This window comes from Ruegeria sp. YTSC004 (assembly GCF_059609805.1).
In genome coordinates this window covers 113412-168002 of sequence record NZ_JBXWMJ010000002.1, presented here as the reverse complement: position 1 = coordinate 168002, position 54591 = coordinate 113412, and the positions used below count along the sequence as shown (strand labels likewise).

The 54591-nt window shown below is 56.2% G+C and carries 59 protein-coding genes and 1 tRNA gene (1 of these 60 cut by a window edge); 33 read left to right on the top strand and 27 right to left on the bottom strand.

Annotated elements, in window-relative coordinates; translation table 11 throughout:
* Nucleotides 1-95 precede the first annotated feature (95 nt).
* The 10 genes from AC2FFP_RS04520 to AC2FFP_RS04475 all read left to right on the top strand — a co-directional run bounded on the left by AC2FFP_RS04520 (nt 96) and on the right by AC2FFP_RS04475 (nt 8041).
* Nucleotides 96-938 (top strand): DUF2059 domain-containing protein, encoded by an 843-nt coding sequence (locus AC2FFP_RS04520; RefSeq protein WP_496764909.1) that lies wholly within the window; start codon nt 96-98, stop codon nt 936-938.
* Nucleotides 938-1738, top strand: a complete 801-nt coding sequence (locus tag AC2FFP_RS04515; RefSeq protein WP_496764907.1) for a DUF2059 domain-containing protein — start codon at nt 938-940, stop codon at nt 1736-1738. The genes AC2FFP_RS04520 and AC2FFP_RS04515 overlap by 1 nt, the downstream gene beginning before the upstream one ends.
* A 208-nt stretch (nt 1739-1946) precedes the next feature.
* Nucleotides 1947-2564, top strand: a complete 618-nt coding sequence (locus AC2FFP_RS04510; protein ID WP_496739987.1) for a 50S ribosomal protein L21 — start codon at nt 1947-1949, stop codon at nt 2562-2564.
* 11 nt (nt 2565-2575) lie between these two features.
* Nucleotides 2576-2845: a 50S ribosomal protein L27 gene (gene rpmA / locus AC2FFP_RS04505; protein ID WP_058271644.1), complete on the top strand. Its 270-nt coding sequence runs from the start codon at nt 2576-2578 to the stop codon at nt 2843-2845.
* 84 nt (nt 2846-2929) lie between these two features.
* Entirely contained in the window at nt 2930-3430 is a 501-nt protein-coding gene (locus AC2FFP_RS04500) for a GNAT family N-acetyltransferase (RefSeq protein ID WP_496764904.1), read from the top strand.
* Entirely contained in the window at nt 3427-4035 is a 609-nt protein-coding gene (locus AC2FFP_RS04495; protein WP_496722849.1) for a LysE family translocator, read from the top strand. Before AC2FFP_RS04500 ends, AC2FFP_RS04495 begins: the two co-directional genes overlap by 4 nt.
* Nucleotides 4032-4568: a GNAT family N-acetyltransferase gene (locus AC2FFP_RS04490; protein WP_496880764.1), complete on the top strand. Its 537-nt coding sequence runs from the start codon at nt 4032-4034 to the stop codon at nt 4566-4568. The genes AC2FFP_RS04495 and AC2FFP_RS04490 overlap by 4 nt, the downstream gene beginning before the upstream one ends.
* 37 nt (nt 4569-4605) lie before the next feature.
* Entirely contained in the window at nt 4606-5640 is a 1035-nt protein-coding gene (gene obgE, locus AC2FFP_RS04485) for a GTPase ObgE (protein ID WP_108858609.1), read from the top strand.
* A complete protein-coding gene (gene proB, locus AC2FFP_RS04480) occupies nt 5628-6734 on the top strand; it encodes a glutamate 5-kinase (protein ID WP_496764902.1) in 1107 nt (368 codons plus the stop codon). Before obgE ends, proB begins: the two co-directional genes overlap by 13 nt.
* Before the next feature lie 44 nt (nt 6735-6778).
* Nucleotides 6779-8041, top strand: a complete 1263-nt coding sequence (locus AC2FFP_RS04475) for a glutamate-5-semialdehyde dehydrogenase (protein WP_496880763.1) — start codon at nt 6779-6781, stop codon at nt 8039-8041.
* On the opposite strand, the gene AC2FFP_RS04470 is transcribed toward AC2FFP_RS04475, so the two are convergent.
* Entirely contained in the window at nt 8038-8634 is a 597-nt protein-coding gene (locus AC2FFP_RS04470; protein WP_496695472.1) for a histidine phosphotransferase family protein, read from the bottom strand. The genes AC2FFP_RS04475 and AC2FFP_RS04470 overlap by 4 nt on opposite strands.
* A 44-nt stretch (nt 8635-8678) precedes the next feature.
* Between AC2FFP_RS04470 and AC2FFP_RS04465 the strand changes: the two genes are divergently transcribed.
* From AC2FFP_RS04465 to tsf, 5 genes are all read left to right on the top strand, one after another.
* Nucleotides 8679-8861: a DUF3553 domain-containing protein gene (locus AC2FFP_RS04465; protein ID WP_058271637.1), complete on the top strand. Its 183-nt coding sequence runs from the start codon at nt 8679-8681 to the stop codon at nt 8859-8861.
* A 97-nt stretch (nt 8862-8958) separates the two neighbouring features.
* Nucleotides 8959-9714, top strand: a complete 756-nt coding sequence (gene olsB / locus AC2FFP_RS04460) for an L-ornithine N(alpha)-acyltransferase (protein ID WP_496880762.1) — start codon at nt 8959-8961, stop codon at nt 9712-9714.
* 4 nt (nt 9715-9718) lie between these two features.
* Nucleotides 9719-10555, top strand: coding sequence for a lyso-ornithine lipid O-acyltransferase (gene olsA, locus AC2FFP_RS04455; RefSeq protein ID WP_496880761.1), 837 nt, complete (start codon nt 9719-9721; stop codon nt 10553-10555).
* Nucleotides 10556-10721: 166 nt separating this feature from the next.
* Nucleotides 10722-11525 carry a 30S ribosomal protein S2 gene (gene rpsB, locus AC2FFP_RS04450; protein ID WP_496880760.1) on the top strand — a complete coding sequence of 268 codons (804 nt, stop codon included), beginning with the start codon at nt 10722-10724 and terminating at the stop codon, nt 11523-11525.
* A gap of 76 nt (nt 11526-11601) precedes the next feature.
* Nucleotides 11602-12477: a translation elongation factor Ts gene (gene tsf / locus AC2FFP_RS04445; RefSeq protein ID WP_496880759.1), complete on the top strand. Its 876-nt coding sequence runs from the start codon at nt 11602-11604 to the stop codon at nt 12475-12477.
* Between the two features lie 371 nt (nt 12478-12848).
* Here tsf and AC2FFP_RS04440 read toward each other — a convergent pair whose 3' ends face one another.
* From AC2FFP_RS04440 to AC2FFP_RS04430, 3 genes are all read right to left on the bottom strand, one after another.
* The gene (locus tag AC2FFP_RS04440; RefSeq protein ID WP_058271634.1) at nt 12849-13604 is read right to left on the bottom strand and encodes a helix-turn-helix transcriptional regulator; all 756 of its coding nucleotides are present in this window, start codon (nt 13602-13604) and stop codon (nt 12849-12851) included.
* Nucleotides 13601-14050 carry a type II 3-dehydroquinate dehydratase gene (aroQ, locus tag AC2FFP_RS04435; RefSeq protein ID WP_496880758.1) on the bottom strand — a complete coding sequence of 150 codons (450 nt, stop codon included), beginning with the start codon at nt 14048-14050 and terminating at the stop codon, nt 13601-13603. Before aroQ ends, AC2FFP_RS04440 begins: the two co-directional genes overlap by 4 nt.
* 126 nt (nt 14051-14176) lie before the next feature.
* Nucleotides 14177-15178, bottom strand: coding sequence for an NADPH:quinone oxidoreductase family protein (locus AC2FFP_RS04430; protein WP_496764890.1), 1002 nt, complete (start codon nt 15176-15178; stop codon nt 14177-14179).
* Between the two features lie 134 nt (nt 15179-15312).
* On the opposite strand from AC2FFP_RS04430, the gene AC2FFP_RS04425 reads away from it, so the two are divergent.
* Entirely contained in the window at nt 15313-16131 is an 819-nt protein-coding gene (locus tag AC2FFP_RS04425; protein ID WP_496843840.1) for an SDR family oxidoreductase, read from the top strand.
* A 23-nt stretch (nt 16132-16154) separates the two neighbouring features.
* The gene (locus AC2FFP_RS04420; RefSeq protein WP_496764885.1) at nt 16155-17180 is read left to right on the top strand and encodes a phosphotransferase family protein; all 1026 of its coding nucleotides are present in this window, start codon (nt 16155-16157) and stop codon (nt 17178-17180) included.
* Nucleotides 17181-17188: 8 nt separating this feature from the next.
* On the opposite strand, the gene AC2FFP_RS04415 is transcribed toward AC2FFP_RS04420, so the two are convergent.
* Nucleotides 17189-17797 carry a 2-hydroxychromene-2-carboxylate isomerase gene (locus tag AC2FFP_RS04415; protein ID WP_496764883.1) on the bottom strand — a complete coding sequence of 203 codons (609 nt, stop codon included), beginning with the start codon at nt 17795-17797 and terminating at the stop codon, nt 17189-17191.
* 196 nt (nt 17798-17993) lie between these two features.
* On the opposite strand from AC2FFP_RS04415, the gene AC2FFP_RS04410 reads away from it, so the two are divergent.
* Together AC2FFP_RS04410 and AC2FFP_RS04405 are read left to right on the top strand one after the other, a co-directional pair.
* On the top strand, nt 17994-19223 hold the full coding sequence (locus AC2FFP_RS04410; protein WP_496764880.1) for a serine hydrolase domain-containing protein: 1230 nt from the start codon (nt 17994-17996) through the stop codon (nt 19221-19223).
* Nucleotides 19224-19272: 49 nt separating this feature from the next.
* On the top strand, nt 19273-20142 hold the full coding sequence (locus AC2FFP_RS04405; RefSeq protein ID WP_496733232.1) for an acyl-CoA thioesterase: 870 nt from the start codon (nt 19273-19275) through the stop codon (nt 20140-20142).
* Here AC2FFP_RS04405 and AC2FFP_RS04400 read toward each other — a convergent pair.
* The 12 genes from AC2FFP_RS04400 to AC2FFP_RS04345 form a co-directional block, all read right to left on the bottom strand.
* Nucleotides 20139-20906: an SDR family oxidoreductase gene (locus AC2FFP_RS04400; protein ID WP_496880757.1), complete on the bottom strand. Its 768-nt coding sequence runs from the start codon at nt 20904-20906 to the stop codon at nt 20139-20141. The genes AC2FFP_RS04405 and AC2FFP_RS04400 overlap by 4 nt on opposite strands.
* Before the next feature lie 119 nt (nt 20907-21025).
* The gene (locus AC2FFP_RS04395) at nt 21026-22255 is read right to left on the bottom strand and encodes an acyl-CoA dehydrogenase (RefSeq protein ID WP_496843835.1); all 1230 of its coding nucleotides are present in this window, start codon (nt 22253-22255) and stop codon (nt 21026-21028) included.
* A gap of 125 nt (nt 22256-22380) precedes the next feature.
* Nucleotides 22381-23070: a phosphate regulon transcriptional regulator PhoB gene (gene phoB / locus AC2FFP_RS04390; protein ID WP_058277939.1), complete on the bottom strand. Its 690-nt coding sequence runs from the start codon at nt 23068-23070 to the stop codon at nt 22381-22383.
* 12 nt (nt 23071-23082) lie between these two features.
* The gene (gene phoU, locus AC2FFP_RS04385) at nt 23083-23784 is read right to left on the bottom strand and encodes a phosphate signaling complex protein PhoU (protein ID WP_496764868.1); all 702 of its coding nucleotides are present in this window, start codon (nt 23782-23784) and stop codon (nt 23083-23085) included.
* A 16-nt stretch (nt 23785-23800) separates the two neighbouring features.
* Entirely contained in the window at nt 23801-24598 is a 798-nt protein-coding gene (gene pstB, locus AC2FFP_RS04380; protein WP_058271912.1) for a phosphate ABC transporter ATP-binding protein PstB, read from the bottom strand.
* An 11-nt stretch (nt 24599-24609) separates the two neighbouring features.
* Entirely contained in the window at nt 24610-25971 is a 1362-nt protein-coding gene (gene pstA, locus AC2FFP_RS04375) for a phosphate ABC transporter permease PstA (protein ID WP_496843833.1), read from the bottom strand.
* Nucleotides 25968-27440: a phosphate ABC transporter permease subunit PstC gene (pstC, locus tag AC2FFP_RS04370; RefSeq protein WP_496764863.1), complete on the bottom strand. Its 1473-nt coding sequence runs from the start codon at nt 27438-27440 to the stop codon at nt 25968-25970. The genes pstA and pstC overlap by 4 nt, the downstream gene beginning before the upstream one ends.
* 82 nt (nt 27441-27522) lie before the next feature.
* Complete coding sequence (locus tag AC2FFP_RS04365; protein WP_496722892.1) at nt 27523-28563, bottom strand: substrate-binding domain-containing protein; 1041 nt, start codon at nt 28561-28563, stop codon at nt 27523-27525.
* A gap of 192 nt (nt 28564-28755) precedes the next feature.
* Nucleotides 28756-29802: an ATP-binding protein gene (locus tag AC2FFP_RS04360; RefSeq protein ID WP_496764860.1), complete on the bottom strand. Its 1047-nt coding sequence runs from the start codon at nt 29800-29802 to the stop codon at nt 28756-28758.
* Between the two features lie 31 nt (nt 29803-29833).
* Nucleotides 29834-30358: a gamma carbonic anhydrase family protein gene (locus tag AC2FFP_RS04355; protein WP_496722896.1), complete on the bottom strand. Its 525-nt coding sequence runs from the start codon at nt 30356-30358 to the stop codon at nt 29834-29836.
* Complete coding sequence (gene gmk, locus AC2FFP_RS04350; protein ID WP_058271617.1) at nt 30355-30996, bottom strand: guanylate kinase; 642 nt, start codon at nt 30994-30996, stop codon at nt 30355-30357. Before gmk ends, AC2FFP_RS04355 begins: the two co-directional genes overlap by 4 nt.
* Before the next feature lie 16 nt (nt 30997-31012).
* A complete protein-coding gene (locus AC2FFP_RS04345) occupies nt 31013-31903 on the bottom strand; it encodes a YicC/YloC family endoribonuclease (protein WP_496843830.1) in 891 nt (296 codons plus the stop codon).
* Nucleotides 31904-32202: 299 nt separating this feature from the next.
* Between AC2FFP_RS04345 and AC2FFP_RS04340 the strand changes: the two genes are divergently transcribed.
* A complete protein-coding gene (locus tag AC2FFP_RS04340) occupies nt 32203-32823 on the top strand; it encodes a PAS domain-containing protein (RefSeq protein ID WP_496764856.1) in 621 nt (206 codons plus the stop codon).
* Nucleotides 32824-32883: 60 nt separating this feature from the next.
* Here the strand turns inward: AC2FFP_RS04340 and AC2FFP_RS04335 are convergent, their stop codons facing one another.
* Entirely contained in the window at nt 32884-34254 is a 1371-nt protein-coding gene (locus AC2FFP_RS04335; protein ID WP_496738585.1) for a class II 3-deoxy-7-phosphoheptulonate synthase, read from the bottom strand.
* Nucleotides 34255-34423: 169 nt separating this feature from the next.
* On the opposite strand from AC2FFP_RS04335, the gene AC2FFP_RS04330 reads away from it, so the two are divergent.
* The gene (locus AC2FFP_RS04330; protein ID WP_496738584.1) at nt 34424-35428 is read left to right on the top strand and encodes a GlxA family transcriptional regulator; all 1005 of its coding nucleotides are present in this window, start codon (nt 34424-34426) and stop codon (nt 35426-35428) included.
* Nucleotides 35429-35435: 7 nt separating this feature from the next.
* Here AC2FFP_RS04330 and AC2FFP_RS04325 read toward each other — a convergent pair whose 3' ends face one another.
* Nucleotides 35436-36530: a PQQ-dependent sugar dehydrogenase gene (locus AC2FFP_RS04325; protein WP_496738583.1), complete on the bottom strand. Its 1095-nt coding sequence runs from the start codon at nt 36528-36530 to the stop codon at nt 35436-35438.
* 153 nt (nt 36531-36683) lie between these two features.
* Here AC2FFP_RS04325 and AC2FFP_RS04320 point away from each other — a divergent pair, with 153 nt between their 5' ends.
* The 4 genes from AC2FFP_RS04320 to AC2FFP_RS04305 all read left to right on the top strand — a co-directional run bounded on the left by AC2FFP_RS04320 (nt 36684) and on the right by AC2FFP_RS04305 (nt 40055).
* A complete protein-coding gene (locus AC2FFP_RS04320; RefSeq protein ID WP_108858629.1) occupies nt 36684-37865 on the top strand; it encodes an ABC transporter substrate-binding protein in 1182 nt (393 codons plus the stop codon).
* Between the two features lie 130 nt (nt 37866-37995).
* Complete coding sequence (locus AC2FFP_RS04315; protein ID WP_496764853.1) at nt 37996-38784, top strand: ABC transporter ATP-binding protein; 789 nt, start codon at nt 37996-37998, stop codon at nt 38782-38784.
* A 99-nt stretch (nt 38785-38883) separates the two neighbouring features.
* The gene (locus AC2FFP_RS04310; protein WP_496722912.1) at nt 38884-39597 is read left to right on the top strand and encodes an ABC transporter ATP-binding protein; all 714 of its coding nucleotides are present in this window, start codon (nt 38884-38886) and stop codon (nt 39595-39597) included.
* Nucleotides 39598-39812: 215 nt separating this feature from the next.
* Nucleotides 39813-40055 (top strand): hypothetical protein, encoded by a 243-nt coding sequence (locus AC2FFP_RS04305; protein WP_496764850.1) that lies wholly within the window; start codon nt 39813-39815, stop codon nt 40053-40055.
* A gap of 185 nt (nt 40056-40240) precedes the next feature.
* On the opposite strand, the gene AC2FFP_RS04300 is transcribed toward AC2FFP_RS04305, so the two are convergent.
* Nucleotides 40241-40591 carry a hypothetical protein gene (locus AC2FFP_RS04300; protein ID WP_496776882.1) on the bottom strand — a complete coding sequence of 117 codons (351 nt, stop codon included), beginning with the start codon at nt 40589-40591 and terminating at the stop codon, nt 40241-40243.
* Between the two features lie 537 nt (nt 40592-41128).
* Here AC2FFP_RS04300 and AC2FFP_RS04295 point away from each other — a divergent pair.
* The 4 genes from AC2FFP_RS04295 to AC2FFP_RS04280 all read left to right on the top strand — a co-directional run bounded on the left by AC2FFP_RS04295 (nt 41129) and on the right by AC2FFP_RS04280 (nt 44496).
* A complete protein-coding gene (locus AC2FFP_RS04295) occupies nt 41129-41500 on the top strand; it encodes a hypothetical protein (protein WP_496738579.1) in 372 nt (123 codons plus the stop codon).
* Between the two features lie 236 nt (nt 41501-41736).
* The gene (locus AC2FFP_RS04290) at nt 41737-42747 is read left to right on the top strand and encodes a branched-chain amino acid ABC transporter permease (protein ID WP_496722920.1); all 1011 of its coding nucleotides are present in this window, start codon (nt 41737-41739) and stop codon (nt 42745-42747) included.
* Nucleotides 42744-44057 (top strand): branched-chain amino acid ABC transporter permease, encoded by a 1314-nt coding sequence (locus AC2FFP_RS04285; protein ID WP_496843823.1) that lies wholly within the window; start codon nt 42744-42746, stop codon nt 44055-44057. The genes AC2FFP_RS04290 and AC2FFP_RS04285 overlap by 4 nt, the downstream gene beginning before the upstream one ends.
* Before the next feature lie 187 nt (nt 44058-44244).
* Nucleotides 44245-44496 (top strand): hypothetical protein, encoded by a 252-nt coding sequence (locus AC2FFP_RS04280; protein WP_496722924.1) that lies wholly within the window; start codon nt 44245-44247, stop codon nt 44494-44496.
* A gap of 41 nt (nt 44497-44537) precedes the next feature.
* Here AC2FFP_RS04280 and AC2FFP_RS04275 read toward each other — a convergent pair whose 3' ends face one another.
* Entirely contained in the window at nt 44538-46079 is a 1542-nt protein-coding gene (locus tag AC2FFP_RS04275; RefSeq protein ID WP_496738577.1) for a helicase HerA-like domain-containing protein, read from the bottom strand.
* Between the two features lie 430 nt (nt 46080-46509).
* Here AC2FFP_RS04275 and AC2FFP_RS04270 point away from each other — a divergent pair, with 430 nt between their 5' ends.
* Nucleotides 46510-47118 carry an invasion associated locus B family protein gene (locus AC2FFP_RS04270; protein WP_496776886.1) on the top strand — a complete coding sequence of 203 codons (609 nt, stop codon included), beginning with the start codon at nt 46510-46512 and terminating at the stop codon, nt 47116-47118.
* A gap of 63 nt (nt 47119-47181) precedes the next feature.
* On the opposite strand, the gene AC2FFP_RS04265 is transcribed toward AC2FFP_RS04270, so the two are convergent.
* The 4 genes from AC2FFP_RS04265 to AC2FFP_RS04250 are packed head-to-tail and all read right to left on the bottom strand — an operon-like array spanning nt 47182 to nt 51422.
* Nucleotides 47182-48390, bottom strand: a complete 1209-nt coding sequence (locus AC2FFP_RS04265) for a beta-ketoacyl-[acyl-carrier-protein] synthase family protein (RefSeq protein WP_282168295.1) — start codon at nt 48388-48390, stop codon at nt 47182-47184.
* A gap of 9 nt (nt 48391-48399) precedes the next feature.
* The gene (locus tag AC2FFP_RS04260; RefSeq protein ID WP_058271604.1) at nt 48400-48657 is read right to left on the bottom strand and encodes an acyl carrier protein; all 258 of its coding nucleotides are present in this window, start codon (nt 48655-48657) and stop codon (nt 48400-48402) included.
* A gap of 32 nt (nt 48658-48689) precedes the next feature.
* Nucleotides 48690-49781 (bottom strand): UDP-3-O-(3-hydroxymyristoyl)glucosamine N-acyltransferase, encoded by a 1092-nt coding sequence (gene lpxD / locus AC2FFP_RS04255; RefSeq protein ID WP_496764844.1) that lies wholly within the window; start codon nt 49779-49781, stop codon nt 48690-48692.
* 36 nt (nt 49782-49817) lie between these two features.
* A complete protein-coding gene (locus AC2FFP_RS04250) occupies nt 49818-51422 on the bottom strand; it encodes a L,D-transpeptidase family protein (protein WP_496764842.1) in 1605 nt (534 codons plus the stop codon).
* Nucleotides 51423-51776: 354 nt separating this feature from the next.
* On the opposite strand from AC2FFP_RS04250, the gene mepK reads away from it, so the two are divergent.
* Both mepK and AC2FFP_RS04240 read left to right on the top strand, forming a co-directional pair.
* Nucleotides 51777-52346: a peptidoglycan L,D-endopeptidase MepK gene (gene mepK, locus AC2FFP_RS04245; RefSeq protein WP_058271601.1), complete on the top strand. Its 570-nt coding sequence runs from the start codon at nt 51777-51779 to the stop codon at nt 52344-52346.
* Nucleotides 52347-52661: 315 nt separating this feature from the next.
* Nucleotides 52662-52808 carry a hypothetical protein gene (locus AC2FFP_RS04240; protein ID WP_496764840.1) on the top strand — a complete coding sequence of 49 codons (147 nt, stop codon included), beginning with the start codon at nt 52662-52664 and terminating at the stop codon, nt 52806-52808.
* Between the two features lie 159 nt (nt 52809-52967).
* Here the strand turns inward: AC2FFP_RS04240 and AC2FFP_RS04235 are convergent, their stop codons facing one another.
* Nucleotides 52968-53303: a winged helix-turn-helix transcriptional regulator gene (locus AC2FFP_RS04235; RefSeq protein ID WP_496880756.1), complete on the bottom strand. Its 336-nt coding sequence runs from the start codon at nt 53301-53303 to the stop codon at nt 52968-52970.
* A 74-nt stretch (nt 53304-53377) separates the two neighbouring features.
* Between AC2FFP_RS04235 and AC2FFP_RS04230 the strand changes: the two genes are divergently transcribed.
* Nucleotides 53378-54472: an NAD(P)/FAD-dependent oxidoreductase gene (locus AC2FFP_RS04230; protein WP_496764838.1), complete on the top strand. Its 1095-nt coding sequence runs from the start codon at nt 53378-53380 to the stop codon at nt 54470-54472.
* Between the two features lie 111 nt (nt 54473-54583).
* Here the strand turns inward: AC2FFP_RS04230 and AC2FFP_RS04225 are convergent.
* Nucleotides 54584-54591: transfer RNA gene (locus AC2FFP_RS04225), tRNA-Arg, on the bottom strand; it runs 69 nt beyond the window's last position.

The following is a 54591-nucleotide window of genomic DNA, read 5'->3' as shown; positions in this document are numbered from 1 at the left end:
GAGGAACGCGCGGGGGTGCAAGCAGAAAATTCCTGAAAATGACAAAGGCGGGATTTTCCGTTGCCTGACGCGGTATTTCCCCTAGGCTCATAGGTATGACATATCCTTTACGCCAAACTATCCTACCGCTATTCGCCGCCGTTCTGTTCGTGATTTCCGGGTCGCAGCAAGCATTTGCTGTCGGACGGGATCGGATCGAAGCCTTTTTGACAACAACCGGGTTCGACGTTGCACTTGAAAGCATCGCTCTGGCCTCGGCCTCAGCCCCGCAAATGTTGGGGATCGATCCTGATGGGTTTGGGTCCGACTGGACACGCCTGACCGAAGAGGTCTTTGATACCGAGGACATGCGCGAAACAGCCGTGTCTATTCTGGAACAAACGCTGAGCGATGAGGCGCTAACCCATGCGGTCGAGTTCTATGCATCCGACCTTGGGCAACGGCTGGTCGAGTCCGAGAATGCATCGCACATGGTTGAAGATGACGATGCCAAGCAACTTGAAGGGCAGAAAATCGTCTCGGACCTGATCAAGGATGGATCGAAACGGGTCGAAAATCTGAAACGCATGAACAATGCAATTGATTCCAGCGGGACGGCATTGCGTGCGCTGCAGGAAATTCAGGTGCGCTTTTTGCTTGCTGCCAGCGCCTCGGGGGTGATCGACTTGCAACTGGGCGCGGATGAGCTGCGTCAGATGATGAAGCGCAATGAGACCGGCATGCGTCAGGCTTTGCAGCTGTCCGCACTTGCCGGGGCAGCCTATACCTATCAGGACTTCTCGGATTCTGAGGTTGTCGCCTATGCTGAGGCTTTGGAGCAGCCTTTGATGCAAGAAGTCTATGAGCTGCTGAATGCCATCCAATACGAAATCATGGCCATGAAGTTTGAAGATCTGGCCGCGCGGATGGCGGAACTTCACCCGGCACAGGATATCTGATGCGCCTGATCGCTGCTTGTTTCGCTGTGTTGCTGTCAGCCATGCCGCTGGCGGCGTCCGAGCGGGTTGAACGCCTCATGCAGGCGCTTCAAATGGAACAGGTCGTCGATATCCTGCGTGACGAAGGGTTGGCTCAGGCGAAAGGCCTGAACGACACTTTTCTGGGTGGTGAAGGCGGGCCGCTCTTCGATGATCAGGTGGACCAGATTTATGATCCGGAGTGGATGCAGGAGCAGATCTCTGGTACCTTCGAGACCAGCCTGACAGCCAGCCAGATAGATCGCGCGATCCTGTTCTTTGAAAGTGATGTCGGGCAAACCGTTATCACACTGGAAAACTCGGCCAGAAAGGCTTTCGCAGATGAAACCATCAAGGACATGGCGCGCGAAAACTATCTGAACGGGGCAGGCGGCACTCAGCTCTATGACCTGATCGGCGAGTACATTGAAGTCAACGACCTGATCGAAAAAAACGTACAAAGCTCGCTTAGTTCGGATTACAACTTTTTTCGCGGTCTCAGCGCGGATAACGGAACCAGCTCGGAAGATATTCTGGCGCAGCTCTTGTCGGACAAGGACAGTCTTGCCGAAGAAAACCGCATCTGGTTGTATTCCTTCCTTCTGGTGGCCTATCAACCGCTTGATGAGGCTCAGATGCGCGAGAATATTGCTTTTTCCAGAACTGAGACCGGACGCGCCGTAAACGAAGCCTTTTTCGGCGGTTTCGATAAGATGTATGACCAGATCTATTTTCAACTGGGTCAGGCCGTCTCACGGGCGCTTACCGCATCAGATCTCTGACCGCGCATTTGATGTTGACTTTGCCGACCAATCTATGGATAAGCGCGCATCCCGGCCGGTTTTCCGCGCCGGGTGTCGTTATTATTGACCCCAGGGCTTTGTCCCACGGGTCGTCACACAGCCCGAAAAGGGCGCGCTGTTCGAGGTGGCGAAAGCCAAAAACGCCCGGTCGGGGACCATAGAACGCGATTAGACAAAGGAAAGACGCATGTTTGCGGTCCTCAAGACTGGCGGCAAGCAGTACAAAGTTCAGGCGGGCGATATCCTCCGCGTTGAAAAATTGGCTGCCGACGCAGGTGAAACAGTTCAATTCAACGATGTTCTGATGCTGGGCGGCGACGCTCCGGTTGTTGGTGCACCGTTCGTCGATGGTGCCGGCGTTCAGGCCGAAGTGATCGAACAAATCAAAGGTGACAAGGTCATCAAGTTCGTTAAGCGCCGTCGTAAGCACAGCTCGAAGCGTACCGTTGGCCACCGTCAGAAGCTGACTCTGGTCAAAATCACCGACATCCTGTCGTCGGGCGCTGACAAGTCGGGCATCAAAGTTGCAACCGGTTCGGCTCCGGCAGGCGAAGCTGCTCCGGCGGCGAAAAAGCCTGCCAAGAAAGCTGAAGCCAAAGCAGAGGCACCTGCCGCTGCTGCTGCTGCTGACGATCTGACCAAGCTGAACGGTGTCGGCCCTGCCGCTGCCAAGAAGCTGAATGAGGCCGGTATCGAGAGCTTTGCCGCTCTGGCCGCCTTGTCGGACGAGCAGATTGCTGCTATCGAAACGGTCAAAGTGAAACCCGAATGGGTTGAGCAGGCCAAAGATCTGGCTAAAGGCTAAGGAGAGACAGAATGGCACATAAAAAAGCTGGCGGTTCCTCCCGTAACGGTCGCGACTCAGCTGGTCGCCGCCTTGGCGTAAAACTGTATGGTGGCCAGGCCGCCATTTCAGGCAACATCATCGTGCGTCAGCGCGGCACAAAGTTCTGGCCGGGCGAAGGCGTAGGCATGGGCAAAGATCACACCATCTTTGCAACTGTGGATGGCGCCGTGAAGTTCCACAAGGGACTGAAAAACCGCACCTTTATTTCGGTCCTGCCAGTGGCGGAGGCCGCAGAGTAAGCCGAAACCCAGAAGGTTTAAGAAAATTTCATGGGGGACCGGCAGAAAGTGCCGGTCCCCTTTCTCGTTTTCAGGAGCGGTCCCATGACCGAAGTGATAAAAACAGAGCGTCTTGTATTACGTCGGTTTCGGCGTGAGGATTCGTCGCGTCTTGTCACTCTTCTGAACGATCTGGACGTGGTGCTCTGGTTGACGGTTGTACCGCACCCCTATGAGAACGCGCATTCGACCGAATTTGTGGACGAGATGGCTGCCGAGCATGATGCCTTTGCCATTACTCGGGAAGAGAACCTTATCGGCTGCATCTCGACCGGATCACAACTGGGGTATTGGGTTGCCAAAGCGTTCTGGGGGCAAGGTTATGTGACCGAAGCCTCCCGCGCGATGATTTCGAGGTTCTTTGCGGCTGATCAGCAGAAACTGACCTCGGGTTATCATGTCGGCAACGAACGGTCCAAGGCGGTTCTCTCCAAACTTGGGTTCAAACCAAATGGCCAGCATCGTGCGACGGTGCAGTCGACCAACGAAGATGTGATAATTCAGGACGTTCTGCTGCGTCGTGCGGGCTGGGAGGCGATGCAATGACCGTTGCAACCACCAGTTTCCTAATCTTCGCAGCCTCTCAGGTCGGAACGCCCGGTCCCGCCAATATGGTCCTGCTGGGTACAGGTGCACGCTATGGGTTTCGGGCGGCTCTGCCGTTTGTGGCCGGTGTGATCCTGGGCAAACAGCTGATCATCTGGCCCGTTGGTTTTGGTCTGTTGCAACTCGCAGATCAGGCACCGATTGTCTTTACGGTCCTGAAATACGCCTCGGCGGCGTATATCTGCTGGTTGGCCTGGAAGATCGCCAATCTGCGTCTTTCGCGCAGTGAAACTGTGGGAGACGTGCCCGGTTTTTGGGCGGGGCTGATCGTTCATCCCCTTAACCCGAAGGCTTGGGCCATGATCATAGCCGGATTTACCGGGTTCGTTGCGGTTGGCACGCCCAGCTTTAACGCGACGTTCACGATCGCTCTCTGTTTATTGCTTTGCCAGATGGTTTTACACCCGATCTGGACATTTGCCGGAGATAGAATTGCCCACGTGGTTGAAGGTCGGCCCGTGGAAAAATATCTGATGTGGACGTTAGCGAGTCTCACTGTTGCGTCCGTATTTTTTGTGTTGTTCGGAGGAGGAACGCACTCATGAAACTCGAGACAATAATAAACCAGCCGGTCCTCGAAACCGAGCGGTTCGATCTGCGCCCATTGCGCCGGTCGGATATGGGTCTCATCGAGCATTATGCAGGCGATGAGCGCGTGGCACGTATGACTACGTCGATCCCGCATCCGCTGCCACCGGGGTCGGTCGAGGCGTTTGTGACGCGTTCGATGGCTGAAGACCGGGATGAGGACGTCTGGGCGATGGACGCCACCAAAGATGGTGGGCCGGAACTGATTGGTCTGATTTCGCTTACACGGCTGGATCGCAATCAGTCCGAAGTTGGCTATTGGGTGGCACCTGTTTACTGGAATACAGGCGTAGCCTCACTGGCCGTCGAGATGTTGGTGAAAGCTAACCCGCTTGAAAATTCGAATTTGTTTGCCAGCGTGTTTCAGGACAATCCTGCCTCGGCCCGGGTTCTGATCCATTGTGGGTTCCAGTATCTGGGTGACGCCGAAAGTTACTCGGTGGCGCGCGATGCGAATGTGCCCACCTGGACATATAGTAAAAAACTCTGACTTGTGGCCGATGGGGCCTTTGCAGTAGGGGACACACATGAAATTTCTCGATCTTGCAAAGGTCTACATCCGGTCAGGGGCCGGCGGTGGCGGGTGCGTCAGTTTTCGGCGTGAAAAGTACATTGAATACGGCGGTCCCGATGGCGGTGACGGCGGTAAAGGCGGTTCGGTCTGGGCCGAAGTTGTGGATGGGCTGAACACCCTGATCGACTTCCGCTATCAGCAGCATTTCTTTGCCAAGAACGGTCAACCCGGTCGTGGTCAGCAGCGCACGGGCAAGGATGGTGACGAAATCATCCTGCGCGTGCCGGTTGGAACCGAGATACTTGACGAGGACGAAGAGACCGTCATCTGCGACCTGACAGAGGTTGGGCAGCGTGTTCTGCTGGCCAAGGGCGGCAATGGCGGCTTTGGTAACCTGCATTTCAAATCGGCAACCAATCAGGCTCCGCGCCGGGCTAACCCGGGGCAGGCGGGGATCGACCGCACGATCTGGCTGCGGCTGAAACTTATCGCGGATGTCGGTTTGTTGGGCATGCCCAATGCCGGTAAATCGACCTTTCTGGCGGCCACATCGAACGCGCGGCCCAAGATTGCTGACTATCCGTTCACGACCCTGCATCCCAATCTTGGTGTTGTCGGTGTCGACAATGTGGAATTTGTCGTCGCGGATATTCCCGGCCTGATCGAAGGCGCCCATGAGGGGCGCGGGATCGGTGACCGGTTCCTTGGTCACGTGGAACGTTGTGCCGTTCTGCTGCATCTGGTCGATGGCACCTCGGAAACCGTCGCCGAGGATTACCGCACCATCATTCATGAACTCGAAGCTTACGGCGGTGAACTGGCTGAAAAGCCCAGGATCACAGTTCTGAACAAGGTCGATGCGCTGGACGAAGAGGAACAGGCGCTGCAAAGGGCTGAGCTGGAAGAGGCTGTTGGTGGCCCTGTGATGACCATGTCTGGTGTCGCGCATCTGGGCGTGACCGAAGTGTTGCGCGCCTTGCGTGCCCAGATCGACGAAAACCGCCTGCGGCAAAAACCTGTTGAGGAGACCAAGTCTTGGCAACCCTGACCGCAGCACGCCGATTGGTGGTCAAAATCGGCTCTGCCTTGCTGGTGGACCGTGATACCGGATTGCTGAGGTCGGGTTGGTTGCACTCGCTGGCCCAAGACGTGGCCTGGCTCAAAGGGCAGGGAACTGACGTCATTTTGGTCTCATCCGGATCGATTGCGTTGGGGCGCGGAGTTTTGGGCCTGCCCATGGCGGATTTGCCGTTGGAACAATCCCAAGCCGCCGCTGCTGTTGGCCAAATTCGACTGGCGCGGGCCTATGAAGAGGCTTTGACGCCGCACACAATCACAACTGCGCAGGTTTTGGTGACGCTGGAAGACAGCGAGGACCGGCGGCGGTATCTGAACTCTCGCGCGACGCTGGAAACGCTGCTGAGTTTAGGCGTGGTTCCGATCGTCAACGAAAACGATACGGTGGCTACGGATGAGATCCGCTACGGCGACAATGACCGGTTGGCGGCGCAGATCGCCGTGACGGTTGGGGCCGATCAATTGATCCTGTTGTCGGATGTTGACGGATTCTACACCGGGAACCCGAGTGAAGACGGAAACGCCAAGCGTTTCGATGTGATTGAGGCCATCACGCCCGAGATCGAGGAAATGGCAGGCGATGCTGGTTCCGGCCTGTCCAAAGGCGGAATGAAGACCAAGCTGCTGGCCGGCAAGATGGCAACTGCTGCCGGTTGTGATATGGCGATCACCGAAGGTTCGACTTTGAACCCGCTGAAATCGCTTGAAGATGGCGCCAATTGCACTTGGTTTACAGCGACGCTGGACCCGCATGCCGCGCGCAAGCGCTGGATCTCGGCCATGAAACCGCGTGGTGAAATCGTGGTCGATGCAGGCGCGGCAAGGGCGTTGGGCAATGGTAAAAGCCTGTTGCCCGCTGGAATTGTTGAAGTCACAGGCGACTTTGGGCGCGGTGACCCAGTTGCGATTATGGACCCGCAGGCACGACGGCTGGCACAGGGGCTCAGCCGATACACTGCGCAAGAGGCAGATGCGATCAAGGGACGAAAGTCCTCGGAAATCGAAGAGACGTTGGGCTATCCGGGCCGCGCCGTCCTGATCCACCGAGATGATTTGGCGCTGTAACGGCGCGATGTTAAAACGCAAAGACCGACCGAAAGGCACCTGAGATGAAGGATTTCGACAACATTCCCGCCCTGATGGCCGATCTTGGAAAACGCGCCAAAGCGGCCTCGGCCGATTTGGCCTTTGCTAGCGCCGAGCGTAAACATGCTGCCCTAATTGCTGCAGCTGACGCTGTTTGGGCCAACCGCGCAAATATCATTGAGGCCAACAAGAAAGACCTGGAGTTTGGGCGTGAAAAGGGCCTGAGCCCGGCGATGATGGACCGGCTGATGCTGGATGATGCGCGCATTCAGGGCATGGTTGATGGCCTGCGCACGGTCGCGGATCAGGCAGACCCCGTAGGCGAGGTTCTGACCGAATGGGACATGGCCTCGGGCCTGAACATCCAGCGTGTTCGCACGCCTCTGGGCGTTATCGGAGTGATTTACGAAAGCCGTCCGAATGTGACGGCGGATGCAGGCGCACTGTGCCTGAAGTCCGGCAATGCAGTGATCCTGCGCGGCGGCTCGGAAAGTTTCCATTCCTCAACCGCCATTCACGCCTGTCTGGTCCAAGGGCTAAAGGCTGCAAACCTGCCAGAAGACGCCATTCAACTTGTGCCCACGCGAGACCGCGCCGCAGTGCAAGAGCTGCTGACCATGACCGATTGTGTGGACGTCATCGTTCCGCGCGGCGGAAAAGGTCTGGTTGGGTTAGTTCAGCGCGAAGCACGCGTGCCCGTCTTTGCGCACTTGGAAGGTATCGTGCACATCTATGTCGACAAGGCTGCAGACCCCCAAAAAACGCTGGACGTCGTGCTGAACGCCAAAACCCGGCGCACTGGGATTTGTGGTGCTGCCGAGTGCTTGCTGATCCATCAGGATGTGGCTGAAACACTCGGCCAGGATATCATTTCCGCTTTGCTTGCGGCGGGCGTCGAAATCCATGCCGAAGGCGCGTTGGCCCTGGACGGCACCATTGCGGCCACGGGCGACGACTGGGGCAAGGAATTCCTCGACAGCATCATCGCGGCCAAGCCGGTGGCTGATATCGATGCAGCGATCGCGCATATCCGTCAGTACGGTTCGAACCACACCGATTGCATCATGACCGAGGATGCCGATGCCGCTGCCCGGTTCTTTGAACGGCTCGACAGTGCGATTCTGATGCACAATGCTTCAACCCAGTTTGCCGATGGTGGCGAGTTCGGAATGGGGGCCGAGATCGGAATCGCAACCGGCAAAATGCATGCGCGCGGCCCGGTCGGGGCCGCTCAGCTGACGAGCTTCAAATACCTTGTCCGCGGAAACGGGACCGTCCGGTCTTAAAAACGGATAGCGACGCGGGTTGAGGTGGTTTCCGCCACAACCCGCCGACCCATCGAGGCAGCGGTCTGGGGCAGCAGTGCAAACTGCACCTGTGCTGGCGTCACCTTATTCGCAAATTGGCCTTTGGGTAGGTTCTTCCAAAGATCAGACTCTATATTCAGCTTGTCCGCCACACCGGTCACCGTCCAACTGCCACCGTTATTTTCCACGGTGACGTCGCCCCCCATCGGCATGGCTCTCTCGCAACACATCAGGGCCAAAAAGGCGAGCTTGACCTGATTGCGTGGCATCGCATCGGTCACGTGCCAGTTGACACGCACACGACCAACGCTTTCAACGTCTTTCAACAACTCAGTGACTTCGGCCCGGCCCAACGGTTGATCGCTGGCCGACCCAAAAGCGACGCGAAAAAACCTGATCTTTGCTCCGGCGCTTCCGACGCTGCCCGAGATCAGCTCCATCTCGGGGCCCTGCATGGTTCCGACCATCTCAAGCAGTTCCAGCCCGTTGTTTATTGCGCCAATGGGGCTGATCAGATCGTGACAAATTCGAGACCCGATCAGTTCGGCCAGATTGACGTTGGTGTCGCCCATGCGTACCTCTCCTGTTGTATCTGCCGCCGGACCGGAGCCCGATCATGACAGACCTCAATGCCATACTTGCACCGGGCATGTATGTCCGCCACCCCGATTTCCCCGACTGGGGCGTCGGACAGGTGCAGTCCAACATTGGGGGCAAGATCACCGTGAATTTCCAAGAACAGGGAAAAGTGGTGATTGACGGAACCCGCATCGCCCTGACGCCCGTCTTTGATCCGTGAAACTGGTTTAAGAATGGTTAACGATGGGCCACGCCGTGCTGGTTGCCATTTGACCGAAAACTGCGGTATCAGCGCGCAAACAAAAGCGGAATACCCGATGCCGGATGCAGGCCCTTCTTTCACCGTAAAACTCGCCGAATCCGAGGCCGAATTGCGCGCAGCTCAGAGGCTGCGATATGATGTGTTCGTCCGCGAATTGGGCGGCGGCGGCAAGATGGTGGACCACGAGGCAGGGTTAGAGCAGGATCAGTTCGATCCTTTTTTTGATCACATGCTGGCCTATGATGACGCCACTGGCGAAGTTGTGGGCGTTTACAGGCTGTTACCGGGTGAACGAGCCGTCGAATTGGGGCAATTCTATTCCGAGGATGAATACGACCTGACCGTGTTGAAACAGAGCGGCCGCAAATTGTTGGAGCTTGGACGTTCCTGCCTTCACCCGGACTATCGGGGCGGAACGGCGATGTACCATCTTTGGAATGGCCTAGCGGGCTATGTGGCCGAGCGCGATATTGAGGTCCTGTTCGGGGTCGCCAGCTTCCATGGCATCAATGTACAGGAGCTGGCCCAGTCTTTGTCGATGTTGCACCACAATCATCTGGCCCCGCCGGACCTGCGGGTCAGGGCGCAACCCGATGTGTTTCAAAGCATGGACCTTGTCGCGCCGGATGCGTTGGATCGCCGTGGGGCGATGGTACAGGTTCCCGCGCTGATCAAGGCGTACCTGCGGTTGGGTGGCTTTGTGGGCGAGGGGGCGTTTATCGACCACGCGTTCAACACAACAGATGTTTGCCTGATCCTCGACACGGCGCGCATGAACGAGCGTCAGCGGCGTATTTACAGCGGAGCCTAATCCAGTGAACGATCCGCTTTGGGACAGTGACGACGCGCCAGACCCGATTGAATTGGGCGTATTTGGCTGGGCATTGGTAATCTTGCGCGGCCTTCCCTTGGCATTGCTGGTTTTTGGCGGGCTGCTCGTTTTGTTGACCGTTCGCCTGTTCGAGCGCCCGCTGTTCGGTTTACGGCGTCCGATCACACCGTTCATTGCGCAGTTTGTCTGCCGCAATGCGCTCCGGCTTCTTGGCATCGGCTTTCGCAGTTCCGGTGAATTGATGCGCGAACGCGGCGCTGTGGTCGCGAACCACACTTCTTGGCTCGACATCTTTGCGCTGAACGCCCGTAAGCGGGTGTACTTCGTGTCCAAGGCCGAGGTGGCCAAATGGCCGGGTATCGGCTGGCTAGCCCGCGCCACGGGCACGGTGTTTATCGAACGAGATCGCAAGAAAGCCCGCGAACAGACCCTGATCTTTGAAGAGCGCTTGAAAGTCGGGCATAAGTTGTTGTTTTTTCCCGAGGGCACCTCGACCGACGGCCTTCGTGTTTTGCCCTTTAAAACAACGCTTTTCGCCGCGTTCTTCTCGGATGAATTGCGGGACTTTATGTATGTTCAGCCTGTTTCCGTAGTCTTTCACGCGCCAAAAGGGCAGCCTGACAGGTTCTATGGCTGGTGGGGCGATATGGATTTTGCCCCGCATCTTCTCAAGACCTTGGGCGCGCGTCGGCAGGGGACGGTGGAATTGATTTACCACGTTCCAGCCAAAGTCAGCGATTTTGCCGACCGCAAGGCGTTGGCGGCACATTGCGAAGAGGCAGTGCGTCACGCGCATGCAATTGCGCGGCTTGAAAAATAAGGCCATTTGGCACTTGCACAGGACGAAATCCTACCGTATACGCGCGCCATTAAAACCCGCAGGCGGGGTTTGGGCTATTTGAGGGAGACATCCTTATCTGGCCCGCCGGTTGGAGCATCCGCTTCTTTCACCCCCGCCCAGGCGTAAACCGGAAAAGGAAAATAGCATGGCTCTTCCCGAGTTCACCATGCGTCAGCTGCTGGAAGCTGGCGTTCACTTTGGTCACCAGACACAGCGTTGGAATCCCCGCATGGGCCCGTTTATCTACGGCTCGCGCAATGGCATCCACATCATGGACCTGACCCAGACCGTTCCAATGTTGGACCAGGCTCTGCAGGCCGTTCGTGACACCGTTGCAAAAGGTGGCCGCGTTCTGTTCGTTGGTACCAAGCGTCAGGCAGCTCAGCCGATCGCAGAAGCCGCTGAAAAGTCGGCTCAGTACTACATGAACCACCGCTGGCTAGGCGGCACGCTGACCAACTGGAAAACCGTTTCTCAGTCGATCAATCGTCTGAACCAGATCGACGAAGCGATGGAATCGGGCGCCGAAGGCCTGACCAAGAAAGAGCGTCTGGGCATGGAACGTGACCAGGGCAAACTGCAGGCCTCGCTGGGCGGCATCCGCGAAATGGGCGGCGTTCCTGACCTGCTGTTCGTCATCGACGTCAAGAAAGAAGCGCTGGCCATCGCCGAAGCCAACAAGCTGGGTATCCCGGTTGTGGCTGTTGTCGACACCAACTGCTCGCCCGACGGCGTGGACTACATCATCCCCGGCAACGACGACGCGGCGCGCGCAATCTCGCTGTATTGCGATCTGGTCGCTCGTGCCGCTCTGGACGGCATGACCGCTCAGATGGGTGCTGCGGGTGTTGACCTGGGCGCATTCGAAGAAGCTCCGGTTGAAGAAGTCGTTGCGGAAGAAGCTCCCGCTGCTGAAGAAGCCGCGCCGGAAGCCAAAGCCGAAGCGTAAGCTGCCCGTCACGTAATTGACATATGGGGCAGGGTAGACCTGCCCCAATTCCGTTTGAATTGAGGAGAGCCAAAAGATGGCAATCACAGCAGCAATGGTTAAAGAACTGCGCGATCAGACCGGCGCAGGCATGATGGACGCAAAAAAAGCGCTGACCGAAACCGGCGGCAACATGGACGAAGCCGTTGACTGGCTGCGGACCAAAGGCCTGGCCAAAGCGGCCAAGAAATCGGGCCGTACCGCAGCAGAAGGTCTGGTTGCAGTGCACGTCAACGGTGGCAACGGTGTTGCCGTCGAAGTGAACTCGGAAACCGACTTCGTCGCGAAGAACGCCGAGTTCCAGGAAATGGTCGGCAAGATTGCTTACGCCGCCGAGGGCGTCGACAATGTCGATGCACTGCTGGCAGCTGATTTGGGCGGCAAGTCCGTTGCAGACACCCTGACCGACAAGATCGCCACTATCGGCGAGAACATGTCGGTGCGTCGCATGGCCAAACTGTCGGGCGACACTGTTGTGTCCTACGTCCACAATGCGGCAACCAACGGCATGGGCAAAATCGGTGTACTGGTTGCATTGTCCGGTGGTGACGAAGCGATTGGCAAGCAGGTTGCGATGCATATCGCAGCTGTGAACCCAGCGGCTTTGTCTGAGGCCGACATGGATCCGGCTGTTGTCGAGAAAGAAAAGCAGGTTCAGATGGACATCGCCCGCGAATCCGGCAAGCCGGAACAGGTGATCGAAAAGATGATCGAAGGCCGTATGAAGAAATTCGTGGCTGAAGCGACCCTGTTGAACCAGTCTTTTGTTGTGAACCCTGACCTGACCGTTGAAGCAGCGGCCAAAGAAGCGGGCGCAACCATCACCGGCTTCATTCGTCTTGAAGTTGGCGAAGGCATCGTGGTCGAAAAAGAAGACTTCGCAGCCGAAGTTGCCAAAGCCGCACAAGGCTAAGTCTGGCAGAGGTCCTTAGATGGGCCTCACCCTGAACAAGATAGAAACCGGCTACCATTTTGGTAGTCGGTTTTTTTGCGCCAATCAGCGCATGAACTGAATCTCATACAAAAAAAGGAAGGATTGAGGGGCCCCGCAGATGGGGATGGTCGAGGCCCCCCAAAATTCCGACTAAGAGACGCGTACAAATAGACGCCTTTACGTCAGAGCGACCGGAGAGCTTTGGTATTGCAAAGATCCGATCAAAACGTTCCCAGGCTAAAGCCACCACTCACGGAACAATATCACTGTGCAACTGGGGCTCAGATTCGGGAAGTCATGATTTCCTTACCCTACGTAAATTGACGCAAATTAGCGTCAAATTGATCACATCATGCTTCCATGATGAACATCTGATTTTGCAGGGATGCTTTGAGCACGGCTTGCGCCGTTGTTTCGACTGACAACGACTCACGGGCAAGCCTCAAATGCTTCTCAACGGTCGCCGACGTCAGCCCCATCAAAAGCGCAATGTCCTGTGTCGTCTTCCCATCGCCAACCCATTCCAGCGCCTCGCGCTGACGCTTCGTCAGAGCGCGATTGGGGGTGTTGTAGGGCAGGGTAAGTATCTTCAGATGCGCGACATTGTTCATCAACAAAATGTCATCGCCATGTTCCGCCCAGATTGCATCGACCTCATCCTGACTAGTGGCCCCACCAGCCGAAAGAGAGATCGCACCCTTCGACCGCATCGAAACCGAGGTGAAACTGATAGTGTATCCCGCCACAACGCCTTTTGACCGATTGAACTCGTATACTTGGCGTTCCTGGGCGGTCATCGTGCCGTCGGAATTCATATCCTGAATCATTCTCCAACTGGCCGCGCCTTCATTGTGCAGCGCCCATTTCAGCATGGGTGCATGAAAGTACAGCCCATCGCGAACGAAACCATCAATGTACTCTTTGCCGTGGTTTGTAAGGATGGTGAAGTCTTCGGGGTCTCCCAAAGACGTTTCGGTCCTGTAGCGCGTATAGCCGTATAGCAGACGGTCGAAACCGAAAATTGCCATCTGGCGGCAATGAGCGTCCCAAAGCTCTTCCAGCGTTTTGACGTAGCTGAGGAAATTCAGATACTCGCCCAGCTTCATACGGACCCCTCGATTTGCAAATGCGCCGACAGCGCATCCAACGCCATCACATAGCTCTGCAGCCCAAAGCCGCAGATCTGTCCCAGCGCAACCGGCGCCACATAGGATTTGTGCCGGAAGGGTTCACGTGCGTGTATGTTCGACAGGTGAACCTCAACAACCGGCAGGTCTACCGAAGCGATCGCATCCATCAAAGCGACCGAGGTGTGTGTATACGCGCCGGCGTTCAGAACGATCCCGTCCTGATTGCCTTTGGCCGCGTGGATCGCGTCGATCAGCACACCTTCGTGATTGGATTGCAGGTGTGATACGTCCAACCCGATAGACGCGCCGTGGCTTACACAGGTTTCTTCGACCATTTTCAGCGTTGTACGGCCATAAACCTCGGGTTGTCGTGTGCCCAGCAAGTTCAGGTTCGGACCGTTCAAAATCAGAACTTTATGCATTCATTCTCCGTCCCATTACTGGTTGATAAACGTGATTAGGTATGGATGTCCACCAGCCTGCGCACTCATCAGGCGAGTGTCGCGCATCTAACACCATCTGATCTTGAACCAAGCGTCGAAAACCAGTCAGGATTCTGGCATCGTTACCACAACTTTTCCAAGAACGGTGCGGTCGTTCAATAATTTCAGTGCCTCGCTTGCATCCGCTAAAGGAAACCGCCGACTGATTTGCGGCTTTATCTGTGAATTGGCGTATAAGTCGAACAACTCGCTGACATTTTCGGCATGGCTCTTGGGATCACGATAGACCGAAGCCCCCCAGAACACGCCAACGACCTGGCAGCCCTTCAACAATGGTAGATTGAGTGGGACTTTGGGAATACCGGCCGGAAACCCGACAACAAGGAACCGGCCATTCCACGCCATGCTGCGCAGCGCTGGTTCGGCATAATCCCCACCAACGGCATCATAGACGACATCCACGCCATTTGCGCCCGCTATAGCCTTGATTTCACCGGAGAATGCCTTTTGCGCATTACGATCCATCTGGCGGGAATATACGATTGTGTCGTCCGCGCCGATTTGACGGCAAAAATCCGCCTTTTCCTGAGAAGATACGGCCGCTATGACACGCGCGCCCATCGCCTTGCCCAGTTCAACGGCCGCGCTACCGACACCACCTGCGGCACCCAGCACCAAAAGGGTTTCACCAGGCTGCAATGCGGCACGGTCTTTCAGCGCGTGGTAGGACGTGCCGTAGGTGAAAATGAAACAAGCCGCGTCATCGAATGGCATCGATGTGGGGAATTTCACGGCTGTAGCCGCCTTGACCGTCAATTGCGTTGCAAAACCGCCATATCCGGTCAGCGCCAGAACCCTGTCCCCAACTTCGAACCCGTTCACGCCTTCTCCAACGCCCAATACCTCACCTGCGATTTCCCCCCCGGGGGCAAATGGTCTTGGTGGCTTAATCTGATACAGGTCTTGGATCATCAACGTATCGGGGAAATTGACGCCAGCAGCCTTGACCCCGACCAGCAAATCTCCCTTTCCTGGCACCGGGTCGGGCAGGGTCGTAAGTTCCAAAGTATCCGGTCCGCCCGGCGCGACGCTGAGTAACGCTTGCATAATGACTATCTTGTCCTTGTTATTCGGTTGAGAGGACCTTTGGCGCAGCGGTGAATGTTGTCAAGAATTCCGCAGGGTGCAAATCTCGCCGAAAATCGCCACCTGTGCCCCAATTCAAAACCGAGGAGCAGACCATGACCCCTGAAACCCTATTTTCGCTGCAGGGAAAAACCGCACTGGTGACAGGTGGTGCCACCGGCATTGGCCGGATGGCTGCGGAATCGCTTGTAAGGGCAGGGGCACGCGTACTGATCGCGTCGCGCAAAGGGGAAGCATGTGAAACCGTCGCGGCCGAGCTGAATGCTCTGGACGCGCCCGGAAGCGCCGAAGGTTTCAGCGGAGAAGTTGGAACGGAAGACGGCGTTGTGGCCATGGTCGATGAGGTCAAGAATCGCACGGATACCCTTGATATCCTGATGAATAATGCGGGCATCTCTTGGGGTTCACCGCTGGGACAGTTTCCCCATCACGCGTGGGAAAAGGTCAATTCCGTCAACGTCGCTGGTCTGTTCGAACTGACGCAGCGCCTGTTGCCGATGCTGATGAAGTCCGGAACACCCGACGATCCGGCGCGCGTCGTCAACGTTGGATCAGTAATGGGTGAGGTACCGATGGGCGACGGTGCTTACAGCTATTCTGCATCCAAAGCCGCGGTGCTGCACCTGACCAAGATTTTAGCCAAGGAATTGTCGCCCTATCACGTCACTGTTAACGCGCTTGCACCGGGACCATTTGTATCACGGATGACAGCCTTTGCGACGGCAGACGAGGGTACGCGCGAAAAGGTTGGCAAGACAGTACCGCTGGGCCGTGTGGGTCGCGACGAAGATATCGCCGGGTGTATGTTGTTCCTATGCGGGCGCGGCGGCAGCTATGTGACCGGAGCCGTCATCCCAGTTTCTGGGGGCCTAAACGTGGTGACCGCCGGTAATCTCTTCGCCGAAGCACTATAGGGCCGGGGGAATAGTTATTGGAAATGCGGGATAAATCACAACTCGACCTGACGGCGCTAGACACCTATCTCAGCGCAAATTTGGACGGTTACATGGGGCCGCTGAAAGCGACGAAGTTCGCCATTGGACAATCCAACCCAACTTTCGAATTGCGCACACCGTCCAAGACTTACGTGCTGCGCCGTAAACCGCCAGGCGTCTTGCTGAAATCAGCCCATGCTGTGGAACGCGAGTTTCGCGTTCAAAGCGCACTGGCCGACAGCGCGGTTCCGGTCCCTCAGATGATGCTGCTTTGCGAGGATGACGACGTCATCGGTTCGGCGTTTTATGTAATGGAACGCTTGCAGGGACGTGTATTCCTTGAGCCGACGGTGGATGAGGACGACAACGCAACTCGCAGTGGTGTATTCGACGAAATGAACCGCGTGCTGGCCGATCTGCATGACGTCGATGTGGACGCGGTAGGCCTGTCCGATTATGGCCCGCCGGGCAACTACTTTGAGCGCCAAATTGCCCGTTGGACCAAGCAGTATCGCGCATCCGAGACAACGACCATCCCCGAAATGGACGCGCTTATCTCCGCGCTTGAGGGGGCCATTCCGGAGGATGACGGGCAGCGAACGTTGGTGCATGGTGATTACCGCATCGACAATCTGATGTTCGAACAAAACGGTTGCCGCTGCATTGGCGTTCTGGATTGGGAGCTGTCGACGATCGGGCACCCTTACGCAGATCTGGCAGCGGTTATCATGCAGTGGCAACTGCCCCCCGGAAACGAGGGTCGCGGGTTGGCAGGCGTCGACCGTCAAGCCCTGGGAATACTGTCAGATCAAGAGTTTATCGGGCGATATTGCCAACGTCGCGGCTTACCTGGGATTGAAAATTTCGGGTTCTACCTAGCGTTCAATTTCTTCCGAATGGCCGGAATTCTGCAGGGTGTGTACAAGCGCGCATTGGACGGCAACGCGTCTGATCCCAAACGCGCGCAGGTATTTGGGGCTTATGTTCCGGTGTTTGCAAAACACGGGCTTGAAGCCCTGAATTCGTAGTTCGGCCGTCAGTCCGGCGACTTGGAAAGCTCTAGCCTCAGATTGCCAAGGCTGTTCTTGCCAAAAAACATCTCGGTACCCACAAACATTGTGGGCACTCCAAATACGCCTCGTTTTACGGCGGCCTTGGATTGTTCTTTGAGCCGCTGTTTTATTTCGGCACCCGTCATGGCCTCGCGGATTTTGCGCGCGGGAAGTTTGTTTTCGTGCATGATATCCATCAGCACACCCAGTTCATCGACTTTCTGGCCATGTACCCAGATCGCATCATATATCGCGTCTATATATTTGGATTCCCAAGATTTACCGGAGGCAAATACAGCACCACGCATGGCAAACTTGGTGTTCACCGGGAAATGCGGGCTCATATGAAAACTTAATCCGCGTCTGCGGGCAAAGCGATGAAGATCATGGGTCAGATAGGCTGTTTTCTGGCGGTTTTCCGAAAATGCCTCGAACGGGTTCTGATTATGTGTCGCCTTGAATATCGTCGGCAGTAACACGGGCACATAGCTTACCTGCATGCCATTTCGTTTCGCCAGTTCGGGCAAAACCTTATGGGCCAGAAATGCGTTTGGGCTGCAAAAATCGAAAATGAAATCTATGGTCTGCGTCATTGTCTAAACTCCGATACGACGATCTGTGAAATGAACTCTGAACCACCAGACGAATCTATAACGCGTCTAGTGTACAGGCGGGAAGGCTGGCGCGCACTGGCCGTTGGTCACGATGTGGGAAATCAGGAATTCCTCTATTAATTCAGTGCGTCACCGGTCAAGATCAATCAAACCGCCGAGGAGGTTCGAGAAACCCATGCGCAGCCAGACCACCCTTGATCCCGCCCGCCTGAACCGCATACGGGACTGGATGCAGCGATATGTCGATGAGCGCAAATACGCGGGCAGTTCATTACTATTGACCCACCACGGGTCCGAGGGGTTTTTTCACGCCTGTGGCCTTAGAAATGTTGAAAAGGACCTACCGTTTCAGCGCGATACGCTTGTGCGGATCTATTCTATGACGAAACCCATCACCTCGGTCGCGGTGATGATGCTGGCCGAGCGTGGGTTGTTCCACCTCGACGCGCAACTTTCTGAATTTCTGCCTGAATTTGCTTCCGTTCAGGCTCTTGTTCCTGGGGCGGAGAGGCTGGATCAAACCGAAGATGCACCATCCCCGACACTGCATCAGCTACTGACCCACACAAGCGGATTCAGTTATCCGTTCAATCCCGGTGTTCTCCCGGCAGCGATGGATGCACAGAAGCTGATTTTTAGCCCCAATCAAGGGCTTTTGAAGGACAGGATCGGCGCACTGGCACAGCTGCCATTGGCGTTCCAGCCCGGAACCCGTTGGGAATATTCAGTTTCCACTGATGTGTTGGGCCGCTTGGTCGAGGTTGTGTCCGGCAAAACCTTGGATCAGTTCTTCGCGCAAGAGATCTTTGAGCCCCTTGAGATGGCCGAGACCGGATTTTCTGTGCCCAAAGGGGCAGGGGATCGGTTCGCGTCTCTCTATACGCCGCTGGCCGGGGACGCGATGGCGCTGAATTCAGCTGAGACCGGCGACGACACCCTGCGATTGACAGACGAGGCAGGCGCATCCCCATTTGAAAAGGCGACGACCTTTTCGGGCGGTGGCGGTCTGGTCAGCACGATCGACGACTACGTCAAATTCACCGAGATGATGCGAAACCGGGGGCAGGGCAACGGCCACCGCTTGCTGGGTCCAAAGACAGTCGACTTCATGCTGCAAAACCACTTGCCAGGCGATATCGCCTCGATGGGCCCGCAAAGCTTTGCCGAGCAACCGATGGAAGGCATGGGATTTGGTCTGGCCGGGTCTGTCATCATCAACCCTGGCAGAACCCGAACACCTGGGTCATTAGGTGATTTTAGTTGGGGCGGTATGGCTTCGACATTCTTCTGGATTGACCGCAGCAACGATCTGTCGGCCGTATTCTTCACCCAATTGTCGCCGTCCAGTTCTTACCCGTCCCGATCCGAGCTAAAGGCGCTGGTAATGGGCGCGTTGGTTGATTGACCCGGATGGCGCTGATACGCCTTTTTCATAGCCAACCGGAGAGTCGCCAATGACCGAAGCAGAACGTGTCCTTCTTGACCTTTTGAACCTCGAGAGGCTCGAAGTTGACCTGTTCCGAGGCACCGGGTCAGGCGGCGAGACTCCGACGCGTATCTTTGGCGGGCAGGTGGTGTCGCAGGCTCTGGCGGCGGCGTATCGTACTGTGGATGATCGGCTGTGCCATTCGCTGCATGCGTATTTTATTCGCCCGGGCGATCCATCTATTCCTGTTATTTATCAAGTTGATAGAGCCCGGGATGGAGGTTCATTTACCACACGGCGCGTGGTCGCGATCCAGCATGGCAAACAGATTTTGAACGTATCGGCCTCGTTCCACATTGAGGATGAAGGCTGGGATCATCACCATGAGATGCCCCAGATGGAGGACCCGGAAAGTTATCCGTCGCGCACTGAACTGCGCAAGAAATACGTGGATTTGGTACCCAAACACATGCGTGGTGAGCTGACACGCGAACGGCCAATCGAGGTCCGTGAGGCCAGCCATCTTGATCCGTTCCACCCTGAAATATCGGACGATCGAAATCAGGTCTGGTTCCGCATGCCCGGTGCAGTGGGGGCGGATTCTGCCACTCAGCAATTGCTGCTGACTTACGCGTCTGACATGTATCTGATGGGATCAGGTATGCGACCGCATGGCCTCAGCTGGTTTACGGGGCAGGTCAATGGGGCCAGCCTGGATCACGCCATGTGGTTCCACGCGCCGATCCATTTTGAAAACTGGCATCTGTATTCGATGGATTCGCCATGGAGTGGGCGAGGGCGCAACTTCAACCGAGGGTCGATTTATGCACAAGACGGCACTTTGGTTGCGTCGGTCACGCAGGAAGGCCTGATGCGAAAAGCCCAGAAGAAACTTTAATCATCGTCCGTAAACTGTTGATTTAACTTGTTCATGCCCCTAAGCCAGCTGTCGTAATCACTGGATTTGTGCCGAATGTAGTCCAACACTTTCGAATGCGGTAGCACCAGAAACTGTTCCGACTCAATGGCTTCGACACAGGCCTGGGCCACGTCTTCAGGCTCTAGCATACCGTCGATAGACGCTACCGAATCCTCAAAGCCGCGTGTCATTTCGGACTGAACTGCTTGCGGACATAGAACCGAAACGCGCAGGCCTTTATGGCTGTATGTCAGCGACAGCCATTCGGCAAAGCCCACGGCGGCGTGTTTAGAAACGCCGTACGGTGCAGCGCCAGGCTGGTTCAAAAGTCCTGCAGCCGAGGCCGTTGTCATGATGTAGCCACCGCCGCGCGCGATCATATGCGGAACGAGGTGACGCGCGGTCCAGACATGAGACATGACGTTGATTTTCCAGATCCGCTCCCAGTCTTCATCCGGAACGTCCAGACCACCAAGGGTCAGGATACCAGCATTTGCACAGAACAGATCAATCGGGCCAATCTCATCTTCGACGTGATCAATCAGCGCTTTGATACTGGCTTCGTCTGAAACATCGCATGTTACCGCGTGTCCATTGATTTCCGTGGCCACAGAACGCGCAGCTTCGGTGTCTATGTCTGCGCATACGACCGTTGCACCTTCGCGCGCGAACCGGGTTGCCAGACCTTTACCGATACCGTTGGCTGCACCGGTGACCACCACAGTCTTGCCATTCAAGTTCATCAGGGGCTCCGAATTGGACGTTTTGAAAGGCATCGTAAGGCATTGGCAATTTTGGGAAAACCGGAAATTGCCAATGCTATTTTTTACCATAATACCGATTATGCGGTATTTAGAATATCCTAGTAGAAGGCCTGAAGTCCGGTCTGTGCCCGCCCCAAAATCAACGCATGAACGTCGTGCGTGCCCTCATAGGTGTTCACAGTTTCCAGATTGACCATGTGGCGGATAACCTGGAATTCCAGTGAGATGCCATTGCCACCGTGCATGTCGCGGGCATTCCGCGCGATCTCCAACGCCTTGCCGCAGTTGTTGCGCTTAACGATCGAAATCATCTCGGGCGCTGCTTCGGCCTGATCCATCAAGCGGCCAACGCGCAGGCTGGCTTGCAGGCCCAAAGCGATCTCGGTTTGCATGTCCGCCAGTTTGCGTTGGAACAGCTGCGTCTGCGCAAGCGGCTTGTTGAACTGTTTGCGGTCCAGACCATACTGACGCGCACCGTGCCAACAGCTTTCAGCGGCGCCCATGACGCCCCAGCTGATCCCGTAGCGCGCACGGTTCAGACAGCCAAACGGACCCTTCAGGCCCTGAACATACGGCAGCAAGGCGCCCTCGTCCACTTCGACGCCGTCTAGAACGATCTCACCCGTAATCGATGCCCGCAGGCTCATCTTGTTCTGAATTTTGGGCGCGCTCAAACCTTTGAGACCCTTGTCCAAAACAAAGCCACGGATCTTGCCGTCATGAGCATCGGACTTAGCCCACACCACAAAGACGTCTGCGATGGGTGAATTCGAGATCCACATTTTGCTGCCGGTCAGCCGATAACCACCGTCGATCTTTTCCGCGCGGGTTTTCATGCCCGCCGGGTCCGAGCCGGCATCAGGTTCTGTCAGACCAAAGCAACCGATCCATTCGCCGCTGGCCAGTTTCGGAAGGTACTTCCGGCGCTGTTCTTCGCTGCCATAGGCATAGATCGGGTACATCACCAATGAGCTTTGTACCGACATCATCGAGCGATAGCCAGAATCCACACGCTCAACCTCGCGCGCGACCAGACCGTAAGACACATAGCCGCTACCAAGACCGCCGTATTCTTCGGGGATCGTGGTGCCCAAAAGGCCCATTTCACCCATTTCGCGGAAGATTTCCGGGTCCGTTTCCTCGTTCTGGAAGGCTTCCAGAACCCGTGGTTGCAGCTTTTCCTGACAATATGCCTGCGCACTCGCGGCGATCATGCGCTCATCTTCTGTTAGCTGATCCGCCAGACGAAATGGATCGTCCCACGAGAACGCCCCCATGTCAGGTGCATCTTTGGCGCGCAAAGTCGGTTTGGTGTTCGGGGCGTTCATTTTGGTTCTCCGCTAGTCGGCTTTGTCGCAAAATACCCTGCCGTAACCGCAAATAACAGCTACAGATTCGCAACGAACCATGAGTAAACCGCATAGAACAGGGCAGTGCGCCCTGCCCCGTGTTTTTACCCCAGCGCATACCCTGCGCCGCGGACCGTACGCACAGGATCTTCACCGCCATGCTGCGTCAGCGCCTTGCGCAAGCGGCCGATGTGAACATCGACCGTTCTGGTATCGACGTAGATATCGCGCCCCCAGACCCGGTCCAGCAACTGTTCGCGGCTCCAGACACGACCCGGTTTTTCCATGAACGTGCTCAGCAGACGAAACTCGGTCGGGCCCAGTTTCAGCGGCTTGCTGTTTCGGCTGACCTTGTGTGTCTCGGAATCCAGAATGATATCCGCAAATTCAAGCTTGATACCGACCGTCGCCGGGCGAACACGGCGCAACTGTGTGCGCACGCGCGCCATAAGCTCGACAACCGAATACGGCTTGACCACATAGTCATCCGCCCCGGTTTCCAGACCACGCACCTTGTCGACCTCTTCCGACCGGGCGGAAAGCATGATGATGGGGATCGATCGTGTATCCGGGCGCGTTTTAAGGCGGCGGCACACTTCGATCCCGCTGAGGTTGGGCATCATCCAGTCCAAAACGATGATGTCCGGATTGTCTTCATCAACCAGTAGCAACGCCTCGTCACCATTGGCCGCCTTGGATACACGAAACCCTTCTGCTTCGAGGTTGTAAGCCAGCACTTCACGCTGGGCCAGTTCATCCTCAACAACCAGTACCGTAGGCTGATCAGCGGACATAATCGTTGCCTCCTAGGCGGTTTGCGAGGTGGTATCAGCTTTGGGACGTGCTTCCGATGGCCGTTCCCCAGTCACCAGATAGACCACCTGTTCTGCGATGGCTGTTACGTGATCACCCATCCGTTCGATGTTCTTGGCAATGAAATGCAGGTGCATGCACGATGAGATATTGCGTGCATCTTCGGCCATGAAGGTCAGGAACTCGCGGAACAGGCCATTGTACATCTGGTCTACTTCTTCATCCCGCTGGATCACGTCAGCGGCCAATTCGGCGTCACGTTGAATATAGGCGTCCAACGCGTCGCGCAGCATCCGCTCAACCTCGCGCGCCATACGGCGCAGGGCGGCGGCACTGCCGTTGATCTCACCGGCGTCGACCAGAACCGTGGTGCGTTTGGCGATGTTTTTGGAATAGTCGCCAATGCGTTCCAGGTTGGCCGAGACCTTCAGAACAGACAGAACCAGACGCAGGTCGCTCGCTGTGGGTGCCCGCAGCGCGATCACCCGCGCGGTTTCTTCGTTGATCAGATCCTCAAGCGCATCAATGGCTTTGTCGCCCTGACGCACCTGTTGGGCCAATTCGACATCCCGGGTTTCAAGCGAGCGCGCGGCGTTCATGATCGCGGCCTCGACCAGACCGCCCATCTTCATGATATGGGCCTGAACCGCTTCAAGGTCGCGGTCGAATGCGGATGCAATATGTTGTTCGGTCATGTTCAAATACCTGTCCTCAGCCGATACGGCCGGTGATGTAGCTTTCCGTGCGGGGGTCTTCGGGGTTGGTAAAGATCTGGCCGGTTTCGCCGAATTCCACGAGGTTGCCCAAATGGAAGAACGCCGTTTTCTGGCTCACCCGCGCAGCCTGTTGCATTGAGTGGGTCACGATCACCACCGAATAGCGCGACCGCAGTTCGTCAATCAGTTCCTCGACTTGCGCAGTGGCAATCGGGTCCAACGCCGAGCATGGCTCGTCCATCAGCAAAACCTCAGGTTCCGTTGCCACGGCACGGGCAATGCACAGGCGCTGTTGCTGACCACCGGACAGGCCTGTACCGGGGGCGTCCAAGCGGTCCTTGACCTCATCCCATATCGCAGCACGACGCAGAGATTTCTCAACGATATCATCCAGTTCCGATTTGTTCTTTGCAAGACCATGGATGCGCGGGCCATAGGCCACGTTGTCATAGATCGACTTGGGGAACGGGTTGGGTTTCTGAAACACCATTCCGACCTTGGCACGCAACTGCACCGGGTCGACACGCTTGTCATAGATATCTTCGCCGTCCAGCAGGATATCGCCCTCGACCCGGCAAATGTCGATGGTGTCGTTCATCCGGTTGAGGCAGCGCAGAAAAGTGGACTTGCCGCAGCCCGATGGGCCGATAAAGGCCGTTACGGTCTTGTCCTCGATCTGGACGTCCACGTCTTTGATGGCGTGCGTGTCGCCGTAGTAGACCTGAACGTTGTTGGCGGCGATCTTGATGGCTTTGGAGTCCACGGTTCTCTCCACTCGTGTCATATCATTCATAATAGCCCCATTTACCAGCGGCGTTCAAAGCGGCGGCGCAGAAGTACCGCAATGGTGTTCATTGTAACGAGGAAGATCAACAGGATGATGATGCCCCCCCATGCACGTTCATAAAAGGCCGGGTCGGCGCGCTTGGACCATTCATAGATCTGCGCCGGCATGGCCGAGTTTGGTGACAGGAAGCCCGCGACAATGCCATCGGGCGGATTTGAGGCGATAAAGCCTACCATCCCGATCAGCAACAACGGTGCGGTTTCCCCCAGTGCCTGCGCCAGACCAATGATGGTACCGGTCAGAATGCCGGGTGCAGCCAGCGGCAGGACATGGTGGAACACCGCCTGCATTTTCGAGGCCCCTACCCCAAGCGCCGCATCACGGATCGACGGCGGTACAGCTTTCAGCGACGCGCGGGTCGAGATGATGATCGTCGGCAGCGTCATCAGTGTCAGCACCAGACCACCCACCAACGGGGCTGACGTCGGCAGGTGCATGTAGTTGATGAACACAGCCAGACCCAGAATACCGAACACGATCGACGGAACAGCGGCCAGGTTCGAGATGTTGACCTCGATGATATCGGTCAACCGGTTCTGTGGCGCAAATTCCTCAAGATAAATCGAAGCCGCTACACCGATGGGCAAGGCCAGCGCCAGGACGACCAACATCATGAACAATGAACCCAGCATAGAGACACCGATCCCGGCCGCTTCGGGCCGCTGGTCTGACGCATCTGCACCCAAAATGAAATCCGGGTTGAAGGCTTTGTACAGCACACCTGCATCGCGCAGTTGATCCACGAAATCCAACTGTTCGACCGAGATACTCTTGTCGTTGGCAATCGAATCGCGGGTCACGCGACCTTTCATGTAGCCATCGACACGGCTGTTGACCAAAAAGCGGAAGCTGACCGTTTTGCCGATCTCATCGGGGTTGGCGATCACATAGTTCCGCAACTCGGCTTGCGCGGCCTTGGACAGGATCTTGCCCATCTCCTTGGGTTTCAGGTCTGTCTGGATGCTCAGCTTTTCGACTTCGCTTTCCAGCGCAGACGCGATCAGAGGGGCATAGCCAAAGGTCGAAACCTTCTTGATATCCTCGATGTTCCGGTTACCCTTCTTGTCCAGCTTGTCGGCCTTCAATTCGACATTCAGTTCAAGAAAGCTTTGCCGAAAGGCACCGGTGCCAGCGGTGACAATATTGGTCACCAGCACAATCAGCATCAGCAATCCGATCCCAATGGCGGCGATGCCATACATTTTGAACCGGCTTTCGGCTGCGTTGCGCCGCTTGGTGCGCGCGTCCTTTTCGAACAGCGAGCCGCCCTTGGGCTTCGTGGTCGGAGCAGCGTCAGGCATTTGGGAAATATCGGTCATTCGTACTGCTCCCGGTATTTGCGTACGATGTAGAGGGCAAAGATGTTCAGCCCCAGTGTGATGATGAACAGGGTCAGACCCAGCGCAAAGGCCACCAGCGTTTCGGGGCTGGCAAAATCGGTATCGCCTGTCAGCTGGCTGACAATCCGCGTGGTGATGGTTGTCATCGCTTCGAACGGGTTGCCCGAGAATTTGGCGATCGCTCCGGCGGCCATCACAACAATCATCGTTTCGCCAATGGCGCGGCTTGCGGCCAGAAGGATCGCGCCGACAATGCCCGGCAGCGCTGCCGGTAGAATCACATTGCGCACGGTTTCCGAATGCGTCGCTCCCAAACCCAGCGAGCCGTCACGCATGGATTGCGGCACCGCGTTGATGATGTCATCCGACAGAGATGAGACAAACGGGATCAGCATGATCCCCATAACCAGCCCAGCGGTCAGAACCGCGTTCGAACTGGCCATCCAGCCCACTCCCAACGCGCCACCGTCACCAAACATCGACACCAGCGCAGGACCCACAGTTAGCAAGGCAAACAGGCCGTAAACAATGGTCGGAATACCTGCGAGGATTTCCAGCAGCGGTTTCGCGATGGACCGCGTCACGCCCGAAGCATATTCAGACAGATAGATCGCGGCAAACAGGCCAATCGGAACCGCCACAAGCAGCGCGATCACAGAGATGTACAGCGTGCCCCACAACAGCGGTAGGATCGACAGCTCACTGCCTCCGCGGAAGTTCGGTGCCCACGTGCTGCCGAAGAAGAAGTCCTTCCACGAATGCAGCTGGAAGAAGTTCATCGTCTCAAACAGCATCGACAGAACAATGCCGATGGTTGTCAGGATCGCGATTGACGCGGCCAGCAATAGAAGGGCCAGAACCCCCTGCTCTACCACGTTGCGCGCCCGAAACTCCTTGTGCGTACGCACATAGGCAAAGGCGGCCCCAAGTAGTGCCATCGCCAGCACTACGACTTGCATGGCAACTGTCCCTGTGGACGTCATGCTGCGGAACTTTTGTGCTGCAACCAAAATCGGCTGTGTGATGTCCTGAGTAAGAACCTGGCCTGCGTCTTTCAGCGTTTTCGTCAGCGCTTCGATATCCGCATTGCCGTTCCGGGCTTGAGTTTCGGTCATCGCACCGCTGGCAACAGCGCCGTCCAAGCCGTAGGCGACACGGCGCACTTCGCTCATGATCAGGCCGCGATCCGACCCTTCGGGCACTGCATGATCGGGAATAAGCTCGGATACCGTGCTGTTCACGATCATCGGTTGGGCAAGGAGCCAGACGATCAGCACCCCAACTGCAGGAACCAGAGCCGTCAGCGCAACGTTGTAACCGTAGTAAGACGGTAAAGAATGCAAATCGCGGACGTTACCACCCGCACTTGCCAGAGCGCGGGACCGACCCGCAAAAAATCCGATCACTGCCAGCGCAAGCAGGATAAGCAACAGCCAGGATAACGCCATGAGAACTCCGTGGGGATGGCAGAGATGGAGTCAAAAAGAACCGGGGCGAGAAAAACCGCCCCGGTTCCGTTCGTAAGAGTGATTAGGAACCGCCGCCCAGGACGGTTTCGTTGGCAACAGCTTCCTGTACCTTGACCAGCTCAGGGTCGGATACCAGGCCGTATTCTGCCAGCGGACCGTCGGGACCTGCGATCTCGTCAGCGACAAAGAACTCAGCATATTCTTTCAGGCCGGGGATCACGCCGATATGCGCTTTCTTCACGTAGAAGAACAGCGGGCGCGAAACCGGGTATTCGCCGGTTGCGATCGACTCGGTCGAAGGAACAACGTCAGACATGGTTGCGACTTGCAGCTTGTCGGTGTTGTTCTCGTAGAACGCCAGACCAAAGACGCCGATGCCGTCTTTGTTGCTGTCGATACGGGCCAGAGTTTCGGTGTAGTCACCGTCGATGTCGACCGAAACGCCATCGGTACGCAGAGCGATACAGGCTTTCTCGGCGGCTTTCTTGTCGTCGCCATTGGCCGCTTTGTAGACGTCAAAGTCGCCCAGATGCTCACAACCAGCCAGGATCACTTTGTCTTCGAACACTTCACGAGTGCCGTGCTTGGTGCCCGGGATGAAGGCTGCGATCGGCTGTGCCGGGAATGCAGGGTTTACGTCGGCCCAGGTTTTGTTGGGGTTGTCGACCAGTTCACCGTCAACGACGATCTGAGCGGACAAAGCTTTGTACCAGTCTTCCGGCGTGAACTCGAAAGAGTTGCCGTTGATGTCGGATGCGAAAACGATGCCGTCATAACCGATCTGAACTTCGATGATGTCAGTAACGCCGTTTTCAGCACAGGCTTTGATTTCTTTTTCACGGATCTGGCGCGATGCGTTCGCAACGTCGATGGTGTTTTCGCCAACACCTTCACAGAAACGCTTCAGACCTGCCGAGGAACCACCCGATTCAACAACCGGTGTCGGGAAGTCAAAATTCTCACCGAAGGCTTCTGCTACGATCGAGGCGTATGGCAGCACGGTTGAAGAACCCGCAACCTGAACCTGATCACGAGCGGCGGCCGCGGTGGCCGATACAGCAGCAATGGTAAGCGCCGAAGCCGACAGTTTTACAAAGGACATTTCAGTCTCCCTGAAAAGATAAATTGTGATCACCCCATGATGATCTGCGCGAACTCCTAAAAGCCGTGCGTAAGCCTTTTGTGACAAGTACGTAACGGTTTTATGACACGTAACGATTTTCTTAAGTTTTCTTAACAGGACAGTACGGAACACAGCGCGCGTCTGAAATGAACCTGCGTCATTGGCCGAAAATCAGCGCGGCAAAATCACTGTAAATACAGAGCCTTTTCCCAGATCGCTTTCGACCCGTAGCCGCCCCCTGTGGCGGTTTACAATATGTTTTACAATCGCAAGGCCCAGCCCCGTACCGCCCAGCTCGCGGGATCTGTGACTGTCGGCGCGATAGAATCGCTCGGTCAGGCGCGGCAGATGCACGGCATCAATCCCTGGGCCTTTGTCTGCGATCTGTACCCGAACCGCAGGGCCGCGCATGGCGGTGTCGCGCTCAGATGACTGAATGCGCACATCAACACTACCGCCGCTACCGCCATATTTGATGGCATTCTCGATCAGGTTCGTGAACACCTGACGCAATTGGTCGCTGTCTCCGGTCACCGAGATTGGCCCTGATGACGCATCCAGTGTCAGGTCCACTTTTGCGGCCTCAGCAAGGGGACGCAGCGTTGTAAGCGTTGATTGCAACAGACCTGTCAGATCAAGCTGCTCCCTGGGGCGAACCCGCTCTTCGCTCTCGACCCGGTTCAGGGATAGCAGATCGCCGACCAGCCGGTTCATTCGATTGGCTTCGTCGGTCATGATCTGCAGAAACCGCTCACGGGCGGCTGCATCATCTCGCGCTGGACCACGCAATGTTTCTATGAAGCCCATCAGAGCAGTCAGAGGCGTGCGCAGTTCGTGGCTGACATTCGCCACAAAATCGCGCCTCATTTGTCCGGCCTGTTCCAGATGCGTGACGTCCTGGAAAACGACCATCACGGCACCACCCTCCACCGCGCCCACACCCTTCATGTAACGGCATTGCACTTCGAAAGTGGTGTCCTGGGCACCATCATTGGACAAATGGCGCGTTTTGGCTGGGCCTTTACTGCGCAGGCTCTGCTCCATCGCGTCGATGACTTGTGGCTGCCGAAGGATCGTTGCGAAATGGCGGCCTTCGATGTTCTGACCCAGCATAGTTCTGGCTTCGGTGTTTGCCGCTATGATGCGCTCGGTCTGATCAACCATAAGCGTGGGCATCGGAATGGCCGACACAATTTCAGCAAGCAGGTCGTTTGGCATTTCCGTCACTCTTGATGCGTTTGGAATCAACCTAAGACACAGGTTTCAAAGTTTTGCGAAACGCGCGCATATTCTGCTGATAGTGAAGCGCGCTGAAGGTGATTTTTTGCGCTGCCGCCGCATCCAGTTCCCGCACAACTTTGCCCGGTGACCCCATAACCAGAGAGTTATCGGGTATTTCCTTGCCTTCGGTAATCAGTGCGCCGGCACCGATAAGACAGTTTTTCCCGATCTTTGCGCCGTTCAAGACAATCGCGCCCATTCCGATCAGTGTGTTTTCCCCGATCGTGCAGCCATGCAGCATGACCTTGTGTCCGATGGTGCAGTTCTTACCAATGGTCAGCGGATACCCGGCGTCGATATGCATGACGCAGTTTTCCTGGACGTTGCTGCCCTCGCCCACGCGGATCTCTTCGTGGTCGGCGCGGATGGTGCAGCCGAACCAGACCGAGGCACCCTGCTCCAGAACGACTTTCCCAATCAGGTTGGCGTCCGGCGCAACCCAGGTGTCTTCGTGGATTTGCGGCGCGTGGTCACCCAAAGCGTAAATGGTCATGCCAAGCCCTCAAATTCGTTTTGCAACGTGCGGACATGGTTCTGCAGGCTGGGCTGCTGGATGCGGCGCATGCGTTCGGCGCTGACGATGGTTTTCAGCTTCTCTTCGGTGGCATCCAGATCGTCATTGATCAGAACATAGTCATAATAGCCCCAGTGGCTAATCTCATCCCAGCTTTTCAACATCCGCTTGGCGATCACGTCTTCACTGTCCTGACCGCGGCTTTCCAGCCTGCGGCGCAGCTCGGGGATAGACGGCGGCAGGATAAAGATCGACAAAGCGTGCTTGCCCAGATCCGAATTGCGGATTTGCACCTCGCCTTGCCAGTCCACGTCAAACAGAACGTCTTTGCCACTGTTAATGGACTCGCGTACCGGACCCGCCGGTGAGCCGTAGAAATTACCGAACACGTGCGCGTGTTCCAGCATTTGTCCCTCGGACACCTGCTGCCGGAACGCATCTTCACTCAGGAAGTAATACTCGCGCCCGTCTTCCTCACCCGGGCGTGGTGCGCGGGTGGTGGCCGAGACCGAGAACTCAAGCTCGGAATCCCACTGCATCAGCCGTTTCGCCAGGGTCGATTTACCGGCCCCCGAAGGCGAGGACAGAATGATTAATAGGCCGCGTCGATCCGCCATTTGGGCGCTCCTGTGGTTATTCTACGTTCTGCACTTGCTCACGCATCTGATCTATTACGGCCTTCAACTCAAGGCCGACCGCTGTCAATTCCGCGCTTTGCGCCTTTGAGCACAGAGTATTTGCCTCACGGTTGAATTCCTGCATTAGGAAATCCAGCTTGCGCCCGACCGCCGCGTCCTGCGCCAGCAGATCCCGCGCCGCCACGACATGCGCCTTCAGGCGATCAATCTCTTCGGTGATGTCCGCCTTGACGGCGATCAACGCCAATTCCTGAGCGACGCGGTCCGGATCAGCCCCCTGCGCGTTGTCCATTACCCGCGCCAGATTATCCCGCAGCGCCTCGGCCATCTTGTCCTTGCGTTGCTCTGCCAGCTCAGCCGCTTGGACCGTCAATGAAGCCACCTGCCCAAGTTGATCTTCCAGAACTGTTGCCAGCGCCCGACCCTCGGACTGGCGCATTTCTATGAATTCGCCCAATAGGCCACTGAATTCTGCCGTCAGTTGGCCAACCAATGGGCCCGGGTCATCCCCATCACTGCCCGCATCCAACATACCCTTGAGCGAGATCAGATCAGCGGCCGTCGAGGGCCTAAGGGTCACGTCCCGCGCAATGGCCATTTCCTGCGTTCGCGCCACAGCCTCAAGAACGGCACTCATGGCAGTCTCGTTCAGGACCAGGTCCGCCTGCGTCTCATCTCGGCTGAGGCGCAAAGACAATGTCACATTGCCCCGGCTTAGTTTTTTCGACATCGCGGCGCGCAACGCAGCCTCAAGCCCGGTCAACCAGTCCGGCACGCGCAGACGCATGTCCAGCCCCTTGCCGTTCACGCTGCGTAACTCCCACGTCCAGCTATGCGGGCCAAACGCCCCTTTGCCCGAGGCGAAACCCGTCATGGATTCAATCATGCCTGCCCTTTCCATAGCTGCCTGTTTTCAGTTTGCTGGGCGCACCTAATGCGAACTGCGCGCACAGGGCAAGAGTTTGCTGACTCTGCCTTTGCCCGTCAGTCGTTAACCATTCGTTAAAGATTTGCTCCAAAATTGAATCAACCTGCGTCAGTCTTACAGCTGCGGACACTGGCCTCGGATAGAGGTCCCCGGTACTTCGCATTTTAGGAAAATGACGGTCGATAGGCGCCAGGGTGATAATGATGAAAACCTTTTTCGGGAACGGTTTCGGGTCAAGTTTTGGAAAGATCGTCTCTATGGATCGTTTTGACAGCGGGCGCAGCCTTTCGCCTATCCGCCAGGCCGAGGCGTATTGGACGGCGCTTCTGACAGGTGATGGGGTTCCCATGCGGTCGCAAATCGACCCGCGCGGGCTTGAGAACATTTTGGAATACACTTTCGTTCTGGAACGCATCGCCCCCGGACTTACCCGATTCCGTCTGGCCGGGAGGCATTTGAACCAGCTGGCCGGGATGGAAGTGCGTGGTATGCCGCTGACTTCCTTCTTTGAGCCCGGCGCGCGGGACCAGATCAAGACCGTGTCGGAACAGGTATTCGCACAACCAGCTATCGCCAATCTGACCCTGGAATCATCAGGTCGGTTGGGGCGTGTGCAGTTACAGGCCCGCATGCTTCTGTTACCGCTGAAAAGCGATTTAGGTGATGTCAGCCGCATTCTGGGCGTAATGGTCAGCGACGGCGCTATAGGTGCAACACCCCGACGATTCACAATCTCAGAAACCAATTTGCGCCCGGTGTCGGATGTGCAGGTTCCCAAACAACCGTCGCAAACGGTCCAGACCGGATTCGCAGAAGATCAGCAAAAATTTGACCGTCCCGGTTCACATCTGAGGCTGGTTGTGTCGCGCGATGACTAAGTCACAAACAAAAAAAGGCGGGCCCATCCAGCCCGCCTTTTCCGATTATTGTCTATAACCTTAACTGGCTGCGCGGTTCTTGCGGTCGCGGCGCAGGTTGGTCAGCTCTTCTGCGACCAGGAATGCCAGTTCCAAGGACTGCGATGCGTTCAGGCGTGGGTCGCACGCTGTGTGGTAACGATCTGACAGGTCCTCTTCGGTCACCGCGCGCACGCCGCCGGTGCATTCTGTGACGTCCAGACCGGTCATCTCAAAATGCACACCACCAGGAACCGTGCCTTCGGCCTGATGGACGCCAAAGAAGTCGCGTACCTCACGCAGGACCGAGTCGAACGGACGGGTTTTGTACCCGGTTGCCGACTTGATCGTGTTGCCATGCATCGGGTCGCAAACCCAGGTGACCTTGGCGCCCTCTTCCTTAACCGCCTTGACCAGGCGCGGCAGGTGCTCGCCTGCCTTGCCTGCGCCAAACCGTGCGATCAGGGTCAGGCGACCCTCTTCGTTTTCCGGGTTCAGCTTGGCCATAAGAACCTTGAGGTCCTCGGCTGTCGTGGTCGGGCCGCATTTTAGACCAATCGGGTTCAGTACCCCGCTGCAGAATTCCACATGCGCACCGTCTGGCTGACGCGTACGGTCGCCGATCCAGATCATGTGACCGGACCCTGCCAACCAGTTGCCGGAAGTAGAATCGAGACGGGTCAGAGCCTCTTCGTATTCCAGCAGCAAGCTTTCGTGGCTGGTGTAAAACTCCACGGTTGAGAACTCATGCGTAGTGTCCGCTGTGATCCCGGCGGCATCCATGAAGTCGATCGTGTCTTGGATACGGTCAGCAATTTCCGAGTATTTCTGTACATCCTGTTCATCCGTGAAGCCCAATGTCCACGAATGCACCATGCTCATATCGGCGAATCCGCCGGTCGAGAATGCACGCAACAGGTTCAAGGTAGCGGCAGCCTGCGTGTAGGCCTGCAGCATCTTGCTGGGATTCGGGATGCGGGCTTCGGGCGTGAAAGCCAGCTCGTTGATGATGTCACCGCGGTAGCTGGGCAACTCAACACCGTCCAGAACCTCGGTCGGCGCACTGCGCGGCTTGGCAAACTGGCCCGCCATACGGCCCACTTTGACCACGGGCACCTTGGCACCATAGGTCAGTACCATCGCCATCTGCAGCATCACCTTAAAGGTGTCACGAATTGCATCCGCGCTGAATTGTTCAAAGCTTTCAGCACAATCCCCGCCCTGTAACAGGAAAGCCTCGCCGCGACCGGCGGCACCCAGATGTTGTTTGAGACGCCGTGCTTCGCCAGCAAAGACCAGCGGGGGATACTGAGAAAGCTGAGCCTCGACTTTGGCCAGCGCGGCCGCATCGATATAGTCTGGCATCTGAACCCGGGGCTTGTTGCGCCAGTTCGTTTTTTGCCATTCGGTCATAGCTTTGATCTCCGCTGAAGTAGTCAGGTCGTCTCTATACAAAATGCATTGAAGACTGACCATATCCCTTTTGCGCCTCTTGACGTCGGAAACAAGCTTTGATCATGGTGGCTGGCAACAACGACGCCGGACGCGACGTAACAACGCGCCGAATCAAGGACACCAAGCCATGCAAGAGCAACGCCAAGTTGTCACAGTGGAAGGCGCTGAGGCCAATCCTCGGCATTTCGTGTTTGTCCTTTTGGACAAGTTTTCCCTGCTGTCTTTTGCCTCGGCGTTGGACAGCCTGCGGATTGCCAACCGTATGGCAGACAAAGAACTCTACACGTGGGCCCTGGCCGGTGAAGGTGGTGATACGGTCAGCTGTTCTGCCGGGACTACCTTTAACGTTGAAACCGACTTGGTCGAACTGCAACGCGATGACGTGGTCTTGATCTGCGGCGGCGTCGACGTGCAACTGGCGACAACAAAGAAAGTGCTGAACTGGGTCCGCCGCGAAGCGCGGCGCGGTTTGCGCATCGGCGGTCTGTGCACAGCAGCCTTTACGTTGGCCAAGGCCGGATTGCTGGACGGTAAACGCGCAACGATCCACTGGGAAAACTCGGACAGCTTTATCGAAGAGTTCGACGAAGTTGAACTGACCAAATCAGTGTTTCAGATCGACGGAAACCGGATGACGACTGCGGGCGGCACGTCCTCAATCGACCTGATGCTCAAGATCATTGCCGATGATTATGGTGAGGATCTGGCGAACGCCGTGGCGGACCAGATGATCTATTCCTCGATCCGTACCGATCAGGATACACAGCGCCTGTCGACCCCGACCCGGATTGGTGTACGACACCCCAAGCTAAGCCAGGTTATCCTGATGATGGAAAAGAATATCGAAGAGCCGATCTCGCCATCGATTCTGGCAAAAGACGTGGGCATGTCCACCCGACAACTGGAACGCCTTTTCCGCCGCTATCTCAGCCGCTCACCCAAACGCTACTACATGGAATTGCGCCTGCACAAAGCACGCAACCTGCTGATGCAGACGGACATGAGTGTGATCAACGTGGCTTTGGCTTGCGGCTTTGCCTCGCCCAGCCATTTCTCAAAATGCTACCGGGCCCATTACAACACCACGCCTTATCGTGAACGTGGTGCGCAAAGCGGGCGGTTGTCCGTCTGATCTACGCCTATCCGGGGGTCATGCGATAGATGGCTCCCTGTCCCACCGAAATAAACCAGATTGCCCCATCCGGGGCTTCGACGATATCGCGAACGCGCTCGGTTTCCGGCCCTTTGATCTGTTCGACCTCGCGCAGCGGTGTTCCTTCAAGGCGCGAGATGTAGTCAAACTTGAGCGACCCGACAAAGATATCGCCCCGCCACTCTGGCCAAAGCTTGCCGGAATAGACCAGCAAACCGGACGGTGCGATGGACGGATCCCAATAGTGTTCCGGCTGTTCCATCCCGGGTTTCGAGGTCCCCTCTCCGATTTTTTGGCCCGAATAGTGAACGCCGTAGGAGATCACCGGCCAGCCGAAATTCCGCCCCGGTTGGATCAGGTTCACTTCATCCCCGCCCTTCGCACCATGCTCTGAAATCCACAAGCGACCTTGCCTGTCCAACCCAGCGCCCTGCGGGTTGCGATGACCAAATGACCAAATCTCAGGGCGAATTCCAGCCTGTCCGACAAAAGGGTTGTCGGCAGGTACCGTGCCATCGCGATTGATGCGAATAACGGTGCCCATGTGGTTTGACCTGTCTTGCGCTGACGGACGGTCGCCGCGATCCCCAATCGTAACAAACAGCGTTCCGTCCTGCGCCTCGACCACGCGCGAACCGAAATGTCGGCCAGTCGAACCGCCCGGAACTGCTTCGAAAATGATCCGTACGTTGTTCAAGCGGCTCCCGTTTTCCGACAGGCGCGCCACGGCCACCGCGGTTCCCGCCCCGCCACTTTGGGGTTTGGAGAAGGTGAGAAACACCTCGCGGGTCTGCGGAAAATCCCGTGCCACGGTGATATCGAGCAGCCCGCCCTGCCCGTTCGCAGCCACCTTGGGCACCCCGGCAATGCGTTTGACCTCGCCTTCCGAGACAAACAAAAGATCGCCGTCCCGTTCGGTCACCAATGTTCCGCCTCCGGGCAATAAGCCGATCGCCCAAGGTGCATCCAGCCCGGTGACCATCGCCGTGACCTGAACCGTCCCGGCTGAGGTTTGAAGGGTATCGGCGCTGATGGGGCCGGCAAAAACCGACAGGACCAGAATCGCGGCAGCCCTAAGCATGAGAATCTCCAACTTTGGTAAAACGTGACAAACTCATCAAAACAAATAGGTTTATTCTTGGCAAAAACACATTTGCGTTAGGACTTTTCTTTTCCAGACAGCTTGCCTAGGGTCTTGCCCAGAACGAATACGTTCCAATAAGGGAGTAACCATATGAAAAAGCTGCTTACTGCAACCGCAGCATCCGCTCTGCTGGCTGGTCCGGCACTGGCCGAAGACGTCACTTTGGGCGTCCTCTTCGGCTTTACCGGCCCGATTGAATCGCTTGCACCTGCAATGGGTTCCGGCGCTGAAATGGCGATGGCCGAAGTCACCGAATCCGGCAAACTGCTGGACGGCTCAAAGGTCACCGCGTCGCGCGCTGACACCGGTTGTATCGACAACGGTCTGGCGACCTCGAACGGCGAACGTATGATCGCGGACGGCGTTGCTGGTATTGTCGGCGGCGACTGCTCGGGGGTGACCGGTGCGATCCTGCAAAACGTTGCGATCCCGAACGGCATGGTCATGATCTCGCCGTCGGCGACATCACCGGGTCTGTCGACCATGGAAGACAATGGTCTGTTCTTCCGCACCGCCCCGTCGGATGCACGTGAAGGCGAAGTGATGGCTGACATCCTGAAGGATCGCGGCATCAACTCGATCGCCCTGACCTATACCAACAACGACTACGGCAAGGGTCTGGCAGACGCGATCCAATCCTCGTTCGAAGCAGCCGGCGGTGAAGTGACCATCGTTGCCGCGCACGAAGACGGCAAGGCTGACTACTCGGCTGAAGTTGGTGCGCTGGCGTCGGCTGGTGGCGACATTCTGGTTGTCGCAGGCTATCTGGACCAGGGCGGTCTGGGCATCATCCAGTCCTCGCTGGACAGCGGTGCCTTTGACACATTCGGTCTGCCGGGCGGCATGATCGGTGACTCGCTGCCTTCCAACGTCGGTCCCGACCTGAACGGCTCGTTCGGTCAGATCGCCGGTTCGGGCGGTGAAGGTGCTGAAAAGTACTTTGCCATGGCCGAAGCCGCAGGCTTTGACGGTTCGTCGCCCTATTCGCCTGAATCCTATGACGCTGCCGCGCTGTTCATGCTGGCCATGCAGGCGGCAGGTTCCACTAACCCGGCTGAATACGGTGCCAAGATCTTGGATGTCGCCAACGCCCCGGGTGAGAAGATCTATCCGGGTGAACTGGCCAAAGGTCTGGAGCTTCTCGCCGCTGGTCAGGACATCGACTATGTCGGCGCGTCGGGTGTTGAGCTGATCGGCCCCGGTGAAAGCGCGGGTTCTTATCGCGAGATCGAAGTAACCGACGGCGAAAACAAGACCGTCAACTTCCGTTGAACCGGTCTTAAACGTCATAAAATCAAGCAGCCCGGGCCTTGTGTCCGGGCTGTTTCAATGAAAAAAGGCCGAACCTCACCTTTTGAGGTCGAGGAAGCAGAAACACCGACAAGGGTGGCTAGGGGAATAGATGATCGTCGTCGAGGACGTGCACAAGCATTTCGGCGGGTTTCACGCGGTGGATGGGGCGTCGCTGGAAATCCAAAAAGGTTCGATCACAGGCCTGATCGGGCCAAACGGGGCGGGAAAGACCACCCTTTTCAACGTGATCGCGGGCGTTCTGCCACCGACCAGCGGCAGGGTGTACATGGACGGCGAAGAAATTACCGGCCTTCCCCCGCATGACCTGTTTCACAAGGGTTTGCTGCGCACCTTTCAGATCGCGCATGAATTCTCTTCGATGTCCTGCCGCGAGAATCTGATGATGGTGCCCGGCGCCCAATCGGGTGAATCGCTGTGGAACACCTGGTTCAGTCGCAAGCGCATCGCCGACGAAGAACGTGCCCTAATGGCTAAAGCGGATGAGGTTCTGGAGTTTCTGACCATTGAGCACCTGGCCGACCACAAGGCAGGTCAGGTCTCTGGCGGGCAAAAGAAGCTGCTGGAACTCGGCCGCACCATGATGGTCGACGCCAAGATCGTGTTTCTGGACGAGGTCGGCGCGGGCGTGAACCGCACCCTGCTGATGACCATCGCCGACACCATCCTGCGTTTGAACAAAGAACGCGGTTATACTTTTGTCGTTATCGAACACGACATGGATTTTATCGGCAAGATTTGCGACCCGGTCATCTGTATGGCCGAGGGGAAAGTCCTGGCCGAGGGTACACTGGACGAGATCAAAGCCAATGAGCACGTGATCGAGGCCTATCTGGGCACTGGCCTGAAGAACAAAGACAAACTAGAGGCCGGGGCATGAGCGATGTGATGAGAGTGAGTGCACACAGTTTGCGCAAATGGGGTCGCTGCCCCGAAACCCCCGGGATATTTGAAGGCCAGATGAAGAAGGATCCTGTGAATGTCTGAGCCGTTTCTGATCGGTGACACCATGACCGGTGGTTATGGCAAGGGGCCGGACATCTTGCATGAGTGCACCATCGCTGTGGACAAAGGTCAGATCGCGGTGATCGTTGGCCCCAATGGCGCAGGTAAGTCTACTGCGATGAAGGCCGTTTTTGGAATGCTGGATGTCCGGTCGGGATCTGTCCGGCTGGACGGTGAAGACATCACCAACCTCACTCCGCAGGACCGCGTTATCCGCGGGATGGGGTTTGTGCCGCAAACCTCAAACATCTTCACCTCGATGACGGTTGAAGAAAACCTTGAGATGGGCGCTTTCATCCGTCGCGACGACATCAGCCAAACCATGGAACAGGTCTACGACCTCTTCCCCATCCTGCGCGACAAGCGAAATCAAGCGGCCGGAGAGCTGTCGGGCGGTCAACGTCAGCAGGTCGCTGTAGGCCGAGCGCTTATGACTCAGCCCAAAGTTCTGATGTTGGACGAGCCGACCGCTGGTGTTTCGCCGATCGTGATGGATGAGCTGTTCGACCGGATCATCGAAGTTTCGCGGACCGGTCTGCCGATCCTGATGGTGGAGCAGAATGCTCGTCAGGCTCTGGAGATCGCGGACAAGGGGTATGTGCTTGTTCAGGGGCGGAATGCCTATACTGGAACGGGCAAGGAACTGTTGGCTGATCCGGAGGTGCGGAAGAGTTTCTTGGGGGGGTAACGACGGTGTTTATTGAACAAAGACTGTGTTACTTGCTTGCCTCGGTCATTGTTGGGTTCGCTTTACCGCAAGCGACTTACGCCGAAAGTGTTCCTCTGTCGCATTGTAGAATGAAGATGTGTGAAGTTCGGGCACACTGTATTTCCAACGATTGTGAGGCCGTCGAATGTCTTGGAGACGGATTTAACTTGGAAATCTCGTCCATCGGGAGCCTGGTGAATACCTTTGCCGTTTCTCCAGAAAAAGACAGCAAGTTCCCTATGGGAGAATTTAGTATCGATCCAGAGCTTTCCACAGAAAACACTGTTTTCGCAAGCAGTGTTGAGGATAGCGAAATCGCGCACATGCAAGTCAAATTGCACAAAGGCCAACCCACCGACATTACAATCACCACGCAAACCAGAGGTTGGATGGTCGACGTTTTGGTAACCCATGGCCATTGCGGAGAAGAATACTAGTGGCCTACCTCAACGCCCATGTGGCGCTCTTCAGCTTCGTCTTTGTTCCCGCAACCGCCTAGGCCGACTATCCAAGTTTCGACGTGTTGGATTAGCATCGCCAACTTTCATTGAAATTGCTGTGCCGGGAAAACAGGGTTTTCTATTCCCGACCCCGTTTTCACTGGCCAGATATCAAACCTCATTTACCCTATCGGATCACCACAGGACCCAAAGTCCTGCGCGGCATGCGGGCCCCTGATCGACATGTCGTAGTCAAGATTCTCGAAGTCGACGACAAAGGTAATCACATCTTTATCCTTAATGTGCAAAAACGTCAGCGAGTTCAGCCCGCCGATGATGACGGCTTCACCTTTGACGTCATCGGTTACAATGAACCCTTTGTCCGTGGCCCCTGACCGCGCCAGCGTCACCGCGTTGCCCGTGCTGTCCGAGACGCAGTTCACCACAAAATCCTCACCGTTCAGAGGATCGTTCTGAGCCGCCGCAACACCGGGCGCTACCAAACTTAAAAACAAAATCGCCGCGTTTTTCATGTCTTGCCTTTCTGTTCCCGGAGCCGCTGGGTCTGCGCCATGACGTGATCCGTATTCCGTAAGTTGGGCTTCGCATTTCCCGGCGAGCCGTTCTGGAAAGCTAGGGATATCCCACCGAGATCAAAGCGTTGTCCCAAGCGGATCACTTCATCTTGAGGTTGCGTGATACTGTTCGTAACGTCGGACGCCATAATTTGCTGGTTACTGAGAGCATCCCCGAATCTGGTTGTTTCAATGTCGGTACGCAAGGATTTGCACAACGTTACAGCGACGGTCGGTAAATCTGTCCAAAATAAGGCGGATTTTACGCTGGAACGGTCAGGAAACCAATCTTCATCGAATTATATCCTGAGTTTTCAATGTATAATTTCTGTGGCCTCAGACTTCTGGAAATTTCAGCATTCAGAAATCTGTCCCCAGAAGGATTAATTCTCGCCATTTTTCCCACCTAGTGAGGCCCAGAAATCGCGCCCTTCGATGGCCGGTTTACCAACACATGGACCGATTTGTCGGCCAACACCTTTTAGGAGAGCTTATATGAAATATCTGGCCGCTCTTGCTGCCTTGTTGCTGCCCGCTGTCGCGCAGGCCACAACGCAGAATACACCGGGAGCTGAGTTTGTTTACGAGTGTCAGATTGAAGAGATTTGCAAGTCCGGCAAATGTTCCCCTGCCACAGCGCCCAAGAAAATCATGCTGAAACGTGTTGAGGGCGCATCCAAAGGAACCTTGAGCGTCGATGGCGATATTGCCGAGCTGCATGTTTTCAAAGGGCTTGGTTCTTATGAATTTCTGCAAATCACCAATGGCGGCAGCGTCGGTTACACTATCGACGAAAGCGGTACGCTCGCGATCCGGGCAACGGGAGCCAACAGCCGAAACGAGCGTGGAACCTGCACGGTCAGCTGACGACACCAGGTCCAATACGCCCCGTTGGGGTCCCAAACCACAACCGTTCTGGCGGGTCAGCCCCGCCTGAACACGCACAAAGAGAACGCCGCTGTCATCAGCAATCGGAGCAATGCCGATTTTGTCGCTTTCGGGTTGAAAATTTCCCAAATTAACGCCGGAAAAGACGTGGGAATGATTGTGCAAATGGCAAAACGCATGCCATAAAGCCGCACCCGAAAGAACGAGACGATCAAATGGACTTATTGAATGCGTTAGTCGCGCTGGCAAACTTTGTCATCGTGCCTGCGGTTGCTTACGGCAGCCAATTGGCGCTTGGCGCGCTAGGGGTCACGCTTATCTACGGCATCCTGCGGTTTTCGAATTTTGCCCATGGCGACACGATGGCCTTTGGTGCGATGATTGCCGTGCTGGTTACCTGGGGCCTGCAAGCCGCCGGCGTGAGTTTTGGCCCGCTACCCACCGCGCTGCTGGCCCTGCCCTTTGCGATCCTGGGCTGTATCGTACTTGTTTTGATAACCGATCGGTTGGTCTATCGGTTCTACCGGGAACAAAAGGCCAAGCCGGTGATCCTTGTGATCGTCTCGATGGGTGTCATGTTCATCATGAACGGGCTTGTTCGCTTTATCATCGGTCCGGATGACCAAAGGTTTTCGGACGGCGCGCGGTTCATCATATCCGCCCGTGATTTCAAGGCGATGACCGGACTGCGTGAGGGGCTTGCGATCAAGACCTCTCAGGGCATCACTCTGGTAGTTGCCGTTATCGCGGTGGCGCTGCTGTTCTGGTTCCTCAACAAGACCCGCACGGGAAAATCGATGCGGGCCTATTCCGATAACGAGGATCTGGCGCTGCTTTCAGGTATTAACCCCGAGCGTGTTGTGATGATCACCTGGATCATCGTGGCAGCATTGGCGACCACCGCTGGTGTTCTTTATGGTTTGGACAAGAGCTTTAAGCCTTTTGTCTATTTCCAACTTCTGCTGCCGATCTTCGCTTCGGCCATTGTCGGCGGCCTTGGCAACCCGCTGGGCGCCATCGCGGGCGGGTTCATCATCGCGTTCTCAGAGGTCACTGTTACCTATGCATGGAAAAAGGTACTGACTTACGTTGCGCCAGAAAGTCTGGCGCCTTCGGGATTGGTGCAATTCCTGTCCACTGATTACAAATTCGCCGTCAGCTTTGCCATCTTGCTGATCGTGCTTCTGTTCAAGCCTACCGGCCTGTTTAAGGGGAAAGCGGTATGACCGAGTCCGTCAAAAACACGCTGCTTTTCATTGTCGTTGGCGGTCTGATCCTGCTGACCGGTTTCACACAAAGCTGGAACGCCGCAATCCTGATCCTGAACATGGGGTTGATCTCGGCCATCATGGCGATTGGGGTAAACCTGCAATGGGGGTTTGCCGGCCTCTTTAACGTCGGCGTCATGGGTTTTGTCGCACTGGGTGGACTGGCTGTTGTTTTGATATCGACCCCGCCGACCCCCGGCGCATGGTCCTCGGGTGGTTATGGCATTCTTCTGGCGTTGCTTTTAGGCGCAGCAACCGTTGTGGCGGCTGTGCTGGTGGCGACCCGGATGCCCAAGGGGCGTGCCCAAACCTTGACGATTATTGCCATTCTCCTTGTTGGGTTCTTTGTCTACCGCGCAATATTTGATCCAAGCGTTGTGGGGGTCGAGGCAATCGAACCCGCAGTTGCCGGCAACCTTGGCGGTTTGAACCTGCCGGTCCTTGTGGCCTGGCCTGCGGGCGGTTTGCTGGCCGCTGGTGCGGCGTGGCTGATCGGAAAGACGGCGCTGGGCCTTCGCTCTGACTATCTGGCGATCGCGACACTGGGCATTGCCGAGATCATCATTGCCATCATGAAGAACGAGGATTGGCTGGCCCGAGGTGTAAAGAACGTCTACGGCATCCCGCGCCCTGCCCCTGTGGTTGGTTACGAGGTCGAATTGCAGAACGATCCCAGCTTTGTCGCCCGCGCTGACTGGCTCGGGTTGGATCCGGTCATCGCGTCGACCCTGTCGGTCAAACTGGGCTATTCGCTGCTGTTCATGATCGTTCTGCTTGTCCTGCTGTGGATGGCGCAAATGGCGTTGAAAAGCCCGTGGGGCCGCATGATGCGCGCCATCCGCGACAATGAGGTCGCGGCAGAGGCAATGGGCAAGGATGTTACCCGCCGCCACCTACAGATCTTCGTGCTCGGCTCGGCCATCTGTGGCATCGCCGGTGCGATGATGACAACTCTGGACGGGCAACTTACGCCGGGCACATACAATCCGCTACGGTTTACGTTCCTTGTCTGGGTGATGGTCATTGTGGGCGGTTCGGGCAACAATTTCGGTGCTGTATTAGGCGCATTCCTGATCTGGTTCCTTTGGGTTCAGGTCGAGCCGATGGGATTGTGGTTCATGAACCTGATCACTTCGAGCATGCCGGATGGCAGCGCGCTTAAGTCTCATTTGATCGACAGTGCCGCGCATATGCGTCTGTTCACCATGGGCCTTGTCCTGCTGATTGTTCTCAGGTTCAGTCCAAGGGGATTGATTCCGGAAAAGTAAGATCACATTCCATCAATTCTTGAGACCGCGCCAACTGACTGGTGCGGTTTCTTGATTTTATACGGTATACGGATTAGACGAATCCCAGTACCGCCTTGATCCAGCCCTCTTTTTGGCCAGTATTTACGCTAAATTGATGCTTGGCCCGCGATCATTCGGGAAACCTACGAGTTTAAAAAGAGTGCACATGAATACTTCCTTCACTAAAATAGCCCTTACCGTCCCGCTGCTCGCCATGCTGGCTGGATGTATCCCGTCGCCGGAAGAGTTGGAAACGGCCCCGGTAAAAGTGCAGACGCCTAAGGGTGAAGTTACGTGCCAACTATATCGTCCAGACCGTGTGATCTGGGATCGAGCGACCAACTTCCCGGCCACCAAAATGTCGGTCTCCGAAGCGGACGCCTATTGCAAGCAAGAAGGCCAGCGCCGTCTGAAGTAAAATACGTGCGCCGGGTAGAAGGTTCCTGCCCGGCACTACCCTTATCTGGCCTTGAACAAACCGCCAAGAATGCCGCGTACAATGCGACGTCCGGTTGTTCCTTTCAGTTCCTTGATCACAGCCTCACTCATAGCGGTTGCGAATGTGTCTTTCTTACGCATCACGCGAGAGGATGACCGCCCAACCCGGCTGCCGGAATAGCGTCTTGCTGTCGCAAATTCACGCTCGGCCGTGGATTGCGTTTCCAACTGTTCCTCGGCCTCGGCCGCTGCTTGCGCTGCTGCATCTGCGCGGGACTGAAGGATTTCAAAGGCAGATTTCCGGTCCTTCAACTGCCCGTATTTCACTTTCATCGCTGACGCATCCATCAGCGCCTTCCGCTCGGCCTTGGTGATTGGCCCCAGTTGCGTTCCCGGCGGGCGGATCAGAGTGCGTTCTACGATCCCTGGCACGCCTTTTTTCTGCAACATCGAGGTCACGGCCTCACCGACACCAACCTCACGGATCGCCTCTTCGGTGTCGAAGGCTGGGTTTTCACGATAGGTTTCTGCTGCAAGTCGCAGGTTCTTGCGATCCCGCGCCGTGAATGCGCGCAAGGCATGCTGCACCCGGTTGCCCAGCTGGCCAAGAATGTCTTCTGGAACGTCCGCCGGATTCTGCGAGATGAAATAGACACCCACCCCCTTGGAGCGAATGAGGCGGGCGACCTGTTCGACCTTGTCCACCAGAACCTTGGGCGCATCATCGAACAGCAGATGCGCTTCGTCGAAGAAGAACACCAGTTTGGGTTTGTCCGGGTCGCCAACTTCCGGCAGTTCTTCGAACAGCTCGCTTAGCAACCACAGCAGGAATGTTGCGTACAGACGCGGTGACCCCATCAGCTTGTCGGCAGCAAGGATGTTCACGACGCCCTGCCCGTTCTCATCCACGCGCATCAGATCGGCCAGTTCCAATGCGGGTTCACCAAACAGTTTGGTGCCGCCTTGGTTTTCCAGCACCAGCAGGCGGCGTTGAATAGCCCCGATCGAAGCGGTTGAGACATTGCCATAGCGCAAAGACAACTGAGCCCTATTTTCCCCAATCCAGACCAGCAAGGACTGAAGGTCTTTGAGGTCTAATAGCGGTAAGCCCTCTTCGTCTGCCACCCGGAACGCGATGTTCAGAATGCCCTCTTGTGCTTCGCTCAGATCCATCAGGCGCGACAGCAGAAGAGGTCCCATCTCGGTTACTGTTGTACGAACGGGATGTCCCTGTTGCCCGAACAGATCCCAGAACGTGACCGGACACGCGCCATACGCGTAATCGGTAAAGCCTATCCGCTGGGCGCGATCCTGAAACGCTTTGTGAAGCTTGTGACCTTCGCTGCCCGCCTTGGCCAGACCGGACAGGTCCCCTTTGACGTCAGACAGGAAAACCGGAACACCGGCCTGGGAAAACCCCTCGGCCAGAATTTGCAGTGTCACCGTTTTACCTGTTCCCGTCGCCCCCGCGATCATGCCGTGGCGGTTGGCATATTTCAGCGTCAGCGACTGCGGTTGGCCGTAGTCGTTGCCACCGCCGCCCAAGAATATGTTTTGGTCCATGAATGTAAGGCCTTATTTCCACCGATCTACGGCCAGCATACAAAGTTAACCTTTAACTGCGAAAGTCTAATTGCTGCCTTGTGGCTAAGGTTACGGGGCGGCATATTTCCTCCCTGTCGACTGACCGCGCCTTCGGGCGCGGTTTTTTTCACAAATCATGGCCGTTACATTAAAATTTCAGGTTTTCAGTTGACCGATGCCCCCACCTTTCGTAACGTCTGCGCATAAATAAGTCGGCCAGTCCGACGGGGAGAAAATTATATAAAGGGAGCCGCTCCACCGGCTCCCTTTGTTCTTTTTGTCGTCGCGCTGGATTTCCGATAACCCGGCGAAAAACCGTTCACATGTTGATTTGACCCACCTTAGCCCCTGACAGGGTCTGGCAAGGGTGATAGACGAATAAAAAATCCAACATAAGACCGAGGCAATCATGATTAAGAACACCCTATCCATCAGCCTGGTGACCACTGCTTTGTGGTGCGGAGCCGCGTACGCACAGGAAACGACGCAGGAAACCGAACAACAGCCCCAGACCTCGCAAACAGAGGTCGGCAGTGATCTGGACCTGGGTGAAACCGGCCCGCGCGTCGGCGAACAATACGTTAAGGAAGAAAAGGGCGACTGGGCGATCCTGTGCATCAAGACCGATGCCGACGAAGACCCCTGCGCGATGCGTCAGATCCTGACCGGCGAGCAAGGTCAGCCGATCGCGGAAATTACTCTGGAAAAATTGCCCGAGGGCGTGGCCGCGGTTGCCGGAGCAACTGTGGTTGTCCCGCTGGAAACAATGCTACAGGCGCAGCTGGCGCTTTCGATCGATGGTGCTCCGGGCAAGCGCTATGACTACCACCACTGTAACCCCGTTGGCTGTGTTGCGCAGATGGGCTTTACCGAGGGCGACGTGGAAGCAATGAAGGTCGGAACCAAAGCGACCCTGTCGCTCGTGTCGGTTCTCGCACCAAACCAACTACTGCAACTGGAAGTTTCGCTGTCGGGCTTCACAGCAGGTTTTGAAGGCTTGAAAGTTCTGCAGAACTGAGGTTTCGCTAAACTAAAGAAGCCGTCGGGATTTACCGGCGGCTTCTTTGTTTGAAATCAGATTTTAAATGCGTTTTAAGGCAATTACCGCATTCAGCCCGCCAAATGCAAAGGCGTTACTCAGTGCTACGTCCACTTTCGCCTCGCGGGCTTCGTTTGGCACGACATCCAGCGCGCATTCGGGGTCCGGCTCTTCATAGCCGATGGTCGGAGCGATCACCCCATCCCGCAGTGCCATGATACAGGCCAGCAGTTCGACCGCGCCGGTGCCACCGATAAGGTGGCCGTGCATCGACTTGGTCGAAGATATCATCAGTTCATCCGCATGAGGACCAAAGACACCGGCCACGGCAGCGCATTCCGTCTTATCATTGGCCGCGGTGCCGGTTCCATGCGCGTTGATATATCCAACACTGTCCGCGCTTAACCCTGCATCCGCAAGCGCGCCCGACATGGCACGCGCAGCGCCCTGTTTGCTGGGCATGACAATGTCCGACGCATCTGACGACATCGCAAAACCCACGACCTCACACAGGATATCAGCCCCACGGGCGCGGGCGTGCTCGAATTCTTCGAACACGAAGACACCTGCGCCTTCGCCTTGCACCATGCCATTGCGATTCGCGCTGAACGGGCGGCAGGCGTCCTTGGACATGACACGCAGCCCTTCCCAGGCTTTGACACCACCAAAACACAACATCGACTCTGACCCACCGGTCAGCATCGCCGGAGCAGCACCGCTGCGTACCATCTGGAACGCCAGCGCCATTGCGTGGTTGGACGAGGCACAGGCCGTCGACACCGTAAAGCTGGGGCCCTTAAGGTTATGCTCCATCGAGACGTGACTGGCCGCCGCATTGTTCATCAGCTTGGGAACGACAAACGGGTGCACCCGGTTTTTGCCATCCTCGTAAACGGAACGGTAGTTGTCATCCCAGGTCGAAACGCCTCCACCAGCGGTTCCCAACACAACGCCCGAGCGGGCCGCGAGGTCACCGTGGAATTCGATCCCGGATTGATCAATTGCTTCTTTGGCCGCTGTCAGAGTGAATTGTGTGAACCGGTCATACAGGGTCATTTGCTGGCGGTTAAACCGCCCCTCGGCCTCGAACCCGCGGACCTGACCACCAATCTGAATGGCCAGTCTTTCAACATCGCGAAATTCAAGCGCAGAGATACCGCAGCGCCCTTCGCGCATAGCCTCTAACGTATCAGGCACCGAATGGCCCAGTGAATTGATTGTACCGGCCCCGGTGATAACGACGCGTTTCATAGGATTATGTCAGACCTTTTCCGACACCAGCTTTTGGATGCCGGTGATAATGGCCGCGACGTTCGAAATGTCAAAGTCGCTGGCGCTCGGCTCGTTTGCGTTGAACGGAATCGAGATATCGAACTCTTCCTCGATGGCAAAAATGCTCTCGACCAGTCCAAGGCTGTCGATACCCAGATCTTCGAGCGTGCTTTCGGGTGTCACATCCGACGGCTCCAGCACGGCCTGCTCTGCAATGATTGCGATGACGCGGTCGCTGATGCTCATGTCGATCCTCTAATTATCATGTTGTGGTTGATTTAATCGCTCGGAGGCTGTTTGGAAACAGCCTTTTTCAGCGCCTCAACGTCACGTGCCAATCTCGGCAGCCGGCGCTGCGCTTTGTAAATGTCTGTATGCGTTTCCATTTTGATGGCGGGATAGCCCATAACCACGCGCCCTTTGGGAACGTTGGATAGGATTTTTGTGCCCCCGCCCGCAATCACACCATCGCCGATAAAGATATTGTCCGACACTCCGGTCTGTCCGCCCAAAACAACGTTGTTTCCAATTTCAACTGATCCGGACACACCGGATTGCCCGCATAACAGGCAATCCTGCCCGACACGGGTGTTGTGCCCGATATGAACCTGGTTATCGAGCTTTGAACCATCGCCAATGCATGTGTTCCTGATGGTCCCATTGTCCACGGTGCAATTCGCACCGACTTCGACATCATCGCCAATCTCAACGGCACCCAAAGAATGAATGCGGAGCCAGCTTTGCGCCCGGGCTTCACCCTGATCGCCCATAGATTTGCGGGCATTTTCCACGCCTGATACCTCGGGCGTCACAAAGCTGAAACCGTCGCTGCCGATCCGCGCACCGGGTTGGGCAATGAAACGGTCACCGATCTGAGCACGTGCTCCGATACTCACCATCTCGCGCAGAAAGGCGTGGTCACCCAGAACGGCATCCAGACCGATCACGCAATGTGGCCCGATGACCGCATTCTTACCGATACGCGCACCGGCACCAACAACTACCAATGGACCGATCGAGGCACCCTCGCCTATCTCCGCCGTTGGGTCGATTACGGCAGAGGGGTGAATGCCCGGCTGAACTCCCTGCCCGCGATCCAGCATTGCCGTGATACCTGCCATCGCCATGCGTGGACGCGGCACAAAAACCGCGGCCTCCAACCCCAGAGCCTGCCAATCCGCACCTTCCCACAAAACGGCGGCGCGGGCGGCACCCGTGCTAAGCGCGTCCGCGTATTTCGGCGACATCGCCATTGCCAGGTCAGACGGCCCGGCATCGACCGGTTCTGCGGCGCGCTCTATAACAAGGCCAACTTCACCCTGACAGTCCGCGCCCAAGGCTTCGGCGATTTGCTGAATAGTGTACTGCATGACGGGCTTCCCGAATTAAGGACCTGCCCCCGGTGATTACCCCTGAACGTCCGGCAGGGCTACCCCTGCTTTCTGCAGAGCGTCCCAGATTTTTCGGTCCCGGTCATAGACATCGCGGCGGTACTGAACCTCACCTTTCGGACCGACATAGGCGGTGCGATAGATCAGGTGAACCGGAACATGCTGTTCCAGCGGGACAGTCGTTTCCTTGCCGGACGCCAATATACGGTGGAAAAACGACTTTGGGTCCTCTTCCTGCTTGGCCAAAAGCGCATAGGCAAACTCAAAAGGTTGCGCCAAACGGATACACCCGTGCGAGAACGCCCGCGTCTCACGTGCAAACAGAGATTTCTGAGGCGTATCATGCAGATAGATGTTGTACTTATTGGGGAACATGAACTTCACCAACCCAAGCGCGTTGCTTTTGCTCGGGGGTTGACGCATAGCAAACGGGAAGTTTCTGGTGTTGAACTGGGAGAAATCAACCGCGCCCCGATTAACCAGACGACCGCTGCGATCTGTGATCTGGATGTGACCTACGGCGTTTGGATTTGACTGCAATTTTGGCAGATATTCCTTGGTGATGATCGAGCGCGGTACATACCAACTGGGGTTGATGACCATATGCTCCATCTCGTCCGAAAACTCCGGGCTACGACGGTCATGCACGTTCTTGCCGATCACGGCGCGGGTTTCAAAGGTAACCCGGCCATCGTCCACGATCTTGGCCGAAAAGTCGGCTTGGTTGACCAGAATGTGCCGCTCACCCCGTTCCCGCGGCAACCAGCGTTCTCGTTCCAGTGCAACATACACGGCCTTCAAACGCTCGGACGCCGTGCGGTTAAGTTCGGTGATCGTGCCCTCTCCGGCGACACCATCGGTGGCCAGACCGTGCGCCTGCTGGAAGTCTTTGACAGCACCCAGCATTGCCTCATCGAATTCGGGGCTTGCGGTCGGACTTAGATACCCCATTGTGATCAGACGGTTACGCAGCTTAACTACATTAGGTCCGGTATCGCCATACTCCAACTTACCCACGGGCACACCGGCACCCCAACCGCCTTGGTTGACCAAAGCTTCCAGCGCGATTTTCTGTTTCATCAATGCGCGGTACTGGGTGGACTGCGGCGCGAGTTGATCGAAATACCCGTCACCTTCCGCAGTCAGCAGGCCCTGCAAATGGTCATTGACTGACCGACGCGACACCTTGCGGACCAGCCCATCGTCGATCTGCGCAGGACGCAATGTGCCCGAAAACAGATCACTTGCGTAGCTGACAAACGCCTTGCTCAGTTCAATTTCAACCGCACCCAAGTCCCGCAGCGATCTGGCGTCCTGCATCTTTGAAACAATCGACTGAACGTCATAAGCCCCTTCTGGCAAACCATGCAAGTTCGTAGTCGACAAAGCCTTGATCAACCGCGCCCTACGCGCCTCGTGCTCGGGCGTGTCTCCGACCCAGATTGGCGCAAACGCGTTGGTACGATAGAACTCTGCCAGGCCCGAACCTGCAGGCGCAAACTCGGCAACAGCCATTTGAAATGCCGTTCCGGGTGCCGACTGGGCACTTGCCACAGAGGCTGACGCCGTAATGCAAGCGGCGAAGATAAGATTTTTAGGCAACTGAAAAAGTGCTCGCATGGGATGACCTTGATTATTCAATACTTTGCGCGTTCTGAGGCGCGTTCCGAACGAATATGGTTTTCAGCTGGACGTTTTGTCCATTCACAAATACATCAATCCAAAGCATCCATCCGAGCCTGATGCGCGTTTGCATCGGCTATGTTGCGCGAACGCCTAATTGCCTCAATAGTATACCGATTTGCATCACCTGCGCAAAAATTCGCCGAAAATTCCCCCTTGAAAAGATGAATGTGAAAGATTTCTTGGCTGGCTTTTCGGACTGTGTCATAAATCCCGCATCTGGGATGGGAAAAAATTAAGATCGCGCGCGTAACATCGTGTGCAGGCAGGAACAGTACGGGACGAAACGAAATGACCACGAGCAGTACATCGGGTTTGACCCGGCGTGCCCTATTGGGCGCATTCGCTGCAACAGCAGTTGTAGCAGCACCGACTTATTCCAATGCAGCAGGTTTTTTGCGCGGTGGCGGCGATATCCGTCGTATCCGAATGTATTCGGGCCGCACGGGCGAACGGATCGATATGATCTATTGGGTCGACGGCAAATACATCAAGGACGCCGTCAAAGAAGTGAACCACTTCATGCGCGACTGGCGCACTGACCAGGCCAAGTCTATGGATCTGCGCACCATCGATATCATGGCAGCCTCTCACAATCTTCTGGACGTGAATGAGCCCTACACTCTTTTGTCCGGCTACCGCTCCCCCCAAACCAATGCAATGCTGCGGTCTCGTTCGCGCCGTGTGGCCAAGAACTCGCTGCACATGAAAGGTCAGGCTGCTGACTTGCGCCTTTCGTCTCGTTCTGTGTCCCAGATGGCCAAAGCAGCCATGTCTTGCCGCGCTGGTGGTGTTGGCAAGTACCACCGCTCGAACTTCGTCCATATGGATTGCGGCGAGGTTCGCAGCTGGGGCGGCTAAAAGACACCCAAACTGTTTCTCAACGACGAGCGCCCTTGGGCGCTCTTTGTTTTTTGGACGACCTGCGCACATGTTTTGCCCGGATACGGGATTGCCAATTGCCGCGCTTACAAGTCCGGAATTGGCGGCCAAAAAAGTATTTTCACGAACTTGGAAACATCCTTCTTTGGTGAGCCACCATTCGTGTCTCACCGACAAGTTCATAACATGATGAAAAATATCGCGACTTTATGAAGAGATTTTTTTCGAGAAAGGAGTCATATTGCGGCGTTAGAGGAAAGATTAAAGATTTCGATTGTCACCAAAGTCATAGCTTTGTTCCTGCTGGTTGCCGCGCTTTATCTTGCGTACTACGCTGGTTCGTTTCAGCAAGAACTCAAGGATACTGATAAACCGCCGCCGGTGGTTTTGTTTTCCATTGTAGTGGCCCTTGCCGCCTATCTGCTTTTGGTTCTGGTATAACTGCCCCGTCTGGTATTGGGGTGCACGCGCGGCTTCGTTCCGCGGAAGGGCGCCAGCGCTTGTGGGTTTCTGGATGCCGCTGCCTCAGCGCACTTTCTCGACCTATTTGTGACGAATGGCAGTACGCCCGCTATTGCGGCTCAGCTTACTGCAGTGCCATCATTTCGGATCGCGCAGCAGGTCCGCGTTGCTCGCCGCCCAGTCATGCATCGCCTGCAGCAGCGGTATCAAACTTTGCCCTAAAGGCGTCAGGCTGTATTCCACATGGGGCGGGATGGTTTTGAAGTCTTTGCGTGAAACAAAGCCCGCTTCTTGCAACTCACTTAGCTGGCGGGCCAGTGTCCGGTGCGTTATGCTGCCAAGGTTTCGCTGAAGCTGATTGAACCGCGAGGTTTCCTGCGCCAGCCAATAGACAATCAAAAGTTTCCACTTACCCGAAATCGCTTCGATCAACGGCTCGATAAGGCAATTCTCTTTCGATTCGAGAGTTGTCATGACAGTATCCTAAATGACCGTACTTGTCGTTTTGATAACGTATTTCTAACTACTGCCCGGAACACCCAAATGCAATGAGGATTGGGATGAGCAAGAAGAAGGTAGTGATTGTTGGTGGCGGATATGTCGGCTTTGAAGTTGCCAAAGAATTGGATGCGCATGCCGATGTCACACTGATTGAGCAACGCGAAGCTTTTGTGCAGCCGCCGGCAACAATCCGGGCGCTCTTGGATCCTGCTTTGCTGGATCAGATCGTTCTGCCGTATGATCGCCTGCTAAAGACCGGGCGGGTCGTGCGTGGCCGCGCTGTATCGGTGTCTCAAACCGAAGTGACCCTGGAAGATGGCAATGTCCATCCCGCTGATTTCATCGTCGTGGCCACAGGTTCGTCCTATGCGGCACCGTTCAAACCATCGGGCGACAGCATCGATGATTTTCGTCGGGCCAGCGCGGATGTCAGCGCGCAATTGGCAGCCGCGAAATCGGTGGCAATCGTCGGGGCTGGTGCTGTTGGCACAGAACTGGCGGGGGAAATTGCTGCGGCACGACCGGACAAGGACATCACTTTGATTTCGTCGGACGACACCCTTTTCCCGATGTATCCCGCTAAGTTTGGCAACCAGATCAAACGCAAACTTGAACGCGCCGGTGTATCTGTCGTGCTTGGTCAAAGGGCCGAGGATCTACAGCGTATGGATATGCCTTACGCGGGATCAGTGAAACTGACCGATGGCCGGGTTGTCTCGGCTGATCTGGTGTTTCCGGTCGTCGGATCAAAACCAAATTCGACCTTGATTCAGACTTTGCCTGGCGTGAATGCTCTACCATCCGGTCGGGTCAAGACCGACAAATGGATGCGCCCGTCGGGTTTTCCGAATGTCTTCATCGCGGGCGACATCGCCGACATTGGTGACGGTATGACGATTGTCGCGATCACCAGACAAAACCCATGGTTGATCAAGACATTGAAACAGGTGTTGAAGGGACAGGCGGTCGAAGATCAAAAGCCCTATGCGCCTTGGAAGAAGGCACCAATCCTCGTTCCGCTGGGACCTCATGTCGGCAATAGTTGGCTCTTTGCGACGGTTGGCGATTGGATCACCCGCAAGATGAAGGGAAAAGAGCTTTTTATCCCAAAGTATCGCAAGGCATTCGGTCTTTCACGATAGCGGCAGTTCTGAGCTGGTGCATTTCACGGCCCGATCAATTGAATGCCGAAGCGAAAGCGGGCTTAAGAGGGCAAAATCATCACCCAGCTAGCCGTAAGCCATTAATAGTAATGGCGCAC

What these genes read in the sequence shown, in the direction of transcription:
- AC2FFP_RS04515 (WP_496764907.1), top strand. Translation starts at nt 938, where the DNA reads ATGCGCCTGATCGCTGCTTGTTTCGCTGTGTTGCTGTCAGCCATGCCG.
- AC2FFP_RS04400 (WP_496880757.1), bottom strand. Translation starts at nt 20,906, where the DNA reads ATGAACTTGAATGGCAAGACTGTGGTGGTCACCGGTGCAGCCAACGGT.
- AC2FFP_RS04430 (WP_496764890.1), bottom strand. Translation starts at nt 15,178, where the DNA reads ATGCAAGCGTTACTCAGCGTCGCGCCGGGCGGACCGGATACTTTGGAA.
- AC2FFP_RS04365 (WP_496722892.1), bottom strand. Translation starts at nt 28,563, where the DNA reads ATGTCCTTTGTAAAACTGTCGGCTTCGGCGCTTACCATTGCTGCTGTA.
- AC2FFP_RS04415 (WP_496764883.1), bottom strand. Translation starts at nt 17,797, where the DNA reads ATGACGCAGACCATAGATTTCATTTTCGATTTTTGCAGCCCAAACGCA.
- AC2FFP_RS04345 (WP_496843830.1), bottom strand. Translation starts at nt 31,903, where the DNA reads ATGATTGAATCCATGACGGGTTTCGCCTCGGGCAAAGGGGCGTTTGGC.
- AC2FFP_RS04320 (WP_108858629.1), top strand. Translation starts at nt 36,684, where the DNA reads ATGAAAAAGCTGCTTACTGCAACCGCAGCATCCGCTCTGCTGGCTGGT.
- AC2FFP_RS04355 (WP_496722896.1), bottom strand. Translation starts at nt 30,358, where the DNA reads ATGACCATTTACGCTTTGGGTGACCACGCGCCGCAAATCCACGAAGAC.
- AC2FFP_RS04335 (WP_496738585.1), bottom strand. Translation starts at nt 34,254, where the DNA reads ATGACCGAATGGCAAAAAACGAACTGGCGCAACAAGCCCCGGGTTCAG.
- AC2FFP_RS04440 (WP_058271634.1), bottom strand. Translation starts at nt 13,604, where the DNA reads ATGAAGCTGGGCGAGTATCTGAATTTCCTCAGCTACGTCAAAACGCTG.
- AC2FFP_RS04230 (WP_496764838.1), top strand. Translation starts at nt 53,378, where the DNA reads ATGAGGATTGGGATGAGCAAGAAGAAGGTAGTGATTGTTGGTGGCGGA.
- AC2FFP_RS04465 (WP_058271637.1), top strand. Translation starts at nt 8,679, where the DNA reads ATGACAGACCTCAATGCCATACTTGCACCGGGCATGTATGTCCGCCAC.
- phoB (WP_058277939.1), bottom strand. Translation starts at nt 23,070, where the DNA reads ATGTCCGCTGATCAGCCTACGGTACTGGTTGTTGAGGATGAACTGGCC.
- tsf (WP_496880759.1), top strand. Translation starts at nt 11,602, where the DNA reads ATGGCAATCACAGCAGCAATGGTTAAAGAACTGCGCGATCAGACCGGC.
- AC2FFP_RS04325 (WP_496738583.1), bottom strand. Translation starts at nt 36,530, where the DNA reads ATGCTTAGGGCTGCCGCGATTCTGGTCCTGTCGGTTTTTGCCGGCCCC.
- gmk (WP_058271617.1), bottom strand. Translation starts at nt 30,996, where the DNA reads ATGGCGGATCGACGCGGCCTATTAATCATTCTGTCCTCGCCTTCGGGG.
- AC2FFP_RS04510 (WP_496739987.1), top strand. Translation starts at nt 1,947, where the DNA reads ATGTTTGCGGTCCTCAAGACTGGCGGCAAGCAGTACAAAGTTCAGGCG.
- AC2FFP_RS04280 (WP_496722924.1), top strand. Translation starts at nt 44,245, where the DNA reads ATGAATACTTCCTTCACTAAAATAGCCCTTACCGTCCCGCTGCTCGCC.
- AC2FFP_RS04340 (WP_496764856.1), top strand. Translation starts at nt 32,203, where the DNA reads ATGGATCGTTTTGACAGCGGGCGCAGCCTTTCGCCTATCCGCCAGGCC.
- aroQ (WP_496880758.1), bottom strand. Translation starts at nt 14,050, where the DNA reads ATGCATAAAGTTCTGATTTTGAACGGTCCGAACCTGAACTTGCTGGGC.
- pstB (WP_058271912.1), bottom strand. Translation starts at nt 24,598, where the DNA reads ATGAATGATATGACACGAGTGGAGAGAACCGTGGACTCCAAAGCCATC.
- AC2FFP_RS04330 (WP_496738584.1), top strand. Translation starts at nt 34,424, where the DNA reads ATGCAAGAGCAACGCCAAGTTGTCACAGTGGAAGGCGCTGAGGCCAAT.
- AC2FFP_RS04475 (WP_496880763.1), top strand. Translation starts at nt 6,779, where the DNA reads ATGAAGGATTTCGACAACATTCCCGCCCTGATGGCCGATCTTGGAAAA.
- AC2FFP_RS04275 (WP_496738577.1), bottom strand. Translation starts at nt 46,079, where the DNA reads ATGGACCAAAACATATTCTTGGGCGGCGGTGGCAACGACTACGGCCAA.
- AC2FFP_RS04425 (WP_496843840.1), top strand. Translation starts at nt 15,313, where the DNA reads ATGACCCCTGAAACCCTATTTTCGCTGCAGGGAAAAACCGCACTGGTG.
- AC2FFP_RS04495 (WP_496722849.1), top strand. Translation starts at nt 3,427, where the DNA reads ATGACCGTTGCAACCACCAGTTTCCTAATCTTCGCAGCCTCTCAGGTC.
- AC2FFP_RS04500 (WP_496764904.1), top strand. Translation starts at nt 2,930, where the DNA reads ATGACCGAAGTGATAAAAACAGAGCGTCTTGTATTACGTCGGTTTCGG.
- rpmA (WP_058271644.1), top strand. Translation starts at nt 2,576, where the DNA reads ATGGCACATAAAAAAGCTGGCGGTTCCTCCCGTAACGGTCGCGACTCA.
- rpsB (WP_496880760.1), top strand. Translation starts at nt 10,722, where the DNA reads ATGGCTCTTCCCGAGTTCACCATGCGTCAGCTGCTGGAAGCTGGCGTT.
- AC2FFP_RS04295 (WP_496738579.1), top strand. Translation starts at nt 41,129, where the DNA reads ATGAAATATCTGGCCGCTCTTGCTGCCTTGTTGCTGCCCGCTGTCGCG.
- AC2FFP_RS04470 (WP_496695472.1), bottom strand. Translation starts at nt 8,634, where the DNA reads ATGGGCGACACCAACGTCAATCTGGCCGAACTGATCGGGTCTCGAATT.
- lpxD (WP_496764844.1), bottom strand. Translation starts at nt 49,781, where the DNA reads ATGCAGTACACTATTCAGCAAATCGCCGAAGCCTTGGGCGCGGACTGT.
- AC2FFP_RS04410 (WP_496764880.1), top strand. Translation starts at nt 17,994, where the DNA reads ATGCGCAGCCAGACCACCCTTGATCCCGCCCGCCTGAACCGCATACGG.
- olsB (WP_496880762.1), top strand. Translation starts at nt 8,959, where the DNA reads ATGCCGGATGCAGGCCCTTCTTTCACCGTAAAACTCGCCGAATCCGAG.
- AC2FFP_RS04405 (WP_496733232.1), top strand. Translation starts at nt 19,273, where the DNA reads ATGACCGAAGCAGAACGTGTCCTTCTTGACCTTTTGAACCTCGAGAGG.
- AC2FFP_RS04360 (WP_496764860.1), bottom strand. Translation starts at nt 29,802, where the DNA reads ATGCCAAACGACCTGCTTGCTGAAATTGTGTCGGCCATTCCGATGCCC.
- AC2FFP_RS04420 (WP_496764885.1), top strand. Translation starts at nt 16,155, where the DNA reads ATGCGGGATAAATCACAACTCGACCTGACGGCGCTAGACACCTATCTC.
- AC2FFP_RS04250 (WP_496764842.1), bottom strand. Translation starts at nt 51,422, where the DNA reads ATGCGAGCACTTTTTCAGTTGCCTAAAAATCTTATCTTCGCCGCTTGC.
- AC2FFP_RS04235 (WP_496880756.1), bottom strand. Translation starts at nt 53,303, where the DNA reads ATGACAACTCTCGAATCGAAAGAGAATTGCCTTATCGAGCCGTTGATC.
- mepK (WP_058271601.1), top strand. Translation starts at nt 51,777, where the DNA reads ATGACCACGAGCAGTACATCGGGTTTGACCCGGCGTGCCCTATTGGGC.
- AC2FFP_RS04490 (WP_496880764.1), top strand. Translation starts at nt 4,032, where the DNA reads ATGAAACTCGAGACAATAATAAACCAGCCGGTCCTCGAAACCGAGCGG.
- AC2FFP_RS04285 (WP_496843823.1), top strand. Translation starts at nt 42,744, where the DNA reads ATGACCGAGTCCGTCAAAAACACGCTGCTTTTCATTGTCGTTGGCGGT.
- AC2FFP_RS04290 (WP_496722920.1), top strand. Translation starts at nt 41,737, where the DNA reads ATGGACTTATTGAATGCGTTAGTCGCGCTGGCAAACTTTGTCATCGTG.
- AC2FFP_RS04315 (WP_496764853.1), top strand. Translation starts at nt 37,996, where the DNA reads ATGATCGTCGTCGAGGACGTGCACAAGCATTTCGGCGGGTTTCACGCG.
- obgE (WP_108858609.1), top strand. Translation starts at nt 4,606, where the DNA reads ATGAAATTTCTCGATCTTGCAAAGGTCTACATCCGGTCAGGGGCCGGC.
- AC2FFP_RS04300 (WP_496776882.1), bottom strand. Translation starts at nt 40,591, where the DNA reads ATGAAAAACGCGGCGATTTTGTTTTTAAGTTTGGTAGCGCCCGGTGTT.
- pstC (WP_496764863.1), bottom strand. Translation starts at nt 27,440, where the DNA reads ATGGCGTTATCCTGGCTGTTGCTTATCCTGCTTGCGCTGGCAGTGATC.
- AC2FFP_RS04395 (WP_496843835.1), bottom strand. Translation starts at nt 22,255, where the DNA reads ATGAACGCCCCGAACACCAAACCGACTTTGCGCGCCAAAGATGCACCT.
- AC2FFP_RS04520 (WP_496764909.1), top strand. Translation starts at nt 96, where the DNA reads ATGACATATCCTTTACGCCAAACTATCCTACCGCTATTCGCCGCCGTT.
- AC2FFP_RS04310 (WP_496722912.1), top strand. Translation starts at nt 38,884, where the DNA reads ATGTCTGAGCCGTTTCTGATCGGTGACACCATGACCGGTGGTTATGGC.
- phoU (WP_496764868.1), bottom strand. Translation starts at nt 23,784, where the DNA reads ATGACCGAACAACATATTGCATCCGCATTCGACCGCGACCTTGAAGCG.
- pstA (WP_496843833.1), bottom strand. Translation starts at nt 25,971, where the DNA reads ATGACCGATATTTCCCAAATGCCTGACGCTGCTCCGACCACGAAGCCC.
- AC2FFP_RS04270 (WP_496776886.1), top strand. Translation starts at nt 46,510, where the DNA reads ATGATTAAGAACACCCTATCCATCAGCCTGGTGACCACTGCTTTGTGG.
- AC2FFP_RS04260 (WP_058271604.1), bottom strand. Translation starts at nt 48,657, where the DNA reads ATGAGCATCAGCGACCGCGTCATCGCAATCATTGCAGAGCAGGCCGTG.
- AC2FFP_RS04265 (WP_282168295.1), bottom strand. Translation starts at nt 48,390, where the DNA reads ATGAAACGCGTCGTTATCACCGGGGCCGGTACAATCAATTCACTGGGC.